Origin of the sequence: Agrobacterium genomosp. 2 str. CFBP 5494 (assembly GCF_900013495.1) — a bacterium.
Classification (GTDB): Bacteria; Pseudomonadota; Alphaproteobacteria; order Rhizobiales; family Rhizobiaceae; genus Agrobacterium; species Agrobacterium pusense.
The window spans coordinates 723,842-776,983 of sequence record NZ_LT009719.1 but is presented as its reverse complement, the minus strand read 5'-3'; the positions used below and the strand labels follow the sequence as shown (position 1 = coordinate 776,983).

Annotated in this window: 68 protein-coding genes (2 of these 68 only partly in view); 61 read left to right on the top strand and 7 right to left on the bottom strand. The window is 59.7% G+C overall.

Annotation, left to right across the window (positions count from 1 at the left end; all coding sequences use genetic code 11):
* From AGR2A_RS18440 to AGR2A_RS18420, 5 genes are all read left to right on the top strand, one after another.
* Positions 1-1,582: the 3' portion of an ABC transporter substrate-binding protein gene (locus AGR2A_RS18440; protein WP_004437852.1), read on the top strand. It extends 23 nt beyond the left edge of the window; 1,582 of the gene's 1,605 nt are visible here — the last part of the coding sequence; its start codon lies off the left edge, out of view; it ends in the stop codon at positions 1,580-1,582.
* A gap of 63 nt (positions 1,583-1,645) precedes the next feature.
* A complete protein-coding gene (locus tag AGR2A_RS18435) occupies positions 1,646-2,653 on the top strand; it encodes an ABC transporter permease subunit (RefSeq protein ID WP_004437854.1) in 1,008 nt (335 codons plus the stop codon).
* The gene (locus tag AGR2A_RS18430; RefSeq protein WP_044459446.1) at positions 2,650-3,564 is read left to right on the top strand and encodes an ABC transporter permease subunit; all 915 of its coding nucleotides are present in this window, start codon (positions 2,650-2,652) and stop codon (positions 3,562-3,564) included. The genes AGR2A_RS18435 and AGR2A_RS18430 overlap by 4 nt, the downstream gene beginning before the upstream one ends.
* A 3-nt stretch (positions 3,565-3,567) precedes the next feature.
* The gene (locus AGR2A_RS18425; RefSeq protein ID WP_022563464.1) at positions 3,568-4,407 is read left to right on the top strand and encodes an ABC transporter ATP-binding protein; all 840 of its coding nucleotides are present in this window, start codon (positions 3,568-3,570) and stop codon (positions 4,405-4,407) included.
* Positions 4,404-5,249 carry an ATP-binding cassette domain-containing protein gene (locus tag AGR2A_RS18420; RefSeq protein ID WP_072495035.1) on the top strand — a complete coding sequence of 282 codons (846 nt, stop codon included), beginning with the start codon at positions 4,404-4,406 and terminating at the stop codon, positions 5,247-5,249. Before AGR2A_RS18425 ends, AGR2A_RS18420 begins: the two co-directional genes overlap by 4 nt.
* A 51-nt stretch (positions 5,250-5,300) precedes the next feature.
* Here AGR2A_RS18420 and AGR2A_RS18415 read toward each other — a convergent pair whose 3' ends face one another.
* On the bottom strand, positions 5,301-6,770 hold the full coding sequence (locus tag AGR2A_RS18415; RefSeq protein WP_072495036.1) for a mannitol dehydrogenase family protein: 1,470 nt from the start codon (positions 6,768-6,770) through the stop codon (positions 5,301-5,303).
* Between the two features lie 104 nt (positions 6,771-6,874).
* Positions 6,875-7,549, bottom strand: coding sequence for a GntR family transcriptional regulator (locus AGR2A_RS18410; protein ID WP_035210677.1), 675 nt, complete (start codon positions 7,547-7,549; stop codon positions 6,875-6,877).
* A 279-nt stretch (positions 7,550-7,828) separates the two neighbouring features.
* On the opposite strand from AGR2A_RS18410, the gene AGR2A_RS18405 reads away from it, so the two are divergent.
* A complete protein-coding gene (locus AGR2A_RS18405) occupies positions 7,829-8,947 on the top strand; it encodes a mandelate racemase/muconate lactonizing enzyme family protein (RefSeq protein WP_072495037.1) in 1,119 nt (372 codons plus the stop codon).
* Between the two features lie 258 nt (positions 8,948-9,205).
* On the opposite strand, the gene AGR2A_RS18400 is transcribed toward AGR2A_RS18405, so the two are convergent.
* Positions 9,206-9,928, bottom strand: coding sequence for a LexA family transcriptional regulator (locus AGR2A_RS18400; RefSeq protein WP_080823297.1), 723 nt, complete (start codon positions 9,926-9,928; stop codon positions 9,206-9,208).
* 245 nt (positions 9,929-10,173) lie between these two features.
* On the opposite strand from AGR2A_RS18400, the gene AGR2A_RS18395 reads away from it, so the two are divergent.
* The 10 genes from AGR2A_RS18395 (at position 10,174) to AGR2A_RS18355 (ending at position 17,098) form a co-directional block, all read left to right on the top strand.
* Complete coding sequence (locus AGR2A_RS18395; protein ID WP_080823296.1) at positions 10,174-10,479, top strand: helix-turn-helix domain-containing protein; 306 nt, start codon at positions 10,174-10,176, stop codon at positions 10,477-10,479.
* Positions 10,480-10,526: 47 nt separating this feature from the next.
* The gene (locus AGR2A_RS18390) at positions 10,527-11,378 is read left to right on the top strand and encodes a ParB/RepB/Spo0J family partition protein (RefSeq protein WP_167378230.1); all 852 of its coding nucleotides are present in this window, start codon (positions 10,527-10,529) and stop codon (positions 11,376-11,378) included.
* Positions 11,375-11,839 (top strand): hypothetical protein, encoded by a 465-nt coding sequence (locus tag AGR2A_RS18385; RefSeq protein ID WP_202036622.1) that lies wholly within the window; start codon positions 11,375-11,377, stop codon positions 11,837-11,839. Before AGR2A_RS18390 ends, AGR2A_RS18385 begins: the two co-directional genes overlap by 4 nt.
* Positions 11,836-12,009 (top strand): hypothetical protein, encoded by a 174-nt coding sequence (locus AGR2A_RS29650; RefSeq protein WP_167378229.1) that lies wholly within the window; start codon positions 11,836-11,838, stop codon positions 12,007-12,009. Before AGR2A_RS18385 ends, AGR2A_RS29650 begins: the two co-directional genes overlap by 4 nt.
* On the top strand, positions 12,006-14,255 hold the full coding sequence (locus AGR2A_RS18380) for a DDE-type integrase/transposase/recombinase (protein WP_286079590.1): 2,250 nt from the start codon (positions 12,006-12,008) through the stop codon (positions 14,253-14,255). Before AGR2A_RS29650 ends, AGR2A_RS18380 begins: the two co-directional genes overlap by 4 nt.
* A gap of 62 nt (positions 14,256-14,317) precedes the next feature.
* Positions 14,318-15,076 (top strand): AAA family ATPase, encoded by a 759-nt coding sequence (locus AGR2A_RS18375; protein WP_072493261.1) that lies wholly within the window; start codon positions 14,318-14,320, stop codon positions 15,074-15,076.
* On the top strand, positions 15,076-15,711 hold the full coding sequence (locus AGR2A_RS18370) for a hypothetical protein (protein ID WP_080823294.1): 636 nt from the start codon (positions 15,076-15,078) through the stop codon (positions 15,709-15,711). Before AGR2A_RS18375 ends, AGR2A_RS18370 begins: the two co-directional genes overlap by 1 nt.
* Complete coding sequence (locus AGR2A_RS18365) at positions 15,708-16,106, top strand: hypothetical protein (protein ID WP_003500883.1); 399 nt, start codon at positions 15,708-15,710, stop codon at positions 16,104-16,106. The genes AGR2A_RS18370 and AGR2A_RS18365 overlap by 4 nt, the downstream gene beginning before the upstream one ends.
* Positions 16,093-16,383 carry a hypothetical protein gene (locus tag AGR2A_RS18360; RefSeq protein ID WP_003500882.1) on the top strand — a complete coding sequence of 97 codons (291 nt, stop codon included), beginning with the start codon at positions 16,093-16,095 and terminating at the stop codon, positions 16,381-16,383. Before AGR2A_RS18365 ends, AGR2A_RS18360 begins: the two co-directional genes overlap by 14 nt.
* A gap of 61 nt (positions 16,384-16,444) precedes the next feature.
* Positions 16,445-17,098, top strand: coding sequence for a DUF3164 family protein (locus AGR2A_RS18355; RefSeq protein ID WP_080823293.1), 654 nt, complete (start codon positions 16,445-16,447; stop codon positions 17,096-17,098).
* A 12-nt stretch (positions 17,099-17,110) separates the two neighbouring features.
* Here AGR2A_RS18355 and AGR2A_RS18350 read toward each other — a convergent pair whose 3' ends face one another.
* A complete protein-coding gene (locus AGR2A_RS18350; RefSeq protein ID WP_080823292.1) occupies positions 17,111-17,878 on the bottom strand; it encodes a hypothetical protein in 768 nt (255 codons plus the stop codon).
* A 101-nt stretch (positions 17,879-17,979) separates the two neighbouring features.
* Between AGR2A_RS18350 and AGR2A_RS18345 the strand changes: the two genes are divergently transcribed.
* The 42 genes from AGR2A_RS18345 to AGR2A_RS18150 all read left to right on the top strand — a co-directional run bounded on the left by AGR2A_RS18345 (position 17,980) and on the right by AGR2A_RS18150 (position 47,872).
* A complete protein-coding gene (locus tag AGR2A_RS18345; RefSeq protein WP_080823291.1) occupies positions 17,980-18,183 on the top strand; it encodes a hypothetical protein in 204 nt (67 codons plus the stop codon).
* Complete coding sequence (locus AGR2A_RS18340; RefSeq protein ID WP_080823290.1) at positions 18,173-18,424, top strand: hypothetical protein; 252 nt, start codon at positions 18,173-18,175, stop codon at positions 18,422-18,424. The genes AGR2A_RS18345 and AGR2A_RS18340 overlap by 11 nt, the downstream gene beginning before the upstream one ends.
* Complete coding sequence (locus tag AGR2A_RS18335; protein WP_080823289.1) at positions 18,421-18,669, top strand: hypothetical protein; 249 nt, start codon at positions 18,421-18,423, stop codon at positions 18,667-18,669. The genes AGR2A_RS18340 and AGR2A_RS18335 overlap by 4 nt, the downstream gene beginning before the upstream one ends.
* On the top strand, positions 18,666-19,244 hold the full coding sequence (locus AGR2A_RS18330) for an MT-A70 family methyltransferase (protein ID WP_080823288.1): 579 nt from the start codon (positions 18,666-18,668) through the stop codon (positions 19,242-19,244). The genes AGR2A_RS18335 and AGR2A_RS18330 overlap by 4 nt, the downstream gene beginning before the upstream one ends.
* Positions 19,241-19,891, top strand: coding sequence for a regulatory protein GemA (locus AGR2A_RS18325; protein WP_080823287.1), 651 nt, complete (start codon positions 19,241-19,243; stop codon positions 19,889-19,891). Before AGR2A_RS18330 ends, AGR2A_RS18325 begins: the two co-directional genes overlap by 4 nt.
* A complete protein-coding gene (locus AGR2A_RS18320) occupies positions 19,891-20,340 on the top strand; it encodes a hypothetical protein (protein WP_080823286.1) in 450 nt (149 codons plus the stop codon). The genes AGR2A_RS18325 and AGR2A_RS18320 overlap by 1 nt, the downstream gene beginning before the upstream one ends.
* Complete coding sequence (locus tag AGR2A_RS18315) at positions 20,337-20,552, top strand: hypothetical protein (protein WP_080823285.1); 216 nt, start codon at positions 20,337-20,339, stop codon at positions 20,550-20,552. Before AGR2A_RS18320 ends, AGR2A_RS18315 begins: the two co-directional genes overlap by 4 nt.
* Positions 20,542-20,934 carry a helix-turn-helix domain-containing protein gene (locus tag AGR2A_RS18310; RefSeq protein WP_080823284.1) on the top strand — a complete coding sequence of 131 codons (393 nt, stop codon included), beginning with the start codon at positions 20,542-20,544 and terminating at the stop codon, positions 20,932-20,934. Before AGR2A_RS18315 ends, AGR2A_RS18310 begins: the two co-directional genes overlap by 11 nt.
* Positions 20,935-21,033: 99 nt before the next feature.
* Positions 21,034-22,002 (top strand): glycoside hydrolase family protein, encoded by a 969-nt coding sequence (locus AGR2A_RS18305; protein ID WP_080823283.1) that lies wholly within the window; start codon positions 21,034-21,036, stop codon positions 22,000-22,002.
* Position 22,003: 1 nt separating this feature from the next.
* On the top strand, positions 22,004-22,537 hold the full coding sequence (locus tag AGR2A_RS18300; protein ID WP_080823282.1) for a hypothetical protein: 534 nt from the start codon (positions 22,004-22,006) through the stop codon (positions 22,535-22,537).
* The gene (locus AGR2A_RS18295; RefSeq protein WP_080823281.1) at positions 22,534-22,755 is read left to right on the top strand and encodes a TraR/DksA C4-type zinc finger protein; all 222 of its coding nucleotides are present in this window, start codon (positions 22,534-22,536) and stop codon (positions 22,753-22,755) included. Before AGR2A_RS18300 ends, AGR2A_RS18295 begins: the two co-directional genes overlap by 4 nt.
* Positions 22,752-23,111 carry a DUF2730 family protein gene (locus AGR2A_RS18290; RefSeq protein WP_080823280.1) on the top strand — a complete coding sequence of 120 codons (360 nt, stop codon included), beginning with the start codon at positions 22,752-22,754 and terminating at the stop codon, positions 23,109-23,111. The genes AGR2A_RS18295 and AGR2A_RS18290 overlap by 4 nt, the downstream gene beginning before the upstream one ends.
* Positions 23,104-23,418 carry a VpaChn25_0724 family phage protein gene (locus AGR2A_RS18285; protein WP_052817246.1) on the top strand — a complete coding sequence of 105 codons (315 nt, stop codon included), beginning with the start codon at positions 23,104-23,106 and terminating at the stop codon, positions 23,416-23,418. Before AGR2A_RS18290 ends, AGR2A_RS18285 begins: the two co-directional genes overlap by 8 nt.
* Entirely contained in the window at positions 23,415-24,050 is a 636-nt protein-coding gene (locus AGR2A_RS18280) for a DUF3486 family protein (protein WP_080823279.1), read from the top strand. The genes AGR2A_RS18285 and AGR2A_RS18280 overlap by 4 nt, the downstream gene beginning before the upstream one ends.
* Positions 24,047-24,223: a hypothetical protein gene (locus AGR2A_RS29645; RefSeq protein WP_167378228.1), complete on the top strand. Its 177-nt coding sequence runs from the start codon at positions 24,047-24,049 to the stop codon at positions 24,221-24,223. Before AGR2A_RS18280 ends, AGR2A_RS29645 begins: the two co-directional genes overlap by 4 nt.
* 136 nt (positions 24,224-24,359) lie before the next feature.
* On the top strand, positions 24,360-25,886 hold the full coding sequence (locus AGR2A_RS18275) for a hypothetical protein (RefSeq protein ID WP_286079596.1): 1,527 nt from the start codon (positions 24,360-24,362) through the stop codon (positions 25,884-25,886).
* A complete protein-coding gene (locus AGR2A_RS18270; protein WP_080823278.1) occupies positions 25,886-27,505 on the top strand; it encodes a DUF935 domain-containing protein in 1,620 nt (539 codons plus the stop codon). The genes AGR2A_RS18275 and AGR2A_RS18270 overlap by 1 nt, the downstream gene beginning before the upstream one ends.
* Positions 27,492-28,709: a phage head morphogenesis protein gene (locus AGR2A_RS18265; protein WP_080823277.1), complete on the top strand. Its 1,218-nt coding sequence runs from the start codon at positions 27,492-27,494 to the stop codon at positions 28,707-28,709. Before AGR2A_RS18270 ends, AGR2A_RS18265 begins: the two co-directional genes overlap by 14 nt.
* A 335-nt stretch (positions 28,710-29,044) precedes the next feature.
* Positions 29,045-30,142: a phage protease gene (locus AGR2A_RS18260; RefSeq protein ID WP_080823276.1), complete on the top strand. Its 1,098-nt coding sequence runs from the start codon at positions 29,045-29,047 to the stop codon at positions 30,140-30,142.
* Positions 30,139-30,519, top strand: coding sequence for a hypothetical protein (locus tag AGR2A_RS18255; protein ID WP_080823275.1), 381 nt, complete (start codon positions 30,139-30,141; stop codon positions 30,517-30,519). Before AGR2A_RS18260 ends, AGR2A_RS18255 begins: the two co-directional genes overlap by 4 nt.
* Positions 30,520-30,536: 17 nt before the next feature.
* Positions 30,537-31,514, top strand: coding sequence for a capsid protein (locus tag AGR2A_RS18250; protein ID WP_080823274.1), 978 nt, complete (start codon positions 30,537-30,539; stop codon positions 31,512-31,514).
* A gap of 70 nt (positions 31,515-31,584) precedes the next feature.
* Complete coding sequence (locus tag AGR2A_RS18245; protein ID WP_208617152.1) at positions 31,585-32,013, top strand: hypothetical protein; 429 nt, start codon at positions 31,585-31,587, stop codon at positions 32,011-32,013.
* 72 nt (positions 32,014-32,085) lie between these two features.
* The gene (locus AGR2A_RS18240; RefSeq protein WP_052817227.1) at positions 32,086-32,505 is read left to right on the top strand and encodes a gp436 family protein; all 420 of its coding nucleotides are present in this window, start codon (positions 32,086-32,088) and stop codon (positions 32,503-32,505) included.
* Positions 32,502-32,990, top strand: coding sequence for a phage virion morphogenesis protein (locus AGR2A_RS18235; protein ID WP_080823273.1), 489 nt, complete (start codon positions 32,502-32,504; stop codon positions 32,988-32,990). The genes AGR2A_RS18240 and AGR2A_RS18235 overlap by 4 nt, the downstream gene beginning before the upstream one ends.
* Positions 32,987-33,508, top strand: coding sequence for a hypothetical protein (locus AGR2A_RS18230; RefSeq protein WP_208617151.1), 522 nt, complete (start codon positions 32,987-32,989; stop codon positions 33,506-33,508). The genes AGR2A_RS18235 and AGR2A_RS18230 overlap by 4 nt, the downstream gene beginning before the upstream one ends.
* Positions 33,501-34,052, top strand: a complete 552-nt coding sequence (locus AGR2A_RS18225; protein ID WP_080823272.1) for a phage baseplate protein — start codon at positions 33,501-33,503, stop codon at positions 34,050-34,052. The genes AGR2A_RS18230 and AGR2A_RS18225 overlap by 8 nt, the downstream gene beginning before the upstream one ends.
* An 11-nt stretch (positions 34,053-34,063) precedes the next feature.
* A complete protein-coding gene (locus tag AGR2A_RS18220; protein ID WP_080823271.1) occupies positions 34,064-34,282 on the top strand; it encodes a hypothetical protein in 219 nt (72 codons plus the stop codon).
* A gap of 2 nt (positions 34,283-34,284) precedes the next feature.
* A complete protein-coding gene (locus AGR2A_RS18215; RefSeq protein WP_080823270.1) occupies positions 34,285-34,662 on the top strand; it encodes a GPW/gp25 family protein in 378 nt (125 codons plus the stop codon).
* A complete protein-coding gene (locus tag AGR2A_RS18210; RefSeq protein WP_080823269.1) occupies positions 34,659-35,597 on the top strand; it encodes a baseplate J/gp47 family protein in 939 nt (312 codons plus the stop codon). The genes AGR2A_RS18215 and AGR2A_RS18210 overlap by 4 nt, the downstream gene beginning before the upstream one ends.
* Complete coding sequence (locus tag AGR2A_RS18205; RefSeq protein ID WP_080823268.1) at positions 35,594-36,259, top strand: phage tail protein I; 666 nt, start codon at positions 35,594-35,596, stop codon at positions 36,257-36,259. Before AGR2A_RS18210 ends, AGR2A_RS18205 begins: the two co-directional genes overlap by 4 nt.
* Before the next feature lie 11 nt (positions 36,260-36,270).
* Positions 36,271-38,535, top strand: coding sequence for a hypothetical protein (locus AGR2A_RS18200; RefSeq protein ID WP_080823267.1), 2,265 nt, complete (start codon positions 36,271-36,273; stop codon positions 38,533-38,535).
* A 9-nt stretch (positions 38,536-38,544) separates the two neighbouring features.
* Positions 38,545-38,718 carry a hypothetical protein gene (locus AGR2A_RS29640; protein WP_167378227.1) on the top strand — a complete coding sequence of 58 codons (174 nt, stop codon included), beginning with the start codon at positions 38,545-38,547 and terminating at the stop codon, positions 38,716-38,718.
* On the top strand, positions 38,702-39,781 hold the full coding sequence (locus AGR2A_RS30130) for a hypothetical protein (RefSeq protein WP_286079589.1): 1,080 nt from the start codon (positions 38,702-38,704) through the stop codon (positions 39,779-39,781). Before AGR2A_RS29640 ends, AGR2A_RS30130 begins: the two co-directional genes overlap by 17 nt.
* A complete protein-coding gene (locus AGR2A_RS18190; RefSeq protein ID WP_080823266.1) occupies positions 39,781-40,413 on the top strand; it encodes a DUF4376 domain-containing protein in 633 nt (210 codons plus the stop codon). Before AGR2A_RS30130 ends, AGR2A_RS18190 begins: the two co-directional genes overlap by 1 nt.
* Positions 40,414-40,568: 155 nt before the next feature.
* Complete coding sequence (locus tag AGR2A_RS18185) at positions 40,569-41,843, top strand: phage tail sheath family protein (RefSeq protein ID WP_080823265.1); 1,275 nt, start codon at positions 40,569-40,571, stop codon at positions 41,841-41,843.
* A 9-nt stretch (positions 41,844-41,852) separates the two neighbouring features.
* On the top strand, positions 41,853-42,371 hold the full coding sequence (locus AGR2A_RS18180; RefSeq protein ID WP_080823264.1) for a phage major tail tube protein: 519 nt from the start codon (positions 41,853-41,855) through the stop codon (positions 42,369-42,371).
* Between the two features lie 9 nt (positions 42,372-42,380).
* Positions 42,381-42,791, top strand: a complete 411-nt coding sequence (locus AGR2A_RS18175) for a hypothetical protein (protein ID WP_080823263.1) — start codon at positions 42,381-42,383, stop codon at positions 42,789-42,791.
* 114 nt (positions 42,792-42,905) lie between these two features.
* Positions 42,906-45,233, top strand: a complete 2,328-nt coding sequence (locus AGR2A_RS18170; RefSeq protein WP_080823262.1) for a phage tail tape measure protein — start codon at positions 42,906-42,908, stop codon at positions 45,231-45,233.
* Positions 45,230-45,661, top strand: coding sequence for a phage tail protein (locus AGR2A_RS18165; RefSeq protein ID WP_080823261.1), 432 nt, complete (start codon positions 45,230-45,232; stop codon positions 45,659-45,661). The genes AGR2A_RS18170 and AGR2A_RS18165 overlap by 4 nt, the downstream gene beginning before the upstream one ends.
* Entirely contained in the window at positions 45,658-45,921 is a 264-nt protein-coding gene (locus AGR2A_RS18160; RefSeq protein WP_080823260.1) for a tail protein X, read from the top strand. The genes AGR2A_RS18165 and AGR2A_RS18160 overlap by 4 nt, the downstream gene beginning before the upstream one ends.
* Positions 45,912-46,895: a phage late control D family protein gene (locus tag AGR2A_RS18155; RefSeq protein WP_167378226.1), complete on the top strand. Its 984-nt coding sequence runs from the start codon at positions 45,912-45,914 to the stop codon at positions 46,893-46,895. The genes AGR2A_RS18160 and AGR2A_RS18155 overlap by 10 nt, the downstream gene beginning before the upstream one ends.
* Before the next feature lie 176 nt (positions 46,896-47,071).
* Entirely contained in the window at positions 47,072-47,872 is an 801-nt protein-coding gene (locus tag AGR2A_RS18150; RefSeq protein ID WP_080823258.1) for a DNA adenine methylase, read from the top strand.
* Here AGR2A_RS18150 and AGR2A_RS18145 read toward each other — a convergent pair.
* The 3 genes from AGR2A_RS18145 to AGR2A_RS18135 form a co-directional block, all read right to left on the bottom strand.
* Positions 47,853-48,158, bottom strand: a complete 306-nt coding sequence (locus AGR2A_RS18145) for a hypothetical protein (protein ID WP_080823257.1) — start codon at positions 48,156-48,158, stop codon at positions 47,853-47,855. The genes AGR2A_RS18150 and AGR2A_RS18145 overlap by 20 nt on opposite strands.
* 308 nt (positions 48,159-48,466) lie before the next feature.
* The gene (locus tag AGR2A_RS18140) at positions 48,467-49,489 is read right to left on the bottom strand and encodes an LLM class flavin-dependent oxidoreductase (protein ID WP_044459600.1); all 1,023 of its coding nucleotides are present in this window, start codon (positions 49,487-49,489) and stop codon (positions 48,467-48,469) included.
* A gap of 133 nt (positions 49,490-49,622) precedes the next feature.
* The gene (locus AGR2A_RS18135; RefSeq protein WP_006698065.1) at positions 49,623-50,540 is read right to left on the bottom strand and encodes a LysR family transcriptional regulator; all 918 of its coding nucleotides are present in this window, start codon (positions 50,538-50,540) and stop codon (positions 49,623-49,625) included.
* Between the two features lie 213 nt (positions 50,541-50,753).
* Between AGR2A_RS18135 and AGR2A_RS18130 the strand changes: the two genes are divergently transcribed.
* The 3 genes in view from AGR2A_RS18130 to AGR2A_RS18120 are tightly spaced (at most 29 nt apart) and all read left to right on the top strand, a layout consistent with a single transcriptional unit that may run on beyond the window.
* Positions 50,754-51,962 (top strand): ABC transporter substrate-binding protein, encoded by a 1,209-nt coding sequence (locus AGR2A_RS18130; RefSeq protein WP_006698064.1) that lies wholly within the window; start codon positions 50,754-50,756, stop codon positions 51,960-51,962.
* Positions 51,963-51,991: 29 nt separating this feature from the next.
* Entirely contained in the window at positions 51,992-52,777 is a 786-nt protein-coding gene (locus AGR2A_RS18125) for an ABC transporter ATP-binding protein (RefSeq protein ID WP_004437874.1), read from the top strand.
* 1 nt (position 52,778) lies between these two features.
* Positions 52,779-53,142, top strand: the 5' portion of a protein-coding gene (locus AGR2A_RS18120) for an ABC transporter ATP-binding protein (protein ID WP_004437876.1). It continues 338 nt past the right edge of the window; 364 of the gene's 702 nt are visible here — the first part of the coding sequence; it begins with the start codon at positions 52,779-52,781; its stop codon lies off the right edge, out of view.

The window sequence follows — 53,142 nt, the reverse complement described above, 5'->3', positions numbered from 1 at the left end:
GCTTATCGCTTCTGCACTTGCGATGACTTCCGCCATGCCAGCCATGGCGAAGACCTTCGTTTACTGCTCCGAGGCATCGCCGGAAGGCTTTGATCCGTCGCCTTACACCGCCGGCGGCACCTTCGACGCTTCCGCGCATCCGGTCTACAACCGTCTGACGGAGTTCAAAAAGGGCACGACAGAAGTAGAGCCGGGCCTTGCGGAAAAGTGGGACGTTTCCAAGGATGGTCTCGAGTACACTTTCCACCTGCGCAAGGGCGTCAAGTGGCACTCCAACGACAAGTTCACGCCGAGCCGCGAATTCAACGCTGACGACGTGATCTTCAGCTACAATCGCCAGGGCGACGCGAAGAACCCGTGGAACCAGTATATCGCAGGCATCACCTACGAATATTACAACTCGATGGAAATGCCGTCCCTGATCAAGGAAATCGTCAAGGTCGACGATTACACGGTCAAGTTCGTGCTGACCCGTCCGGAAGCGCCGTTCCTCGCCAACATCGCCATGCCTTTCGCATCCATCGTGTCGAAGGAATATGCCGATACGCTTGAGAAGGCCGGCACCAAGGAAGACTTCAACAACCTGCCGATCGGCACCGGTCCGTTCAAGTTCGTCGCCTATCAGAAGGACGCGGTCATCCGCTTCCAGAAGAACGCCGACTACTGGGGTGAAGCCCCGAAGATCGACGACTTGATCTTCGCGATCACGCCTGACGCCGCGGTTCGCCTGCAGAAGCTGAAGGCTGGCGAATGCCACCTGATGCCATACCCTGCTCCGGCTGATCTCGCGACCATCCGCGCCGACAAGAACCTCAAGCTCGATGAACAGCCGGGCCTGAACGTCGCTTACTTCGCCTACAACACGACCGTTGCACCTTTCGACAAGCCGGAAGTCCGCAAGGCGCTGAACATGGCGATGAACAAGCAGGCGATCATCGACGCCGTGTTCCAGGGTGCAGGCCAGGTTGCCAAGAACCCGATCCCGCCGACAATGTGGTCCTACAACGACAGCATCAAGGACGATGCTTACGATCCGGAAGCTGCCAAGAAGGCTCTCGAAGCCGCTGGCGTCAAGGATCTGTCGATGAAGATCTGGGCGATGCCGGTGCAGCGTCCTTACATGCCGAACGCCCGTCGTACCGCCGAGCTGATCCAGTCGGATTTTGCTAAGGTCGGCGTCAAGGCCGAGATCGTCTCCTTCGAGTGGGGTGAATATCTCAAGAAGTCCACCGAAACGAAGCGCGACGGTGCCGTCATCCTCGGCTGGACCGGCGACAACGGCGACCCGGACAACTTCCTCAGCGTTCTCCTGTCCTGCGCCGCAACCGGTGAAGGCGGTGCGAACCGTGCACAGTGGTGCAACAAGGAGTTCTCGGACCTCTTGGCCAAGGCAAAGCAGACCACCGACGTTGCCGAGCGCACCAAGCTTTATGAGCAGGCACAGGTGATCTTCAAGGAACAGGCTCCGTGGGCGACGCTTGCGCACTCCACGCAGTTCGTTCCCATGTCCGCCAAGGTTTCCGGCTTCACCATGAGCCCGCTTGGCGACTTCACCTTCGAAAACGTCGACATCGCGGAGTAATCCCCGAACAACCGGACGCGCGGAAGAACCCTGTTCTTCCGCGCGTCTTTTCAGGAAAAAGCCATGATCCGGTTCATTCTCGGCAAACTTCTCTATCTCGTTCCGACCTTCCTCGGGATCACCATCGTTGCCTTCGCCTTCGTGCGCGTCCTGCCGGGCGATCCCGTGCTGCTGATGGCGGGCGAGCGTGGCATTTCGCCCGAACGGCATGCGCAGCTTGCCGAACAGCTCGGCTTTGCCCAGCCCGTGTGGCAGCAATATCTTCATTTCCTGGGACGGCTGCTTCAGGGCGATCTCGGTAATTCGCTGGTCACCAAGAAGCCGGTTCTCACCGAGTTCCTGTCGCTCTTTCCCGCGACGGTCGAGCTTGGTCTCGTCGCCATCATCATCGCAACGCTCATCGGCGTGCCGGTCGGTGTCATCGCCGCCATCAGACGTGGTTCCTGGTTCGACCAGATTTCCATGACGACGGCTCTGGTCGGTTTTTCCATGCCGATCTTCTGGTGGGGGCTGCTGCTCATCATCATGTTCTCCGGTATCCTGCAATGGACGCCGGTTTCGGGCCGCATCTCGCTGATGTATTTCTTCCCCTCCGTCACCGGTTTCATGCTGATCGACAGCCTGATTTCGGGACAGAAGGGCGCCTTCGCCTCGGCCTTTTCGCATCTCATCCTGCCCTCGGTGGTGCTTGCCACCATTCCGCTTGCCGTCATTGCGCGCCAGACGCGCTCGGCCATGCTGGAGGTTCTGGGCGAGGATTATGTGCGCACGGCCCGCGCCAAGGGCATGTCGCCTTCCCGTGTCGTCGGCATCCATGCGCTGCGCAACGCCATGATCCCCGTCATCACCACCATCGGTCTGCAGATCGGCGTGCTGATGGCTGGCGCCATCCTGACCGAAACCATCTTTTCCTGGCCGGGTATCGGCAAGTGGATGATCGATTCCATCTCGCGCCGCGACTATCCGGTCGTGCAGAGCGGCCTGCTGTTGATTGCGGGTCTGGTGATGATCGTCAACCTGCTCGTCGACCTGACCTACGGCCTCATCAATCCAAGGATCCGTCACAAATGAGCGATGTGACCACAGCTCCGGTCGTCAGGCTTTCTGACGCCGCCATCCGCCGCCGGATGATCGCCGATTTCTGGTTCTATTTCCGTCAGAACCGTGGTGCCGTCATCGGCCTTGCCGTGTTTATTCTCCTCGTGCTGGTCGCGGTTTTTGCGCCGCTGATCGCACCGCATGATCCAACCCAGCAATATCGCGATGCGCTGCTGGTGCCGCCGGTCTGGCAGGAAGGCGGCCGTGCCGGCTTCTTCTTCGGCACCGACGCCGTCGGGCGTGACATGTTGTCCCGCCTGATCTACGGCGCGCAATATTCGCTGTTCATCGGCATCGTTGTCGTTTCCATCGCGCTCGTTGGCGGCATTGTCATCGGTCTCATCGCAGGCTTCTTCGGCGGCTGGGTCGATACCGTCATCATGCGTGTGATGGACGTCATCCTGGCGTTCCCATCGCTGCTTCTGGCGCTGGTGCTGGTCGCGATCCTTGGGCCGGGGCTCACCAACGCGATGATCGCCATTGCCATCGTCTATCAGCCGCATTTTGCGCGTCTGACGCGTGCGGCGGTGATGAGCGAGCTTCGGCGTGAATATGTCACGGCCGCGCGCGTGGCCGGTGCCGGCAATCTCCGGCTGATGTTCAAGACCATCCTGCCGAACTGCCTTGCGCCACTGATCGTACAGGCAACGCTTTCGTTCTCGTCTGCGGTTCTCGATGCGGCCGCACTCGGCTTCCTCGGCATGGGCGCTCAGCCGCCTGCCTCCGAATGGGGCACGATGCTGGCGGAAGCGCGTGAGTTCATTCTGCGCGCCTGGTGGGTTGTTACCCTTCCCGGCCTGACGATCCTGATCTCGGTGCTTGCCATCAACCTGATGGGTGACGGGCTGCGTGATGCGCTCGATCCCAAACTGAAGCGGAGCTGAGATATGAGCCTGCTGAAAATCAAGAACCTGACGGTTAAATTCGCCACCGCCACCGGTGCCTTCACCGCCGTCGACGGCATTGATGTGTCCGTGGACAAACACGAAGTGCTGGCCATCGTCGGTGAATCCGGTTCGGGCAAATCGGTATCGATGCTCGCCGTCATGGGCCTGCTGCCCGATACGGCGACGATTACCGCCGATGAGATGGTCTTTGACGGCATCAATCTGCTGGCCATGTCGCCGCAGGAGCGCCGCAAGCTGATCGGCCGTGAGATCACTATGATCTTCCAGGAGCCGGTCGCCTCGCTCAATCCGTCCTTCACGGTCGGTTTCCAGATCGAGGAAGTGCTTCGCCTCAATCTCGGCATGAGCGGCGCTGCCGCACGCGCCCGCGCGCTGGAGCTATTCCGTGCTGTCGGTATTCCCGATCCGGAATCCAAGCTCAAGGCCTATCCGCACCAGATGTCGGGCGGGCAGTGCCAGCGCGTGATGATCGCCATTGCGATTGCCTCCAAGCCGCGTCTCCTGATCGCCGACGAGCCGACGACTGCGCTCGACGTGACGATACAGAAGCAGATTCTCGACCTGCTGATGAAGCTGCAGGAAGAATATGGCATGGCGCTGATCCTCATCACCCACGATATGGGCGTGGTTGCCGAGACCGCCGATCGTGTCGTCGTGCAATATAAGGGCCGCAAGATGGAGGAGGCGGATGTGCTGAGCCTCTTCGAAGCCCCGCAGCATCCCTACACCAAGGCATTGCTTTCGGCCCTGCCGGAAAATGCCACCGGCGACCGTCTGCCCACCGTCTCCGATTTCTTCGGCAAGGAGGGCGTTCGATGAGTATCGTGGTTGAAGGCAAGGGCATTACCCGCGACTATCACGTTCCCGGCGGCCTGTTCGGCGGTGCGAGAATGGTGCAGGCCCTGAAGGGCATCGATTTCGCCGTCGAGCGCGGCAAGACGCTCGCCATTGTCGGTGAATCCGGCTCGGGCAAGTCGACGCTGGCTCGCATCATTGCCCTCATCGATCCGGCTTCCGGCGGCGAATTGAAGATCGATGGCCAGCCGGTCGATATCGCCAGGCGCCGTCCCGGCACGGAAATGCGCTCCAAGGTGCAGATGGTGTTCCAGAACCCCTATGGCAGCCTCAATCCGCGCCAGAAGGTGGGTGACGTGCTGATGGAACCACTCATCATCAACACGAAGATTCCTGCTTCCGAGCGCCGCGAGCGGGCTGAAGCCATGCTGGTTAAGGTCGGCCTTGGTCCTGAGCATTTCAACCGTTATCCGCACATGTTCTCCGGCGGCCAGCGCCAGCGCATCGCCATTGCGCGTGCACTGATGCTGAACCCGGCGCTGCTGGTGCTGGACGAGCCGGTCTCGGCACTCGATCTTTCGGTGCAGGCACAGGTCTTGAACCTGCTGCGCGATCTGCAGGAGGAATTCGAACTGACCTATGTCTTCGTCAGCCACGATCTTTCCGTGGTGCGTTACATTGCTGATGACGTGATGGTCATCTCCAAGGGCGAGGCGGTGGAGCAGGGCACGCGCGAGGAACTTTTCGCCGATCCGAAGCACCCCTATACCCGTCAGCTCTTCGCCGCGACCCCAATCACGGATGTCGATGCCATTCGCGCCCGCGTGGAGCGCCGCAAGGCGGCGAGACAGTCTGCGACAGCCTGACGGTTGACGAAAGAGGTTGGGAGCAGGCCGGATTTCCGGCCTGTTCTTTTTTCAGGACTTCAGGAAACGCCCAATTGCCGCCAGGGCGCCCTGCTCGCGAATGTTGCGATAGGCGGCTTTCAGGGCCAGGACAAAGGTTTCGTTGGCGGGCAGGTCGCTGCCAAAGGTGCGTTCGAAACTGAGGAAGCGGTCGACCACCGCATCCGGAGCCATCGCCAGTTGATCCGGCGCATCCCACTCCCTGAAGGCGGGGTCGAGAATGGTGATCGGCTGCCCCTTTTCATCTTCCTCTGCGCAGGACCTGATCCACAGCGCGACGGCAAAAATGACCGCTCCGCACTCAGCCTTTTCCGCCAGCAATTCTCGTAGTGGCGAAAGTATCCGCAGCGGCACTTTCTGCGACGCATCGGAGGCGATCTGCATGGTCTTGTGCTGCAATGAGGGATTGGCGAAACGCTGCCGCAGGCCGGCTGCGAATTCAGAACCATTGACGGCAGGATCCAGCGTCCGTCCGACCTCACGCCAATAGACGTCGATGAAGTCGCGCACGGTCTTTTCAGCCCAGGCATCGGCCACCGTCGCAAGGCCGGCAATCTGGCCGATGGCGGCGATGGCACTGTGGGAGCCGTTCAGCATCCTCAGCTTCATGTGCTCGTAAGGTTCGACATCATCGACGAATTCCACGCCCGATTTCTCAAGCGCCGGCCTGCCATGGGGAAAACGGTCTTCGATGACGAAACGGAAATAAGGTTCCGCAACAACCGGCCATGCATCGCTGAGGCCGAGTGTGGCCGAAATCGCATCCCGGTCCGCATCCGTGGTGGCGGGAACGATGCGGTCCACCATCGAGCAGGGGCAGGCAACATTGGCTTCGATGAAGGAGGCCAGTTCCTGATCCGCAAGGCTCGCGAATTCCAGCAGCAGCTTTCGCAGCACGTGGCCGTTGGCGGGCAGGTTGTCGCAGGACAGCAGCGTCAGCGGCAGGGAACCTTCGGCACGTCTGCGCCGGGTCGCTGCAAGGATGAAGCCGAAGATCGAGCGCGGCCGCTCCGGGTTTTCGAGATCGTGGACGATATCGGGATGGTCGCGCAGCAGGCTGCGGGAGGCGAGATTGGTCAGGTAACCCTTTTCCGTCACGGTCAGGGTCACGATGAGAACGCGGGGGTCGGCCATCCGCTCCACCAGTCGTTCCGGGTTTTCCGGGGCGACGACGGTCTCAAGAATCGAGCCGACGATGCGCAGGCGCTCGCTTTGGCCATCGCGAAGGCAGAAGGTGTAGAGATTATCCTGCGGTTCGATGGCGTCGCGGGTGTCCGGGCTGCGCAGCGATGCGGCGACGATGCCCCATCCTGTTTCGCCGCGATTGAGGCAATCGTCGATGAAAACCGCCTGATGCGCCCGGTGAAAGGCGCCGACGCCGAGATGCACGATGCCGGGCGTGATTTTCATGCGCTCATAGGCAGGGGTCGTGACCGTGTGCGGCAGGCGGGGCAGGGTTCTAGCGGAAAGCCGGTCCATCATCAGCACAAAACCCCCCTGTGGAATGAGATGGTCTCGGCTCGCGCTGATGGAATTGCGACCCCGGGGTTTTCGCGCATGCAGTCCTCCACTTGTCTTTTAATTGATCAGGCGCCGGCCTCTTTGAGCAATCGGACCTGACGCAGCGTGTTCTGGCGGCTGCGCTCCAGGTGCCGCCACAGCGCATCGATGATCTGGGCCTTGCTGCCGGCGGCAATGGCATCGGCAATATTCTGGTGCTCCTCGACCGAGCGGGCGTAATCACCGAGGATCGAGACGAAGACCGTGTGGGTCTGGTCTAGAATGCGCTCATGCGAACCGGAAATGACCGGAATGCGCGCCGCTGCGACCAGGGTCGCGTGGAAACTGCGGTCGTAAAAAAGCGCTTTCGACAATTCATCCAGCGTCGAGCCTTTGGCGAAGGCGCGGTGTTTGCCAAGGCTTTCCAGCAGTGCCGCGTGCAGCGTTTCGTCCAGCTGCCCGGCATCGAAGGCCACTTCAACCGCACCTTTTTCAAGCAGCATCCTGGCCGCGTATAGTTCCTCCACATCCTCGACCGTGAAGTCGCGCACCACCATTCCGCGCCGGGACGAACTGACCACCAGCCCATCCGCCTCGAGTTTCAGGCAGGCTTCCTTGACCGGCGTCGGGCTGATGCCGAGATCGGCGGCAAGTTCATTTGGCAGCAGACGTTCGCCGCCGCGCAATTTGCCGCTGACGATGCGTGCACGCAGTTCCCGGTGCGCCTGTTCGGCGAGCGTGACTTTGACGAGTGTGTTCATGACCACATCATCGCCCAGCTTTGCGAAGCAGGCAATGATCGAATATTAAAAATAAAAATTTTTTATTTTACAAAATCCGTTTTTCCGTTAGCTCTATCTGCCGTCGGAAGCCGGCTGCCGGAGGAGGGCGGTCCGGCAATCCCCTGACGGTTTGACTCCTGCAACCATTGGACGCGGGAGATGACGCGATTTCACCCGAGCAGTCGGAAAAACGTGTCTCAGAAAGGGGCTTCCGCCTTTCCTCCCCAGAAGCGTTCAAGCATCGAGGAATGACCGATTATGAAAATTACCGCCGTCGAACCCTTCATCCTGCACCTGCCGCTGACATCGGACTCCATTTCCGATTCCACCCACAGCATCACCCATTGGGGTGTTGTCGGCGCAAAGATCACCACCAGTGACGGCCTCGAGGGCTATGGTTTCACCGGCACCCATGCGCATCTGGCATCGGACAGGTTGATCACATCTTGCATCAGCGATTGTTATGCGCCCTTGCTCGTCGGCGAGGATGCGTCGGAGCATTCACGGCTTTGGATGAAGCTCGCCCGTTATCCCTCGCTCCAATGGGTCGGCAGGGCTGGCATCACCCATCTGGCGTTAGCTGCGATCGATGTGGCTCTCTGGGACCTGAAAGCAAAAAAGGCAGGTGTGCCGCTGTGGCACTATCTCGGCGGCGCACGCACGGCGGCAGTGGAAGCTTATAATACCGATATCGGCTGGCTTTCCTTCTCGTTGGACGATTTGCTTGCAGGCAGCTCAAGGGCGGTGGGGGAAGACGGTTTCACCCGGCTGAAGATCAAGGTCGGGCATGACGACCCGAATATCGATATCGCCCGGCTTGCTGCTGTCCGCAAACGCGTCGGCTCATCCATCCGCATCGCCATCGATGGCAACGGCAAATGGGATTTGCCCACATGCCAGCGCTTCTGTGCGGCAGCGAGGGATCTGGACATCTACTGGTTCGAGGAGCCGCTGTGGTATGACGATGTGACAAGCCATGCCCGACTGGCGCGCAATACCACTATCCCGATTGCGCTTGGCGAGCAGCTTTATACGGTGGATGCGTTCCGTTCCTTCATCGATGCCGGCGCCGTCGCTTATGTCCAGCCGGATGTAACACGGCTTGGCGGCGTCACCGAATATATCCAGGTTGCCGATTTGGCACTCGCCCATCGCCTGCCTGTCGTGCCGCATGCCGGCGAGATGAGCCAGGTGCATGTGCATCTGAGCTACTGGCATCCGGCGTCGACCATTCTCGAATATATTCCGTGGATCAAGGATCATTTCGAAGAACCGATCCAGGTGCGGGATGGTGTCTACAAACGGCCTGAGCAGCCGGGTGCGAGCACCACGCCGCTGGCGGAGAGCTTCGGGCGTTACGGCAAGGCGCTGAACTAGAGCAGCGGTATACCGCCCGGATTTTAACGGAGGGAAAGCACGTCCTCCGTCATGCCGGACTAGTGTAACCCGCAATAACAGATGGCAGGAGTAGGCTTTAACCGGGAATATCTGGGAAAATCCGGGAACCTGCGGTTAAAAGCCTTATTTTCCCGGAACTCACGACATCATAGAGACGGTCTTAAAGGGCCTTCCACGAAAATCCGGCCGCAAGAACAAATGGCAGGTAACGTGGTCGGAACAAAATCTCGCTGGCCCTCACAGTGACCGACTATACCACATCACCCGACCGGCGACAGACAGCCCCGGCACCTCAGCGGCGGGGACTTCCTCTGGTGGATACACAGCGTTGTCGCTGATCAACTGGAGAGAGCCGTTCATTCTTGGGTGGACGCGCTTAACCAGAAGCATATTCCCGTAAACGACACAGTAGATGCCGTTGTCGCGGACTTCCGCGACGGACGTATCGATCAATAACACATCGCCGTCGCGGATCGTCGGCTCCATGCTATCGCCACGCGCCGTAATAATACGTGCGAACGACGGCGCAACGCCGATAGACCTTAGCCACGCGGATTGAAACGCCATTAATTCAACGGCTTGCTCCTGCAAAGCGAGCGCGCCCACACCCGCTGAAGCTTGAATGTCTAATCTCGGCACCAGTGTCAGGTCTGTGCTGTGGTCAGCGCCGTAAGATTTGACTTCAAGGGTCATCACGGGACCCTCCGGCCCATGCACCACGATATCCGGTTCATAGGTCGGTGAACTGGCGTGCATCGGGCCGCGATTTGCGGCCAGCCAATCAAGGGTGACCTCGGCAGCATCCGCAATCTTTATGAGCTTATCCAGCCCCGGCATCGACCCTTCAAGGTACTTCCGCAGCATCGAATCGCTGATGTCAGCCTTCTTTGAGAAGGCGTGAACTGATTCGAACTTTGCGATCGCCGTTTCCAACCGTTCTGCGAAGGTTGTTCCCATCATAGTGTAACTCTGACCGTGGGTCAGACCTCATGAAACCGCGCCACAATCCGAAATATGGCAGCGATATCAATATTCTAACCCTAATTCACACCATAATTTGAAAAATTAAAGTCTGACGCGCACCATAGGCGCAATTGACTTTACTTTTTCGCACTATGGTGCGAATATGTGTTGCAACAAAGTTTGAACGCCAACCCCCAACCAAACCGACCTTTTGCCGAAGGTCAGAAAAACAGGGAGCAATCATGACGCCCACAAAAACGTGGACCCGCACGACCATCAAAGAGGAACTGTTACGGCAGAATAAAACCCTGACCGGAATAGCCCGCGATGCTGGCCTTTATGCGAGCGCCTGCCGTGCAGGGATGATCGGGGCCAGCCGTCCCGGTGCCGAGGCTCTTGCCAGCGCACTGGGCGTACCTTTCCGCGAGATGTTTCCCGACAGCTACACGCTTGGTCGTCACGACCGAGGCGACACTAGCAGCAACACGAGCGGCAACACCAGAGCAAAAAAGTCGTCGAAGTCTGACGGCGCGCAGAGTGCCGCCTGATGTTTCCGTCAGGCCGCGCATCCTTTCCTGACAATCCAGAGTGCCCAATGCAGATTGAATTTCTGTCCCCCCAACTGATCGACGTCTCCTCCGACGCGAAAAAAGTCTCACCCGACGCCATTCAGGCGTTGGCCGAAAGCTTCCAGCAAATCGGACAGCGCGTCCCGGTCGAGGTCGTTGCCGGACCCGAAGGACGGTATCGCCTCGTCTTCGGTGTCAAACGCCTCGCTGCAGCCGCATCGCTCGGCGTCAATATATCCGCCATCGTCCGCCAATCGGACGAGTTCGCGAACGACGCCCAAATCCGCCTGACCGAAATCTCCGAAACGCTTTATCGCCACGAACTGACGGCGCTGGAGCACAGTGTCGACGTTGCCGATTGGTGTGCAATATGGCGGGCCGCAAATCCCGTCCGGCGTGGCCCGAAACCAAAGCAGGAATTAAGTGCAGAGTCTGCACCAAACTCCGACGACGAGACGATCGAGACCGCCGCCGCGTTCTCCGGCACCTTCAGCGAGGCAGCGCAGCGCTTCCTCAAGATCAGCCGCCGCAATGTTTTCAATGCCCTCAAGATTGCCAGCATCCCGGCTGAACTGCGGGAGCGTATCGCGCTGGATGAGGGATTGGCCGACAACCAGCAAACCCTTCTGGAAATTGCTGGCCAGCCATATGAGCGCGCCGCTCGTATCGTAGAGCTACTGATTTCCGGCGAGGCGACGAATTACGCCGACGCCATTGCCATCATCGATCAGGTTCCCCGCGCCAACCCACTGGCCGCATGGGAAAAGCTCAATGACCGTTTTACGCGGCTGAAGCCCAACGAACAGGACGCTTTCTTTAGCCTGAACGAAGCTTCCGTCATGCGTTGGCTTGCCGAGCGGAAGGCCGCTCGCCGATGAGCAAACGCCGCGACCCTCTCACGAAAGACCTTTTCGAGTGGACACCGCCGCAGGTGGCGATCCGCTACGAGGAAGGCGTGACCGGTCGCGGCCCGCTCGATAACCGCATTTCCCGCCTCATCGCCCGCGCCCTGCGCGATGCCCGCGACGACGGGTTTCAGCGGTCAGAGATCGCCAGCGCAATGAGCAAGTACCTCGGCCGCACGATCTCAAGCGCGATGCTCGACAAGTGGGCGTCTGAAGGAAGTGGTGAACACCGCATTCCGCTCGACGCCTTCATCGCGCTTGTCCACGCCACCAAAGCCAAGGAGCTGCTCGGTTTCGTGCCGGGCGAGTTCGGCCTGACCGTCATCGAGGACGAATACGCCGAGATGATCGAGGACCAGCTCCTTGAAGATCACATCAAGGAAATGGAGGCGCTGAGAGCAGCTCGCGCCGTAAGGAAGAGAGCACGCCGATGAATATAGCCAGCAGCATCGCGCCATTCCTGCAGCTCGTCTGCCGTGTCGCGAAAAGCCAGATCGTAAAAGACGTTTCCGCTCTATGGGCCGTCACCTGCTTCATCCTCGGAGTGATCTATTTCTCTCAGGTTGCCACGGCGCTTGTCCTGATCGTGAGGGCAACACGTTGAACACCGTTCCTTTTGCCTCCGAAAAGCGCCACCTGAAGGAATGGCTGACAGCACGTGAGATCGCGCACGAAGCCTTGCCCGGCCTGCCCACAAGCGAAAGCGCTGTGATACGTTATGCGCGGCGCGAGGAGTGGCAGTCCGTTCCTTCCCTTTGCCGCGCCCGAAACGGCGTCGGCGGTGGTCTTGAGTACCACTATCGCCTGTTCCCAACGCTCGCCCAGGTCACCTATGTGCAGCGCTATATGGTTGTCGGTAGCGAGCCGGTAGACCAGCAACGCGAGCCAGAACCTGCTGCCCCGGCATCGTTATCCGATCGCGCCCGGCGCGAACGCGATGCCCGCTTGGCTGTTGTCGCCGCTTTCGAGACCTTCTCAAAGGGCCTTTCGATCTCAGTGCAAGCCTCCATGTTCATTTTCTGCGACCGGTGGAACATGAACATGATCCAAGCGGACGCTTGGGTGAAGGACATCCTGCCGCAGATTTCGCAGCGCTCGGTTTTCCGGTGGCGTTCGGCCAAACAGGCTGGCGCAAAAGACAAGCTCGCCGTCGATCGCTCCGAGGCGCGCAAGGGCAAGGGCTTGCTTGACACGGCGAACGATGGCGAGGTCCGAGCCTTTGTGCTGGCATGGATCGCCAAAAACCCGGCGCTGTCGGCGGATGCCATTCGCGGCTACTGCGAGCATCATTTTGGATCGGAACTGACGGATCGTAACGGCGAGTTGAAACCGCTTCCGCCGCCGCGCACCTTCCAGCATTTTATCGCGCAGCTGAAAGCGGACGAAAAGGTCGTGCTCACCAAGATCACGAACCCCGATCAGTTCCGCTCGACAATGAAGCTGTCCGGTACCGGTACCTATCGTCATATTGATGAGCCGAACGCGCTCTGGATGATCGACGCTTCTCCTGTCGACGCGCTCTGCATCGACGGCCGCCATTCCTTGTATGCCTGCATCGACATTGCCACGCGTCGGCTTGTCATCACCCTTTCGAAAACCCCGCGAGCCTTGGCCGTATGTTTGATGATGCGTAAAGCCATTCTCAAATTGGGCGTGGCCAAGGTCGTGAAGACGGACAACGGTAGTGATTTCGTTGCTGTCTCAGTCAAACGCCTGTTCGCCGATCTCGATATCGAGCCAGATGTTTCCGATGCTTATTCGCCAGAGCAGAAGGGTCACGTCGAGCGCGTCATCAAGACATTTCAGCACGAGGTTTGCCCGCAGTTGCCGGGTTACATCGGCCACTCCGTTGCCGATCGGAAAGCGATTGAAGGCCGGAAGTCCTTCGCGCAGCGGCTGGGCGCGGACGAAAAAGACCTGTTCGAAGTCGCTCTGACCGCCGAGCAGCTCCAGCGCCATATCGATGACTGGTTGGAATATGTCTATCACGAGCGGGAACACGGTGGCCTGAAAGGCCGCTCCCCCAACGCGGTCGCAGCCGCGTCGACGGCGAAGATCAAACGCGTTGACGAGCGTGCGCTGGATGCGCTGCTGATGCCGGTCGCTGGCAAGAACGGCCATCGCGTCATGCAGAAGCGTGGCATTCAGAACGATGGATTCTTCTACCTCTCCGGCTCCATCATGGTCGGCACTGATGTCTTTTGCCGCCTTGATCCGCTCGACATGGGCAAGATGTATGTCTTTGACGGTGAAACCGGCCGCTATCTCGATGTCGCGATCTGCCCCGAACTCGCGGACGTCAATCCGCAGGCGTACGTCAAGGCGCAGAAGCAGATTGCCGCTGATCTCATCAGTCAGAAGGAACGCGAGATCAAGGCTGATCTCCGCGAGTTGAAGAAAGGCCCTTCCGGCATCGAGCGCACCATTGAGCTTGCCAAGAGAAAGAAGGCAGAGCGCGAAGGCGAAACCGCCAACGTCATCCAGTTGCCCAAGCGCGAACAGCAGCACAGCACGCCCGCCATTGCCGCAGCACTTGAGGCCATGACCGCGCCGAAGGCACCGCAGCCTGCGACGCTCAATGAGAAGGCGGCGGAAATCCACGCGGCCATCGTTCGCGAGGCCGAGCTGAAGGGCAATTCCACAGTCATTCATCTGGACCCGGATGCGGCGCTTTCCGACAGCGCCCGCATGTTCAAGTGGGCGCAGGCCGTCGAGGCGCAGATCGCCTCCGGTGTCGTCATTGACGACGCCACGGCGGGCAAGCTCGCCCGCTACAAGGCCAGCGCCGATTACCAGACGCGCCGGGACATTTTCGAGGATTTCGGGATCGACGCCGCACTGCGCGGCTAGGTCAAGAAAAAGGGGCCGACTGCCATCGACCCCTCTGCATCGCAATAATTACGAGGATTAAAATGACGACACAACCGATGAAAGTCAATGGCGACACAGCTCCGATCAAGAACGTCACTACGGCGCTCACTCTTGTCCGGTCGCTGCAGAACCGCCATCCCCTGCAACCGAACCTTGGCGTCCTCGCCGGTTACTCCGGATATGGCAAAAGCGTAGCGGCGCTCTATTGCCAGAACAAGACCGGCGCTGCCTATGTCGAAGTGCGCGACACATGGACCCGCGCCAAGCTGCTGCGCTCGATCCTCTCCGAACTCGGCGTTTACCAGCCACGCGGCACGCTGTCTGACATGGAAGACGAGGTCATTGGCCTTCTTTGCCGCGATCCGCGCCGCCCTCTCATCATTGATGAGGGCGACCTGCTCATCAAAAAGAACCTGATCGAGCTGGTGCGCGGCATTGCCAAGGCGAGCGGCGTCCCGGTGATGCTTATCGGCGAAGAGCTGTTCCCGAAGAAACTTGAACATGTCGGGGACCGCTTCCGCGATCTCGTCCTCGATACGAAATATGCCCATCCCTGCGACATGGAAGATGCCCGCACGTTGGCCCGGACGTTCTATCCGAAGCTTTCGATTGCGGATGATCTGCTCGAAAAGGCCAGAACCGAGGGCGAAGGCCGGGTCCGTCGCGTCGGCAACTCTCTGCATAACATTGCCGAGGCGGCTGCGAGGATGGGCCTTAGCTCCATCGACCTCGCAGCTTACGAGGGCGGTAACGGCCTGTTCTCGCGCTCGCGCCTGCCTTCCAGAAAGGAGGCAGCATAATGCGCGTTACTCCGATTGCTCTCAAGATTTCCGTCGCCAAGGGCCAGCGCGTGCTGACCGGTCAGGATCATTACTGGAAGCTGATGATGGACGCCGACATGCGCAACCAGCCCTTCAGCGTGGACGATATCTTCGGCCTGTCCAACAATCGCGGTCGGGAGCAAATCTCGACCTTCCTCGCCATGTGCGAAAAGGCTGAACTCATCAGTCGCACCGGTGACCAGAACCCGCGTGGCCTGGCCTTGTTTCGCATCGTGGCTCGACAGTCGGCCACGCCGGTATTCAAGCGAGACGGTACATTGATCGCTGACCCGATGACGGCTCGGCAGGCGCTCTGGAACGCCATGCGCTCTCCGTTCTTCAGGAATGGTTTCAAGCTCATCGACATTTCGGTGCATGCCTCGACGGATTCGCTGACGGTCGCACAGCGTTCGGCCCGGCTTTATATTTCCTGCCTCCTTCGAGCCGGGTACTTGATCGTTCTGCAGAAGGGAACGCGGCTGGAGCCAACGATCTGGCGGCTTGTTCGCAATACCGGCCCGATCGCGCCGAAGCTCCTCAAAACCGAGTGCATCTATGACCCGAACGCCGAGAAGATTTTCGGCGAGCCGGAGACTGTCGAGGTTGAGCCATGACCCCGACAAAGCCCAAGCCCGACAATCTGGAAAAGGCCCGCGCCGCATGGGGCGAGCAGCCCCCGGAATGGATTATCGCTCTGGCGGAGGCTTGCAACGCCGAAAACCAGACGCTGGTCGGCAAACGCATCGGCTACGCCGGTTCGACCGTCAGCCAGCTCCTTTCGAACAGCTATCCCGGCGATGTCGGTCGCATCGAGCAGCTCGTGCGCGGCGCTCTCATGTCCGAGACCGTGCGCTGCCCGGTCCTGCAGGAGATCGGCCGGGATGTCTGCCTCGGTTGGCAGCGCCGCCCTTTCAGCACCGCCAGCGCCAACGCCGTCCGCATGCATCAGGCCTGCCGGAATAATTGCCCTCACAGCCGCATAAAGGAGACGAACAGTGAAGCGTTTTGATTACCTTTCCGATCGTTTGCGCGACACCCGCAACAGGATTGCCGAACACCGGCATGGCGGCGTTGTCATGTCCAGCGAAGAGGTCGAGCTGCTGGTGAAGCGTCTCGACGGTTATGCCGAGATGGCCGTCGCCATGGAAACGCAGCTCAACGACATGCAGCTCTTGAACAGCGCCGAGTTGAACAAGCTCGTCCCCCCGGCAAGCGCGACGATCCTGCACCTGATGCGCCCTGGCACCAACGTTGTGCCGTTCCCGCGCTCTCCGCACAGCTCCTGAAGCCGCCTTCGAGGGGCGTTTGAGCGCCCTTTAACCCAATTCGAACAACGAGGAAATTCACATGCAGTCCGTTATCTTGGAAGAAACCAGCAAGCCCGGCGTCACGATCATCAATGGTCGCGAGTTCATGCACAACGCCAAGGGCGGCCTCGATCCGATCGGCAACGTCAAGGATCAATACAAGCTTGAAGACCAGACGGTGCGCAAATGCATCGAGTTTGCCCTTAATCTGAATGCGCAGCTCTCCCGGTTCCGTGGTCACACTGCAGCGGACCTTTCCGCGCTGGATGCGCTGCTCGGCGAAAAGTACAACGTCACGATCGGCGGCAAGAAGGGCAACCGCACTTATCAGACCTATGACGGCCTGATGAAAATTCAGGTGCAGGTTTCCGACCTCATCACTTTCGGCCCGGAACTACAGGTCGCCAAGACGCTCATTGATGAGTGCCTGACGGAATGGAGCGCCGACAGCCGTCCGGAAATCCAGTCCATCGTCACCCGCGCCTTCAATACCGAAAAGGAAGGACAGGTGAACCGTGCGGACGTGTTCATGCTGCTCAAGCTGGAAATCGAGGACACTCGCTGGAAGAAGGCCATGGAAGCCATCCGTGACGCCATCCGCGTGACCGGCTCAAAAGAATATGTCCGCTTTTACAAGCGCGACAGCCTTGAGGCAGACTGGCAGGCCATCACAATCGATTTGGCGAAGGCGTGACAAATGCCGAAGCTATTCAATCTCAACCTTGTGCCTTTCTGCTACATCCCGCAACATGCTGACAATGTCGGGCAGAATTCCAGCGATCTCGAAAAACGGTCCATAGTATTCGGAAAGAAGCATCTTCGCCTGAAAGGCGGATGCGGGATGTACCCCGCGTCCAAATTGCTTGTCTATGAGACGAACCAAATCCAAGTTATCTCCAACAAGTTTTTTAAGGAACGTGATTTTGTAAGCAAGTTTACCGGGGAAAAGCGCGCTGCCGACCACAAACTGCTCCCGGTTAAAAGCTTCGAGCAGATCATCATGAACATAAGCGAGGAGCCAAGATCTGCTGCGAATCTCCTCCGTTTGCAATTCGAAGGTATTCTTCGAGCGCACGGCCTTTTCAGTTTCGTCAAGGTACTTCTTGACCGACGTGAGGCTCGCGAGAGTTGGGTTCAATGCCCGCTCGATGGCGTTTCTATTTGCTTCACGAGCGAGCGCCATCGCCTCGTCGTGCCGGACTGCGGCGTCTCGATCCGTCAACCTCATCTGGAAGATGGTAATGGCACCAGCAGCCAAGGCAAGCAGGCCGCCCACAAGCCCTTGAAAATCGTAAAGCCAGCGACGGATAGGTGGCTCGGTTTTTCCAGCGAGCGTTTTCGGGAGATATTCCAGCATTTGGTCAAGTACGGACGGCTTCACTGGCCCGGTGAAGTAGATCACACCGAAAATCAAGGCAACGACAACGACACCTATCAAGCCTGTAAAACTAACTTCGCTACTCTTGTTCGCCACTTTAGTCTCGCTTTGCCAACATCAAGGGAACAATCATTCGTCCCCGCAAAGACTTGGCATTTTCTCGGTTGGCTGAAAAGCGGACAACCGGAGTTCGTGGCATGAGCTATGACTATATCCGCAGTTATTACGGCATCGAAATCGCCGTGAACCGTCTAGTGCGGCACACAGTGACCGCCCGCTACGGCAAGATCAAGCCGGAAGGCCGCGAGCACCGGCACTATGTCAAGGTGCATTTCCAAGGCGACAAGCATTACAGCAATTGCCATCCGGCCGAGTTGGAGTTTGTCGCCTATGACGAGTAAGCGGCAAATCCCTGCGGCCTTCACCAAGGGCTACGTGCTTTGCTCCCCATCGGGAAAACTTCAGCCGAAAACTTGGGCCGCGACCGCCGCGAAGGCGATCGCAACCAAATACCGCAAACGCGAGACATGGGAAAAAGCGCAAGGCCGGGGCTGGTCTGTCCAGTTCGTCTACGTGCGCTTTTTCGTGCCGGTCTTCAAAGCCACCTTCACCACCACCGAGATCAGCGAGATTTGCGAATGACCGATATCGAGAACCACGCCCTTTCAGATGAGCAGGTAGCAATTGCACTGAAGATCATCGGTGTCATCCAGCCCCACAGCGCCGACAACGTCATAACCGCGATGGTATCCATCATTTCGCATGCGATCGGCCAGTCTGACGATCCCGTCGGTAACGCACAGTTTTGGGCGAGCACCCTTCGGGAGACTGTTCACTACGCCCGCGAGAATGGCGACCGTCCTTACAGCGGAGGGTCGATCCAGTGAGACTGTTCCCTGACGTCTGGTGTTTTGGTGACCTGCCGCCGTTTTCCTTCGATTTCATCATGGCCGATCCAGCGTGGCTTTACAAATTGCGATCGGAAAAAGGCGAAGGCAAATCCGCGCAGGCTCACTACCAGTGCATGCCGCTGGATAAGATCAAAGCCATGCCGGTTCTCGATCTCGCATCGGAAAACTGCCTGCTTTGGCTCTATGCCACCAATCCCATGTTGTTTCAGGCCTACGAGGTTTTGATCGATTGGGGCTTCGAATTCGTCACGGCAGGTTCTTGGGAAAAGATCACGAAGAACGGAAAGCAGGCATTTGGGCCGGGTTACGTACTACGCACGTCCAACGAACCCTTCCTCATCGGCAAGCGCGGCAACCCAAAGACCACGAAGTCCGTCCGCTCGTCATTTCGCGGAGTGGTCCGTGGCCACTCCCGCAAACCCGAGGAAGGCTACCGGCATGCTGAAAAGCTGATGCCGAACGCCCGGCGGCTTGAGCTTTTCAGCCGGACCAACCGCAAGGGCTGGACAGTGTGGGGTGATGAAGCCGGAAAATTTGGAGAAGCAGCATGAGCATTCAACGTGCAATTTTCGGCGGTTTCCGCCAGCTCGGTATCACTGAGGAAGACGCGCAGCGCGAGATTTACTCTCGTGTGACAGGACAGTCGCGCCTCTCGCTGATGACGGCCCCACAGCAAGACGCCGTCATGAAAGAACTGCGCCGCCTCGGCTACAAGCCGGTGGCCGTGCGCCGCAATGGTCGCCGTCGCCTCGACGGCCGCTATGCGCCGAAGATGCAGTCGCTGTGGATTGCAGCCTACAATCTCGGCATAATCGAGGACCGCGAAGACTGGGCGCTGGAGGCGTTCGTTAAGCGCCAGACCGGTCTCGATAGCGGCCGGTGGGTCAACAATGCCGACGATGCCAGGGCGGTTGTCGAAGCCCTGAAAAGCTGGATTGCCCGCGAGGCCGGTGTGGTATGGGCGGATCGCAAGCCCTGCGAAGCGTACACCATGCGTTACGGTTACAAGATCGCGATCGCGCAGCACGCCATGCTGAAATCCATGCTCTGCGATGGCTTCTGGCCTTCGGTGACCGGCATTCTCGATCAGGAAATCACGTATCGCGCCGTGACCGACAAGGAATGGATCACGGTCATGGACTACTACGGCAAGCTTATTCGCGGCCGCCGCGCTCCGAAGATGAAGGCGACTTCCTGATGGTCGCCTACGGCTTCAAATCCTTCTTCAGCGGCCAGATCGAGAGCGGCCACAAGCGGCAGACGGTGCGCGGTGACCGCGCCCGTCATGCCCGGCCGGGTGAGCGCGTCCAGCTCTACGAGGCCCTGCGCACCAAGTATTGCCGCAAGATCATTGCCGATCCGGTCTGCACGCATGTCGTACCGATCGAGATCGTGGTGAGCGACCTCATTGATGAGCTGATCGCTAGTATCGTCATTGGCGGTGTGCACCTGCACCGGACCGAAGTCGAAGCGTTCGCCCGCCGTGACGGCTTTGCGCCCGAGCTGCTCGGCAACAGCTATCCGGCTAAGCTCTATGGTCGGACAGCGCGGGAGACGATGGGCCTGTTCTGGATGAAAAACCATCCGGGCGTCTCGAAGTTCACCGGCGTTCTGATCCGCTGGCAACCGGAGGCACCGACGCCATGAACCGGGACGTCTCTCCCATGACCGTCATGCCGCTCTTCGGCTGGCCGGAGCAGCGGGAGATAGACGTTCTGCAGGCAAAGCGGGACGAACTGGCGGCACGCGCTGCCAAGCTCCCGCGATTTTCACACAAACGCCTAGAGCTGGAAGTGCGGCTGAAAGCCTTGACCGAAGAACAACTGAGAATATCGAGCAGGATCAACCATGGAAGATGACCGTTTCGCCCATCTGCCCGTGGTCATGCGCGAGATCGCCGAGGTTGCCGGTCTGGAAGCCGCATGGGCAATCGTGCAGGCGCAGGGCGGCCGCGTGGCCTATATTCCGGCTAAGGCCGCACCCGGCCATTGGTTGACGGAGCTGGTCGGCATGGAGGCCGCCGCGAAAATCTGCAATTTCTACAAGGCGGGCGATTCCGGCTACCGCATTCTGGTCCCGATTGCCAAGGACGCCGCAAAGCGGTTAAGATTGGTGAAGGCACTGGCTGACGGCATGTCGGCCCCGGATGCGGCTGCAGCCGCTGGCATGCATGTCCGGTCAGCATTTCGCGCCCGCAAGCGCATGAAGCACAGCGACGACGATCAGGGCAGTCTTTTCTGAAGAAAGTATCTCTGGCACTGACAGTGTCAGGGGCGCGATTGCGCAACCTTTGAAGCACATTTGAACGGATTTCAACGAACCGTTCAAGGTGCTTTTTTTATGTCTCCCAACGTCAGTCCGAAAGGACGGAAATTCATATACGGACACGAAGGCGTCGTCCTAAAAGCCTATCGTGACGTTGTCGGCGTGTGGACGATCGGCCCCGGCCTGACCGCTGCCTCCGGTGTCATCACGCCCAAGGCGGGAATGACGATTACCTCCGAAAAGTGCGATGAGCTGTTCGATCTCGCTGTCGCCCGCAATTATTTGCCCCGCGTGGTGAAGGCGCTCGGCGCGAATGTCAGTCCTTACGCGATCGATGCGGGCGTTTCGTTCGATTGGAACACTGGCGCGATCCTGAGAGCATCTTGGGTGAAATCCTTCCTTGCCGGGAAGAAGGAAGAAGCCCGCCAGCGCCTCGGCCTCTGGAACAAGGCAGGCGGCAAAGTGCTGCGTGGTCTGACGCGCCGCCGTGGCGAAGAGGCGAACATCCTCCTGCTCGGCAAGTATCCTGCCGACATCGAGGCGGCTTCCACGACCATTGCCGATACGGCCCGGTTTGCGGTTTTCGTGGTTTCCGCGACGACACCGGAAATCGAGGAGGTCAGGACCGGCCTCACCAACATCGGTTTTGATGCTGGTACCGTGACCGGCAAAATCCTTCGATCGGCGGTGGAGGGGTTCCAGAAAACCTACAATCTCACGATCGACGGGAAGATTGGCAGGGCAACCCTGTCCACCCTGCAGCGCGAGCTGGATGCCCGGCGCAAGGCCAAGAGCGGTGCGGTAACGACCACTGCCAGCACCACGGTCGCTGCGGGGGATCAGGCCGTCAGTACGGTGACCACCCCAGCGCCAGCCGATCCGACCTCCGTTGTGCCAGATCATATGGCCTCGTGGATCGGTGGCGGCATTGCCATTATCGCCGTCGCCTATCTTGCGTGGCAGGCATACCAGTACCGTGACATCATCGCCGTGCGCGTTGCCAATAAGGCCCCGCGTCTTGCGAACTGGCTGCGGAGCTTCTGACATGAGCGCAGCCATCACCTCCATTCTTATCGGGGCCGCCGCGAAAGTCGGCGCTCCCATCGTCAAGGGCGTGCTGGAAAAGCATGTCGGCGGGCTTGCCGGAACGCTGGCCGGTACCGTGGTCGATCAGGTTGCCGAGCGTCTTGGTGTCGAGCCGGAGGCACTGCCTTCCGTTGATCAGGCCGAACTCGGCGATGCCGTCAGCGAGGTCAACGCCAATATGCCGGAGTTGATCGCCCTTTATGAAAAGGGCCTTCAGGGGCAGTTCGCGCTCCTCCAGGCCGAGCAGGCCGAGGGCTTCTGGCAAAGCGCTTGGCGCTGGGGCTGGATGTATCTGCTGGCGCTTCTGTGGATTTGCGCCTTCCTCCTTTTCCCGGTTCTGCGCGTCTTCGGCGTTCACATCGACCCGATCGACAACACCACCCTGATGACGCTGACCGGCTGGTTCATTTCCCTCTATATGGGCGGCCATACGCTGAAGGAGTTCGGCAAGCAGGCGGTCGAAGCCGTCAAGACTTGGAAGCGCACTCCATGAATTTTGGTGGAAATGCTGCTTTTGAACAGGCCGACATGCGGGCCGAGCAGGAGCGCGAGGCAGGCATCGCCGCTGCCTCCCGCACCTTGCGGAGTCCCGGCACCATCCAGTGCGAGGATTGCCCAAACGACATACCCCGCGAACGCCGCATCGCCCTCCCATCCGCAATCCGGTGCATCCAGTGCCAGACACGCCACGAACAGAAAGCACGCCGATGACCCCCGGTGAAATGATCCCCTATGTCAGTCTCGCCTTGGGCCTGATCGCATTGCTCGGCCACATCAAGGGCTGGATGAACAGCGGTGAAAAGAAGCTCACTGATGATGTCGCTGCGCTGAAGGTCGAGACTGAAGTGCACGAGAAAAAGCTGATCGAGCATGATCGGCGCATCCAGTCGGTCGAGAGCGACATGAAATATCTACCCGACCGGGAGAGCCAGCACCGGCTGGAGCTGGCGCTTGAAAAGGTGAACGGGCGTCTCGACACCCTCAACGAAACCCTCAAGCCGATCAAGGCGAACGGCGAGGCTATGAACGAACTGCTGTTGGAAAGGGCGCGACAGGCCAATGTCTGATATCGGTGTGGATTGGGCGCGGATGCGCCGCGAGCGTGCACGGCTCATTATACTGAAGGCGCTTGCCGAGCAGGTTAATGGTTCCTTGGACAGCAGCATGATCGAAGAAATCATGCCAAGCTTTGCCATTCGGGAAACGCGTCTCTGGATACACGAGCAGATGGAGTATCTGGCGGAACGGGATGCGGTCACGCTCACCAAGGCCGGAACGGTCATGATTGCCACTCTCAATAAGCGTGGTCGCCGCCACCTTCAGCGCGACATTGCTATTGAGGGCATTCTGCGCCCCTCCGAGCCGGGTGAATGACGATGGGTCGCGGTCGCCTTTCCGGCATTGAACTGTTGCCCGAAGCCTGCGCCGATATCGTCGCATGGGCCGCCGAAGAGCTTCAGAAGCGTGAGCGAACCCAGACGGAAATCTATGAGGAGTTCGTCGGCAAGCTTGAGGCGCTCGACCAAGAATTCCGTGGCGAGCTGGAATTCACCATTCCTTCATTTTCGGCTTTCAATCGCTATTCGATCCGCCTCGCAACGTTGACGCAGCGTCTCAACCAGACCCGCGAAATCGCCACGACGCTCGCCAGCAAGTTCGATGCCGCCGCTTCCGACGATCTCACCCTGATCGCTTCCGAGGCCATCAAGACGCTCGTGTTCGAACTGGTGACGGCTGGTGGCGAAGCCGGGTTTGATCCGAAGGGCGCAAAGGCTCTTGCCGATGCTCTTTTTTCGGCGAGCCGTGCGCAGGGCGTCTCGACGGCCCGTCGCCAGAAGGTCGAGGCCGAGTTTTCCAAGAAGGCCGAAAACGTCATCGACAAGGTTTCGAAGGAAATGGGCCTCTCGTCCGAGCGGGTCGCGCAACTGCGCCGTGACTTCCTCGGCGTGCGGCCGGAGCATAAGACGGAACCTGAGACCGTCACCACCAGAGGATCGCAGGAATGATAGGAGCTGCCCGCCAAGAGCCGTGCAGCCGGTGCGGTGGCGTCGGGCAGGCTGTGAAACGCATCAACCGTCGCCGGGACGGCACGATCTCCAGCGTCGTCTACGACCTGAAGGTGATCTGCAAGCCCTGCAAGGGAAGCGGCCTTGCCTGCATGGAGGTGCGCCGTGACTGATAGCGCGCTGCCCGGCCTGCCGCGTGGCAAGTGGGACGGTTCGGCCGTTCTCGCCAGTCTGGCAGACCTCCCCGCTGAACTGCCCCGCGGGGCAGACGTGCCAGACGATCTCGATCCGCTTGCCGAAGGCGTGCTGATGAAACATCAGTCCGAGTGGCTCGCCGACGAGTCCGATCTGAAGCTCGGCGAAAAGGGCCGACGCACCGGCATTACCTTTGCCGAGGCGACGGACGCGACACTGATTGCGTCATCGGCTCCGAGCGCCGGTGGCCAGAACTATTTCTATATCGGCGATACCAAGGACAAGGGCCGCGAATTCATCGGCTATGTCGCCAAGTTTGCCAAAACGATCGCCGACGATCTCGGCCAGATCGAGGAGTTCCTGTTTGAAGACGAGCTGAAGGACGGCTCAACGCGGTACATCGCCGCCTACCGGGTGCGTTTCAGATCGGGTTATCGTGTCGAGGCGCTGTCGTCGCGGCCGGAGAACATCCGTGGCCTTCAGGGAACCGTCTGCATTGATGAAGCGGCTTATCACCGTGACGTGCGCGGCGTCCTCGATGCCGTCAACGCGCTGCTGATCTGGGGCGGCAAAATCCGCGTGATCTCAACCCATAACGGCGTCCTCAATCCGTTCAACGAACTGATCCGGGAAGCGCACGCCGGAAAAATCCCGTTCTCGGTCCATCACATTCCGTTCGCGCTCGCGGTCAAGAACGGCCTGTTCCGGCGCGTCTGCATGCTCAAGGGCGAAGAGTGGACCCAAGCGGGACAGGACGCATGGGAAAAGAAAATCCGTGGTTCCTATGGCGTTCGTCTCAGCGCCATGCGTCAGGAGCTGGACGCGATCCCGGCCGATCAGGCGGGGGCAGCGCTCACCCGCGTCCAGATCGAAAGCCGCATGGAGAAGGATATCCCGATCCTGCGCCATGCCCAGACCGACGACTTCAAGAACTGGAGCGAAGAGGATCGGACGGCCGACGCGCTGAAATGGTGCAGGGAAAACCTGATCGCCGTTCTGGAGCGGCTCGACCATCGCCGTCAGCATGTGTTCGGTGTGGACTTTGCCCGCAGCGGCGATGCCACCGCGATCGTGGTGATGGAGATCGGTCAGGACCTCGTCAGGCGCACCCGCTTCATTGTCGAGCTGCACAACATGCCGTTCGACCAGCAGCGCGAAATCCTTTTCTATGTTTGCGATCGCATCCCAAGCCTTGCCGGTGGCGCTCTCGATGCCGGAGGCAATGGTTCCTATCTCGCGGAAAAATCGACCCAGAGATACGGTTCCAGCATCATTGAGGTGAAATTCTCCGAACAATGGTATCGCCGCGAAATGACCGCCTATGTCGCGGCCTTCGGCGACCAGACAATCGTCCTTCCGCTCGATGCCGATGTTCTGGCCGACCATCAGGCGCTCGCCTATGTCAGCGGCGGTTACATCAAGGTGCCAGACGGTCATCGCTTCAAGGGTGCGAACGGCTTCAATCGCCACGGCGACACCGCGATCGCGGGAGCCTTGGCCTATTTCGCCTCGCGATCCGAACTTGAATACTTCGGTTACACCACGATCGAGGAACTGGACACCATGGACGGCGTCCAGCTCTTCGAGGCGGTTTCGACCGGAGACATCCTTATCCCGACATTGAATGGAGGTCTTCACTGATGGCCACGCCGCCCCGGATCATCGACCAGTGGGGAAACCCGATCTCGACCACAGCCCTTGAGGATGAATTCGCCGCCCCTACCGTGGGCGGCATTCACTCTGTATGGCAGGAAACCATTGTCAGCGGACTGACCCCGCATGCGCTTGCGGAGGTCCTGCGGCAGGCAGGTCGCGGTTATCCCGACCGCTTCTTTTCGCTCGCAACGGACATGGAGGAGCGCGACCTACATTATGCGGCCGTGCTTGGCACCCGCAAGCGGGCGCTGACCGGCATCACGCCCCTTGTCGTTGCCGCGTCGAACTCGGCCGAGGATGAGAAGATCGCCGAGGCCGTGCGGGAAATGATCGGTCAGCCGGAGTTCGTGGACGATTATCTGACCGACCTGCTCGACGCCTTGGGCAAAGGTTATTCGGTTGTCGAGACGATTTGGGATCGTAGCGCCAAGGAATGGTGGCCGAAACGCTACGAGTGGCGTGACCAACGGCATTTCGTGATCGACCAACGTGACGGCCGCACGCTGCGCCTGAAGGATAGCAGCATTGAAGGCGCTGACCTTCCGCCCTTCAAGTTCTCGATTCATCGCCCGAAGCTGATGTCCGGCCTGCCGATCCGCGCCGGTCTCGCCCGGCTGGCGGCATGGGCGTTCCTCTACAAGAGCTATACGCTCAAGGACTGGATGGCGTTTCTGGAAGTCTACGGCATGCCGCTCCGCGTCGGCCGCTACAGCCGCAACGCCAAGGATGCCGAGAAGCGCGTGCTTCTGACGGCGGTGCGCAACATCAGCTCGGACGCTGCAGCCATCATCCCTAAGGAAATGGAGATCGAGTTTATCGAGGCCAAGGGTGGCACCGGTAATGCCGTGTTCTCAGCCAAGGCGGAATATCTCGACCGGCAGATTTCCAAGGGTGTTCTCGGCCAGACCATGACCACGGATGACGGTTCATCGCTCGGTCAGGCGGCCGTGCATGAAAACGTCCGTCATGATATTGCCCGCGCCGATGCCCGCCAGACGGCGGTGACGGCAAACCGCGATCTTATCCGGCCATTCGTGGACCTGAATTTCGGGCCTCGCGACAAATATCCGACGATGATCATTCCGATCACCGAAAACGAGGACATCAAAGCGTTGGTCGAGGCAGTGCAGGCGCTGGTACCGCTCGGCCTTGAGGTTTCCATGTCCAAGGTCCGCGAGCGTATCGGTTTCGAGGAGCCGGACGAAGACGAAAAACTTCTCAAAACCGTTGTGCCTGGCACAGCCCTGCCAAAGCCCGAGGAACCGCCAGCGTCGGAGAAAAACAACTCGCTGAAGCCGAAGGACAGCGCGCAGGCCCGTGTCCAGCCGTGCTCCCATTGCGGCGGCTTTCATGCCGTTGCGGCTGACCAGCGCCCCGAGCTGGAGGCGCTGGCCGACGACGCCCTGTCGGAATGGGAGACCGATCTTGACCCGCTCGTAAAGCCGCTTCAAAGGCTCTTTGAAACGTCGAAAAGCTACGCGCAGCTTGAGGCGGGTCTCGATGACCTGATCGCCAAGATGGACGCCGGGCCGCTCGCCGACCGGCTTGCCAAGCTGCAGATGAAGGCCAGAGGTTTGGGGGATATCGGCGATGGGCGTAGCTGATCTCTTCAAGACCGCGCCGAAGGAAGTCACCCGTTACTTTGACGGCAAGGCCAGCCTGCCGACATTCGACTGGCGGGATATCGCGCCGGAGGAACATGCGTTTTCCTTCACTGTCGCCAAGTCGGCCGGTTATGACATTCTGGACGATATCCGCTCCGCGATCTCCGAAGCGATCACCGGCAAGACGCCGTTTGAGGAGTTTCAGCGCAACCTCATGCCGGTGCTGCAGCAAAAGGGCTGGTGGGGCAAGGCGCTGGCGATCGACCCGGAGACTGGCGAGGAGAAGCTCGTGCAGCTAGGCTCGCCGCGCCGTCTGCGCACGATCTATTGGGCAAACACCATGTCGGCGCATGCGGCGGGCGAATGGGAGCGCACGCAACGGAACAAGGATTTTCTGCCGTTCCTCGTCTATACCCTATCCACGGCCGAGCGAAAACGGCTGGAGCATGAAGGCTGGGTCGGGATCGTCGCGCCGGTGGATGATCCGATATGGAACCGCCTTTATCCGCCGAACGGCTGGGGCTGCATGTGCGGCGTGCGCCAGATCTCGCGCAGCGAGGCGATCCGCCTCGGCTGGCGTGAGGACACACCCGTCATGCCGTTGGTCGAGAAGCCATGGGTCAACAAGCGAACCGGCGAAACCCGCATGGTTCCGGTGGGCATCGATCCGGGCTGGGACACAAACCCCGGCAAGTATCGCGGCCAGAATGTTTCCCGCTTTCTTGAGGAGCGCCTTGGCTCGATGCCCGCCGATCGCCAGCGCATTGCCATCCGCGATATCGTTCGTTCACCGCTCCTGCAGGCGATGGCAGGCGGCAAGATGCCGAAATCCTATTTGCCGGTTGCGCAGATGCCGGGTGCGGCCGTCGAGGCGCTCGGCGCATCCACCTCGGTCGTTCGTCTGTCGTCGGATAGTCTCACTCATATTCTTCAGGAGCGTGCCGAGCGCGGGCTTAATCTCGACAACATCGAGGCGGCGATCGAGGTCATCACCAATCCCGCCGCGATTATCCGCAGCGCCTCGACCAACGCTGTCGCACTGCTTGGAAAATCCTCTGAGGGTTTCTGGTGGCGGCTGGCTGTGAAGACGGCCGGAAACGGTTCGGAATGGTGGCTGACCAGCTTCCATCGCAAAAGCTACGCGGAGACATACAAGGTCATCGAGCGGGCGAAGCGGGCCGGAAATCTGATCGAGGGGGATTGAAAGGCGCGGAGGGGCGGCACTCCCTCGTTGATCCGGTGAAACCGTCCAAGTAAACCTTGCTCGCGCCTGCCATCAATATGCGCCTCAACCCTGAAATTATCAAGCCGGGCTTTCCGCTGGCACCGGATTGAAATAAACGGCCACAGAACGCGATCGCGGGCAAAAACGCTCAATCGATCGTCCCGGCCGAGAAATCGCCTGTACGGCTTTCAATCCGGCTTCAATTTTGATGCCGTTCGGGTATTCTTCATCACAGATCAGGTTTTGGGAAAGATCGGCGTAGCACTGACAGTGTCAGTCTCTTAGGTCTCCCGCCGTCAGGGCATTAATCGCCCATGACGAAAAAAACCGCAACCGCAATTTTCAGCCTCGCCGCAATCGCCGCTTCCAAGGGAAAGACCCCTCCGGAATGGGTCGAGCTGTTCCCGGCCGGTCCCGAGATCAAAGCACGGGACGGGCGCAACTGGACGCTCCAGCCGCAGATTGTCGTTGAAGCCTTCAAGCTCAACGATGGCCCGCTCGCGATCGACTATGAACATGGTCAGGCCCATCTCGCGCCGCAGGGCATTCCCGCTCCGGCCGCTGGCTGGATCGTGCTTGTAGAGGAGCGCGACGGCGGTGTCTGGGGCAAGGTCGATTGGACGCCCAAGGCATCTGCGGCAATCGTCGACAAGGAATACCGTTTCCTGTCCCCCGATTTCGATCACACGATTGATGGCCTGATTTTGCGCCTCAACGGTGCTGGCCTCGTAAACCGGCCCGCACTGGTCATGACGGCCTTGAGCCGTGTCTCCCCTGAAGAAAAGGAAAATCCACCGATGTCCAAGGCAATTGCCAAGGCGCTCGGTCTTGCGGAGGATGCCGATGAAAAGGCGATCCTTGCGGCACTGACTGCGCGTCAGGATGAGCGTTCCGCCCTGTGCGGCCTGCTCAAGATCGAGACCGGCAGCAATGCCGAGGCGATCTCCGCCGCCGTCACCAAGCTGCAGACAGAGACCGAAACGGCGCTTGCGTCCGTCAAGTCGAATACGTCTGCCGCCGAGGTCAAGGCCCTGAAAACCGATCTCGACCAGACTCGCACTGCGCTCGCCGCGCTCCAGAAGAAGGACGCCGATCGCGAGATCGACGCCGCTCTCGACGCGGAGATCGCGGCCGGGAAAATCACCCCGGCGTCCCGCGATGGCTATCGCGCCATGTGCGCCGAAAAGGGCGGGCTGGAGCGGTTCAAATCTCTTGCCGCGACCCTGCCGGTCATCTGCGCACCGTCCGATCTGGACAACCGCACCGTCAACACCCGGACTGCCGAGGATGACCGCGACCCGGTCGTGATCGCCTCGCTTGCCCGCAAGTATCAGGACGATCAGGCCGCACTCGGCATCAGCGTCACGATCTCCGAGGCCGTCCGCCATGTCGAGGAGACCCAGAAGAAATGACGACGCCCATTCTCATCAAGTCTTTCCGTGTCGGCCTTGCCGCGATCGCCGGCTATCTCATCGTCAAGGCTGCGGCTGAAGGCAAGGTCGCCGCTGCGGCTGGCCCGACCGATCCGCTGATCGGCTCAGCCACCATGCTCGGCGCTCCGGCTGAAGGCATCCTTGATGTCGATCAGACCGGTTGGTCCGAGGTTCGCTGCGGCGGCAATGTCTCCTTTGGTGACCCGCTGACCTCGAATGCCAACGCCAAGGCCGTTAAGGCCGTGCCGGTGGCCGGGTCAGTGGTGCGCATCATCGGCTTCGCGATGTCGGATGGCTCTGCCGACGATGTCATTCCCTATCAGGTCGCGCCCGGCGTTCTTTCCACGCCCGCCTAACTTCGAGGACGCTTTAAGTGAACACTACCAACAGACCCTTTCCGGTCTCGCCGACGCTGACGGCGATCTCCATCGGATATCGCAATCCGGCCGCCACGCTGATCTATGATCGCGTGCTGCCGGAAGTCGATGTCCTCGGCGACACCTTCAAGTGGACCGAGTTCCCGCTTGGCGAAGCCTTCACCGTGCCGGAACTGGAAGTCGGCCGCACCGGCCAGCCCGGTCGCATCGAGTTCACCGGCGAGGAGCGCGACAGCAGCGTCCGCAACTACGGCCTTGATGATCCGATTCCCTATTCGGATATCAAGGAAGCCGAGAAGGCGCGGCGCGAGAAGCGATCCACGATCGATCCCGAGGCACTGGCGACGGAAGGTCTCACCAACCTTGTCCAGCTTGGCCGCGAGGTGCGTGCTGCCGCCGTGGTTCAGAACCCGGACAACTATGACGCTGCGCGCCGTCTGGTTCTGGCGGGAAACCAGCAGTTTTCCGACTTCGCCAATTCCGATCCTTATGCGGTCATTGATGAGGGCATGGACAAGACGCTGGTTTATCGCCCGAACACCATCGTCATGGGTCAGCCCGCGTGGTCGAAGGTCAAGCGCCACCCGAAGCTGATCAAGGCCGTCAAGGGCGGCCTGACCGAAGATGGCGCCATCACCAAACAGCAGTTTGCCGAACTCTTCGAAATCGACGTCAAGAACCTCCTGATTGGCGTCGCCCAGGTGAACCTCTCCCGCAAGGGTCAGCAGGTGAACCTTAGCCGCGTCTGGGGCAAGTCGATCTCGCTGCTCTACATCGATCCGACGAAAAAGCAGGCGGATGGCTCGGTCATCACGTGGGGCTTCACTGCCGCCAACGGCAAGCGCATCGCCGGTTCGATCGAGGACAAGGATATCGGCCTTGAAGGCGGCAAGCGCGTGCGTGTCGGCGAAAAGGTCCGCGAACTCGTCTGCGCCAAGAGCGTCGGCTACCTGATCCAGAACGCCGTCGCCTGATCGGCCTTCTCTCCTGAAACCATCATCGGCCCTACGGGGCCGGTCGTTTAACCCGACCGGAGACAGTCACATGGGAACTCCTGAAGAAGAGAAGGCCAAGGCAGAAGCGGACGCAAAGGCAAAGGCTGACGCTCAAGCGAAGGAAAAGGCCGAGGCAGAGGAAAAGGCCAAGGCGGAAGCTGCTGCGAAAGCGAAGGCGGAAGCCGATGCAAAGGCGAAGGCCGACGCTGATGCGAAGGAAAAAGCCGACGCCGAGAAAAAGGCAAAGGCCGAGGCCGCTGCGAAAGCCAAGGCGCAAGCGGACGAAAAGGCGAAGGCTGACGCGGACGAGAAGGCCAAAGCAGAGGCGGACGCGAGAGCGGCGGCCGCCGCCACGCCCGGCCCGAAGGCCAAGCAGGAAATCCGCGTTTCCGGCAAAACTTATGCGCCGGGTGAACACCTGCCCGGCGATGTGACCGAGACCGATCTCGAAACCTTCAGGTTGCTCGGCGCTATCTGATCCGCCTCCCAAGCGGCGCGACCAGCTCCCGCAGCAATCCGGCTGCGGGGGCATCTTCAACGGGTATCTTCCATGGCATATGCAAGTCGCACCAATATCGAGGATTTGTGGGGTTCCGAGTTCATCGCGGACCTTATTCGCGAGGACGTGGACGCCGAGGTTGCCATCGCCCGCGCCGTCGAACAGGCCAGCGGCGAAATCGACACCCATCTTTCCGCCCGTTATGCCACGCCCATTCCCGGCACGCCGCAGGCGCTCGTCATGCCCTGCGTGAACATCGCCGTCTATTATCTGGCGATCCGCCACACCAGTCTCACCACCACGATCGAGGACCGCTACAAGCAGGCCGTCGAGCTGCTGAAGCGCATTGCCGATGGCAAGGCGGGTCTTGGCGCTGACGAGCCGAAGGTGCCGACCGATGACGGCCTGTCATCCAGCGGAGCGGCTTTCTATTCCGGGCCTCGTCTGTTCGGCCGGGATCGCCTGCCATGAGCGGTATCGTCACCGAACTTGTCGGCTATGAGGAAGCGATTTTCGCCCTTGAAGGGATCGAGAACGCGCCGCTTGGCGAGTTGAACGAAGGCATCGGCCGTCTCGTGCAGGGCCAGATACGTCATCGTATCGAGGTCGAAAAGACCGAGCCGGACGGTGCGCCGTGGGTTCGCAACAATCAGGGAACCAGTATCCTGTTTGCTTCAGGCGCGCTTTCGCGTTCGATCGACTATATCGCCGACGCCTCCACGATCATGATCGGTTCCGGTCTGGTCTATGCCCGCATTCACCAGCTCGGCGGCATCATCAAGCCCAAGAATGGAAGCGCGCTGAAATTCTGGTGGGTCTCCGGCGGCTTTGTGAATTTCGCCGTGGTCAAGCAGGTCGAAATGCCCGCCCGGCCATATCTCGGCCTTTCCGTCGCCAACCAGAACGAACTGGTGGAAACCACAGAGGACTGGCTTTCCAGATTGGTGCAGCGATGAGCGGTCGCCTTATCACCTTCCGGGAATCGGTGCTGACCGAGATCAAGCGCATCCTGCCGAACATCAAATCGTGTGAGGCGCAGTTCGGTCGCTTCGACCTGTCGGAGCTGGAGCGCGAAATGATCCGTGCGCCCGGCGTGCGCCTTGCGATCCTGCGCAGTCCGCTTGCATGGCAACCGAACGGACAGGCCGAGGCCGCGTTGAGCATGGTCGCCTTCGTCATCACCGAAGGTTCCAAGCGCGAGGAAGACGGCTGGAACACTGCAGAGGCAATCGGCACGCTTCTTCATCCGGGCCAGCTCTGGGGCATGACGAAGCTCACCGCGCCGTCTTCTGTTGTCATCCAGCCGATCATTTCCGCAGCCGTCAAACAGCGCGGCGTCGGCGTGATGTCCGTCGAGTGGAACCAGACGCTCCGCCAGCTCGGCGACGGCCTGTTCGGTCCTGACGGCGTTGTCATCTCCGAGTTCCAGGTGAACGGCGAGCGGATCGATATGCCGGAGGCCGGTCATGTCTGATGCCGATATTATCGTCCGCGAGTTTCGCGGCATCTACAAGAACATTGACGATCTCAACCGCCGTCTCGTGGCCTCGCAGATGACCGGTCGCGTCGCCGAGATCGAGGGCAGCCGCGTGCGGCTGGAACTGGCCGCAGTCGGTGCCAACGGGAAACCGTTTCTCTCCCCATGGGTGCAGGTGCAGGAAGCGGCCGGAGCCACCGGCACGAACATGCCTGTCGAGATCGGCGATCCGATGCGGCTCTTCTCTCCGAACGGCGAGATCGGCAGTCAGTCGCTCGCGATCCGCGACAGCCACACCGACGATGCGCAGAACCCGGCCGGAACGCCGAAGGAGTTGGCAATCACCTATGCCGGGTCCGCAATCCGTATGACGGAAGAGGGCCTGAAGCTTTCGCATGGCGGCTCCAGCATCACCCTTTCGGAAGACACTATCCATGCCCTTTCGACCCACCTGCGCCACAACGCAAAGAACGTTGGCGACACCCATAACCATGGCGGCATCCGAAGGGGTGGCGAAAACACCTACGAACCCAACGAATAAAGGAGCCTTTAATGACCTCTAAAAAGACTTTCACCGTCACTGCCAGAGCCGGGCTTTTTGTCGCGGGCGTCCGTTCGCCCGGCGTCGGCAAACCCATCGAGCTGACCGACGAACAGGCGGCTTATCCGCTGATCGCGGGTGAGATCGAGGAGCCGGGTACGAAGACGGAACCGCCTGCAGGTGGAACCGAAACCACGCCCGCAGCCAAAGCCAAGGCTGTGAAGGAGTAACCATGCGGGCCGGTATCGACGCGAGGACAGGCAAGATGCTGCTCGGCTGGAAGCATTGCGTCCAGTCGATCAGGAAGTGCCTGACGACACGGTTAGGAAGCCGCGTCCTTCGCCGTCATATCGGCTCGGTTCTCCGCGAGCTGCAGGACGGCAATGCCGATGCCACAACTATCCTTGCAGCCTATCGGGCGATTGCCGATGCGCTCAATGATCCTGATGGCGGCGAACCCGGTTTCAGCCTGCAGAAGATCGAGCTGGTCGAATACAAGCGCACCGGCCGCTTCATTTTCATTTTGACCGGTGTCTGGTTCCCGCGTGGCCACCTCGGCGACTGGTCCGTCTATGAAACCGTCAATACGTCTTGGCCGGAGGCCGCATGAGCTTTCAGATTATCGACCTTTCCCGCCTGCCGGTTCCTGACGCGATCGAGACGTTGAGCGCCGAGGCGATGATTGCCGCGTTCAAGGCCCGCTTCCTTCAGGTATGGGAAACGCAGCGCCTGCTTGATCCGACCCTGCCAACCTATGAGACGCTCGACCTTGAGACCGACAGCGCCAACATCGTCGGTCAGGCTTGGACCTATCTGCGCCTTCTTGATCGCCAGCGCGTAAACGACGCTTTCCGTGCCTTGCTTGCGCCCTATGCAAAGGGTTCCAACCTTGATGCGGTAGCGGCCGACAACAACGTCGAGCGCCAGATCGTGACACCGGCAACCGCGAACACGGGTGCCGTCATGGAAGGCGATGCGTCGTTGCTGCGCCGCTACCTGCTCTCGCTTGATGCGCCTGCGTCCGGTTCTTCCGGTCGTTACCTCTATGACGCGTGGACCGCTTGGCCGCAGACCGAGGACAGGACGCTTGGATTGTGGGATGCCCGGATCAACGGCCGGGCGATCCATGGCCGTCGCGGCGATACCGATGTGGTGCTGATCGGGCCGTTCGGCCGCGAACCCACCCCGGCCGAACTCGCGACAGTGCGCGCCGCCGTTCTTCATGTTGACCGGACGCCGGAGGCTATCAGCGTTTCCATCATGGCGGCGACCCGCAGGGAATATCAGGTGTCGTTGGTGCTGGAGATTGTCGGAACCGGGCCGTCACCTGATCTGCTGAAGGCCGAGGCCGTGAAGCGCGTGACGGCTGCAGCAATCGAGCGGACCACCGTTGGCGGCGAAATCCCCGAGGGACTCCTGTCGGGCGCTGCTTATGGCGCTAACATCGTCAAGGTGCGCGACCTTTCGCCGGTGGCGATCGATCCCGATCCATACACTGTGCCGGTTATGACTGAGTTGACGGTGGTGACGGAGGTCCGCGCATGAGGGACGTTGTTGCACTTCTGCCCTCCAATTCCGAGGCTTTTGAATACGCGCTTGCCGGTGGCATGTCTGACGACCTGGCTGTGCCTTTCGCCGACCTGATGGACCCCTATAAGACGGAGGCGCGGCTGCTGCCGTACCTTGCCGCACATCATTCGGTTGACCTCTGGTATGACGATTGGACTGAGGAGCGGAAGCGCGAAATGATCGCCCAATGCGCCGGGCGTTCCGTCCGATATCCCGGTTCGCGGCTGGCGGCGCTGAAAGGCACGCTTGTCGGCCTGAAGCGCTATCTCGCATTTGTCGACGCTGAGATTGTTGACCGCATTGCCCATCCGGCCCGGTTCACGTTCGGTCGCGCCGTCATCGACCGCACGCCGATCGCGCACCAGCCGTTCACGGCGCACTATCTCGTCAGGGTCTCGCTGAACGCGCATCGCAATCGCTTCCAGATCGGCCGCAACGCCTTCGGCCGCGCCGCCCTGACTAGCGTCGACCTTGAACCGATCCGCCGCGCCAAGCGCGCCATGTTCACCGCCAAGACGCCGGACACACTCTATTCCGTGTCATTCGCATGGCGGCGCGGCATCACCTTTAACGACAACATCTTTATCGACGGAAGCCACGCCTTCGGCGGTTACATGGACCGTAAGCGGCTGGATTGAGGGAAACAGACATGCAGAGAACTTCTTTCGCGGAAGCCGAAATCGCCGATCACGCAGATTTCGAGGCCATCGGTTTGCAGGCGCAGGCCGCCACGGACCAACTTTGGCAAGATGCCATAGGATATCCTGCCCATTGGGCGGCCTTCACGGTGGCGCGCAAATCGGCGCAGGAAATCACGGTTTCGGCGGGACGTTATGTGGCCGGAGAAATAGTCTACGCGCACGAAGTACCAAAGGATGTGAACCTCCAAATTCATATTCCCGTCGCCGCATCTGATCAGCGGTGGGTCGCAATCCTGCTGCGCGGCAAGGAAGTCACCGACACGGCAAACCGCCCGTTCGAAACGTCGGACGATCCGGAAACCAGTGTCATCGTCAACCGCACGACGCCGAAGACAATCCGCCGCGTTGTCGAGCTGATCGTGCAGCCGGGTGAAGCAAACCCGGTTCCGGCCAAGCCGGTCGTTGCGTCTACGGACGCCTGCATCGCGTTCGTGCTGCTGAAATCGACCGGTATCGACGCCATAGAGCCGGGCAATGGCGACCGGGTGAAAACCCTCTTCGAAGTGGAAGGCCGCGTTGCCGCGCTCGAAGTCGATCTGGACGGCCTCTTCATGAGGACCGAGACGATTGAAACGCAGATCGTCAACATCACCGCCAAGCTCACAGAAATTCCCCGCCGTGAAATCATTCGCCAGATGCAACGTGATATCGGCGCGGCCCGGCTGAAAGTCGATCTGCCGGACGAGGCGCGTGCCTATGTTTTCGATGATGCACTCATTCCCGACCGTTGGGACATGACACATGTCGATTGGCTCGCTCGTATTGAAGAAGGCGTCCGCTTCGGTTTCGCGGCCGAAGCGCAGGCGCGGCTTGAAGTGCAGGCCGAAGACGATCCGAAGATTCATTTTCGTGGTCGCCGTATGGTGCCTGCCTTTGACGAGGTGACGCGCATTGCGAACACCTCGCTCGATGCCACGCTCAACATTTCGCAGTTGGTGCATACGGAGACCACGCTGGTTCGCAAGGAGGCGTCCCGCGTGCGCCTCACCTATGGCCCGACTATGGGCGCATGTGAAAACGCGGCGGGTTGGGCTGGCCTCGGCGGTGATTCCAGGGTGGGACAGATGCTCAATGTCGGCGGCGAGACCTTTGAAGTGGTCTATGTCGGCGGCAACTATGGCCCCGGCCACCAAACTTATGGCGTTCGTCAGGTGCGCTATGAAATCTACAGCGAGCCTTATTGGGAGTACGTCACCGAAGAGGTTGGCATCAACGGCTCAATTTGCGCGCAGTCTTTTCTGGTTGCCCAGCCTATGCAGGTCACAAGTCTGGACCTGTCATTTGCTCGCGTTGGTATCGACGGCGATGTTCATGTGTTCATCGTGGAAACCACGACCGGTGGCGTGCCGCGTTTTGATGCGGTGTTGGCGCAGGGTATGCTGAAACATGCGGAGCTTACCGTCGGCTGGAATAAGGTGGAATTGCCCATCACGTTGCTGGAGAGCGGAAAGCGCTATGCGTTCGTGACCGTGACGACCGGCGCGCATGCGCTGCATATTTCGGGGTCGAACAAGTACACGGGCGGAACGCAGTTCCTGACGACAGACGGGGCGTTTGCTCAAGGGTCAACGGAGACGGATATCTGCTTCCGGCTCAATGCCGCCCGCTATCGTAGCCCTCGCACGATTATTCCCATGCAGGCTTTGAACCTCGCGGACGGCATGACGCAGATCGACATGTTGTTCGCGGGTTGGGTGCCGGGCGGATGCACGCTCGGTTGGGAAATCCGACCATCCGGCTCGACCGTCTGGACGGAACTGGATGATGGCGATCCAGCGACTAACCCGCTTGTCGGGCTTCCGGCGTCGGTGGAATTGCGCATGGTTATGATGGGTACGGCTGACTTGCAGCCTATGATCCAGCTTGATCAGAAAGCGGTTTCCCGTGTTGCCCGGAACCGCAACAGCATGCGGGCGGTCAGCAAAAGCTTTCCGTTCGGGTTTTCGACCACCCACATTCAGACACAATACACGCTGGATTACTTCGATCCTGACAGGCACACGTTCACGCCCGCTATCATGGTCGGAAATACGGTCGTCAACCCGGACAGCACCGAAATCACGATCGATCCGCAGATGCCTGCGCGCCGAACCTATCTTTCAACCTACACGCTCGGCGCTGCGGCCAATGCCGCCCGCATGCGCCCTGCCGCCGCCACAAACAATGTCGCGTCCGTGCCGTTCGTGCAGGACGCCTTCATTGCTGCGCTTTAAGGAGTTCCCATGGCTTTAAAGATCGACTCGGAGAAATCCTATGATGTGAAACTTTCGCGCATCGTTAAACGCGGACGTTTCACATTCTATCCGTTGAACGAAATCAACATGCGCGGTTCGCTGGTAGCGGCCATTATCGAGCAGGAAGGTGAGGAGGTCTTTGACTATGCCAGACCGGTTTGACGGCTATCAAATTCCGTCGTGGCCGAAGACGCCGATCGACAGGCCATTGTGGAATGCCACGATGGGAGACATCGATGCCCGTTTGACCGCCCGCGAACAACTTGAAGCATCGTTTGAACGCCTGATGGCAGAGGGTGTTCAGGCGTCACTCGACTATATTCAGGTCAATGTTGCGCCGCAGATCGCAACCCTGCAGCAATCGATTTCCCTCGCTCAAGAGCAAATTGACCAGATCATTGTCGGCGGGTCCGCGCCGAATGCGCTTAAGCTCGGCGGGAAGGAAGCTGCATGGTATGCGTCGGCACAGGCCGTGCAGGACGCGATGCAAGATGCTTCGGAGGCTGTTGACACCAAGCTCGCCGATTATCTGCGTGCCGACCAGAAGAACGTCGCTGATGGGGTGGCACCGCTTGGCCCCGACAGTAAGGTACCGCAGGCCAATCTCCCGGCGCTGACAACAACGGCCACGGTGGGTGCAGCCATTGCCGGGGCAAACGGCAAGGCGACGCCTGACGATGGCGATTTCTTCACCGGTGTCGCGGCCGGTGCTTCCACCATGTTCAAAACGACATGGGGCAACATCAAAACTGCCCTGACGACCTTGTTTGATGGGCGTTATCTGCGGCTGATTGGCGGTGTCGTCAACGGCTCACTGACTATCCAGCCGTCAGCCAATGCGGCCATGCTTGAAATGCGAGCCGCCGCCAATGGCGCGTGCCTTATCGACTTCTCGCCCAACGGCTACGGCGGTGATTTCAACTGGCGGATGATCGCACAGCCGAACAACGCGGAGTTCGATTTCCTTCGAAACGGGGTTCATCTTTTCCGCGTCAACAGCGATGGCAATCTCTGGACGGCCTATCTCGGCTGGCTGTCCGACCGCTTTGCGGATCGGGGCGCACGCGTCCAGCGCGAGGGGGGAATATGGGAGTTCGGCTCAATTGACCCGAATTACAACGCCCGCACTACGGATGCTCCAGCGCCTTACGTTCTAGTCGGGCTGCGCAGCTCGAACGGTACGAACGTCATCAACCTGCGTGCCGAACTGTTGAGGAATAACTGATGACCGACCCTTACAGCACTGAGGGATTGCCCTACGATCTGTCATCAGACGAACTGGCTTTTCTGATCCGCAAGCTTCATCCTGCTGCAATCCATGGCGTTGACTTCTGGTGCGCCCACAAGGTGAAGCCGAACAGTCCAGACAGGACCAGTACGGCCATCATCGTTAAATGGGATTTGGCGGCAGAGAAGCCGACCCCCGCCGAAATCGAGGCGCTGGCGGCCACCTACACCCCCGAGCTGGTAGCGCTTCGCGGGGTGGCTGCGCTCGATGTCGATATCGAGCGAGACCGCCGCATTGAGGCGGGTTTCGTATTCGACGGCGTTCTTTACCAGTCCCGCCCGGAAGACCGGGAAAATATCGCTGGGGCGGTGAAGGCGGCAACTGACGCGGTTGCTCTCGGAGCCGCGCCCGGTGATTTAGGATGGCAGCGCCTGCTGGACCCTAATGCGCCACCTGAATTCAGGTGGATCGCGGCGGACAATACGACCCAGCCGATGGATGCGCAAACGGTTATGCGCTTTGGATATGCCGCGCTCGGCCACAAGCAGGCTCATATCTTCGCAGCTCGCGATCTGAAGGACATGAACCCAATCCCAGCCGACTACGCCGCTGCAAGCTACTGGCCGTAGAAGCCAAGTAGACAGACCTCCCGAAATAGGTCATTAAATAGGCTTCGAGGGCGGTTTCAAACCGCCCTTTTTCTTTGTCGGACTGACAGTGTCAGGCTCTTCGCTTATCTTTCGAAAACCTAGTTTGTCTCCAATTCGACCTTTGGAGACGGCTTATGGCACTCGATTTTAACCACGGCGTCCGCGTAATTGATGCTGGCAGCGAAAGCAGGCCGCTTGAGACGGCCGACAGCTCCGCGATCGGCGCGGCCGTCATTGCGCCTGACGCGTCCAACACGCTTTTCCCCTACGATGAGCCGGTGGCTTTCTACACCCACGAGGCCGACAAGGTGGCCGCTCTCGGTACCACCGGCACGGCGATCGACATAATTAATGCCGTCCGGGCGCAGGGTATCGAGGCGCAGTGCGTATTCGTCCGTTGCGAGGAAGGTCAGACGCCAGAGGCCACCCGTGCCAAGCTGCAGGGTTCTGCCGCTTCCATGACCGGCGTTCACGCCCTTTCCTTTGCGCGTGGCCATGTCGGCGTCGAGCCGGGTCTCGTGATCGCGCCCGGCTATTCTTCCGGCCGGATCGAAAACGCCAAGAACCCACTCGCCGACGCGCTGGAGCAGGTTTCCGAAAAGCTGAAAGCGATCGCCATCCTCGATACGGGCGGTCCTGATGCGGCCACAAGCCTCGCATTCCGCGCCGATTTTTCCTCCCGCTACACCTATCTGGTTGACCCGTTTGTGCGGGTCGCGTCGGGGGCGACGATCGTTACGAAGCCCGCGTCGCCCTTCGCAGCCGCCATGTTCGTGAAGCGCGACAAGAAGAAAGGCGGTGCGTACTGGTCGCCATCGAACCAAGAGGTCAAGGGCATTCTTGGCACGGCACGGCCGATTACCTATTTCGACGGCGAGATCGATCATGAGGCAAACCACCTCAACCAGAACGGTATTGCCACCTTCATCCCGTCCCGGCTTTCGCAGGGCGCGAACGGCCAGTTCGCCACGAACGGTCGCATTCTGTGGGGCAACCGTACTGCCTCCACCGACACCCTCTGGCAGTTCGTCAACGTGGTCCGCACCCGCGCCACGATCGAGAAGGCCATCATCAACGGCTTCCGGCCATGGGCCAACGATGAAAACCTGACCGCGCAGCATGTCATCGCCGTGATGCGCAGCCTGCAGGACCTGCTCGACAGCATGCAGGCCGTTGGCGCCATCCTTGGTGGCCGCGTCTATTGGGACCGGGCAATGAATGGCAATGCGAACCTGCGCCTCGGCAAGCTTCGCGTCGAGTTTGATGCCGAAGAGACGCCGCCGCTGGAAGACCTGATCTTCGGCTCGCGCCGTAACGAGGCTTACTTCGACACCCTCGCCAACGAAATCCAGCGTCGTGTGACTGCCGAGTTCGGCGGCACGATCGCCGATTATCTCTCCGCCGCATAAGGGGCCACCATGACACTGCGCATCATCCGGGGCTTCACGCTCAACGTTAACGACAACATCAATCTCGCGCTCGACATCGAGACGCTGAAGCTGCCAGCGCTGGAAGAGATCACCGAAACCTTCCAGCCGGGTGGCTCGGACATGGAACTGGACATCACCGGCCTCGGCATCAAGGCGCTCACGATGCCGTTCAAGCTGAAGAGCCACACGCCGGAAACGCTTGCCCTGTTCGGCGGCCCTGCCGGTGTCCGTCAGAACTGGACCGGCAAGAAGCTGGTAATCTCCGAGGAAGACGGCACGGAGCATGAGCACTCCATTGACGTAACCGGCCGTCTTTCCAAGGTCGAAGGCGAGTCCATGGCGGGCGGTAAAGCCACTGGCTATGACCACGAGATCAAGTCGATCTGGTCTTACACTGAATATTGGGACGGCCGCGTGATGCACCGTTTCAGCTTCAAAAAGGGCGGCTGGGACATCTGGAACTATCAGGCCATCAACTCCACCCGTCGCTCCATCCTGTTTTCATAAGGTCTCGCCATGTCGCTCGTTCAAGAAGTCAGAATTTCGCTCGCCGTCCCTGTCCCTGTCGAGGGGGCGGATGGCAAACCGGCCAAGCGGGACAGTTTCACGATGTACCGGCCGAACGTCGCTCACGCCAAGCAGCTCGCCGTGCTGATTGGCCCGAAGCTCGCCTCGCAGCTGATGAGCGACGGCAAGGCGAATATTGATGATGTCGACATAGGCGGGCTTATTACCGAACTTTCAAGCACGTTGCTGACCACGGATGGCCTCGACAGCCTGACCGGCATCGTCGCCTCGATGTCGCGTGAGGAAACGGCCTTCATCGATCAGCTCGACTGGCTCGATCTCGTCTCCGTCGGCAAGGCGCTGCTCGATTTTTTTCCGGCACTCCGGTCCCTCGGGCGTTCGAATACGCCGCAGACCTAGCGGCCGTCTACAGGTTCCAGCCCTCCGAAATCGCACAGATGCCTTGGCTGGACGCTCTTTCCTATCGCGCCGAACTCCCCCGATTGACCGGAACCGCCCAAAGGACCGAATGACATGGATATCTCTTTTGTCATTCGGCTGATCGACCAACTGACCGGACCCGCCAAAAAGGTGAAGTCCGGCCTTCTCGATTTGGGGCAGGCCGCCAAGGAAGGTTTCTCCGGCGCAATCAAAGACGGTTTTACCGTCGAGAATATCGAGAACGCCACCAAGAACGCCGAGGCGGCGCTGCGCGATGCTCGTGGCCGCATGCTTGGCGCGTTCGGGCAGGCCATGACGCTTGCTGCGCCGATCTTCAAGGGCGCGAATTTTCAGGACGCCTTTATCGACTTCGCCAACGTCGCGGAAATTCCGATCGACCGCATGGGCGAGATCGAGGCGCGGCTGATTGCACAGACCCGCACCACCGGCAAGAACAAGACCGAGCTGCTGCAAATCCTTGCCACCTATGTCGGCAAGGGCATGGACCTTGACGAGAGCCTTGCCGCGATCGAGGCGACTGGTCGGGCATCGACTGCCACCAAGGCGGAAGTCGGCGACATGGGCAATGCCGGTTACGCCGTAATGGATAACCTGAAGGTTGCCGCGACCGATCTCGCCAAGGCGTTCGATGTCATGGCGTCCACCGGCAAATCCGGCTCATTCGAGCTGAAGGATATGGCGCGCAATTTCCCCGAACTGACGGCCAACGCCTCGGCACTGAAGATGCAGGGCGTCCCGGCCGTGGCATCGCTTGCCGCCGCGCTTCAGATCGCCATGAAATCGGCAGGTTCTGCCGATCAGGCCGCAAACAACATGTCGAATTTCCTAGGGAAGATCACTTCGCCGGACACGGTGAAGAACTTCAAGAAAATGGGTATCGACATCGAGAAGGAGATGAAGTCGGCCGCTGCCAAGGGTACCGATCCCCTGTTGCATTCGCTGGAGCTGATCAAAAAGGCGACGGGCGGCGACCAGTACAAGATGGGCGAGCTGTTCGCCGACAAAAAGGTTCTCGATTTCCTCCGCGCCCTGATCCCCAATCTGGAGGATTACAAGCGCATCCGTGACGAGGCCGGTGCAGCCAGCGGCGTCATCGACAAGGATTTCGTCAACGTCATGTCTGGCCTGAAAACCCAGATCAAGGGCCTCGTTACCGAGATCGACAACCTGTTCTCTGCGGGCGGCGCGCTGTTGCCAGTGGTGCAGGATATTGTCCTTCGCGGCACGGCCATCGTGCGGATGGTCAACGACTGGACCACAGCGAACCCGGAGCTGACGGCGACGATCGTGAAAATCACGGCCGGGCTACTGGCGGCATCGGTCGCCATGCGCGTTGCCTCCTATGCCTTCGCCGCCATGCGGTTGTCCGCGATCGGGTTCACCTCGACGTTCCTTCGCTTTCAGGATGGCAGGAACATCGCCACTGGCTGGCGCATCATCGCCGGAGCATGGCGGTTTGCGGCGGGCAGCGCATCGGCGCTTGGCTCGGCGCTGCTGCCTGTCGCTGGCCGCATTCCGATGCTGCGAAACGCGATCGCCGGTCTTTCCTTCATCTCGGCCGCGAGCGGCGGAGGGCTTGCCGGTTCGCTCTCGGCCGTCACGGCCGCGTTGACCGCCTTCGCCTCTGGTCTTGCAAGCATCGTCGCGGGGATCACAGCGCCCGTGTGGGCAATTGCGGCGGTTCTGGCGGCAGCCGGGTTTGCCGTCTGGAAGTATTGGGACCGCATTTCCTCATTCGCTTCCGGCTTTGCAGGGCCGATCGTCGCGTTCTTTAATACCGGCGTTGAGGGTGTCACAAATGCGCTGTCGCGCCTTGTGGACCACATCGGCTCTGCTCTCAACATCGATCCCGCTTCGATCGCAGCGTTTAAAGCCTCCATGGCGAAGATGTTCGATTTTAGTGAAATGATCGAAGCAGCGAAGGAGAAGCTCGGCGAGATTTGGAAGGCGATCACGTCCTTTTTTTCTCAGGAACAACTGTCGGACGCTGACAAGGGAGCGATGCGAGCTGCTGGCGCAGCACTTGGGGACGCGGTTGTCGACGGGTTCAAAATGGCTTTTGAAGCGCTCTATGGGTGGTTGACCGGCGTGCCAGGGCGAATTCGAGATGCCATTGGAAGTATTGATCTCTCCGGGCTTATAAAGCCGCCCGCGTGGATGTCGGGGCTATTCGGCTCCGAGGAGGGTGCGGCCTCTATGCAGCCTTATCAACCTCAACAGTCTGGCGCGACACCGCCCGCCGCTGGTGACACCACGTCGAACGTCACAATAAACCAGAACGTGACCCAGAATATTTCGTCGCCCGATCCCAAGGCGGCGGGTGATGCCGCAGCCTCGAAATTGGGCGCGTCGATTTCCTCTGCTCGATCCAGCGCCCTGAATGATGGAGCTGCGCCATGAGTTCCGCTTTGCTTGCGCTGGGATCGCACATCTTCCAGATCGACCGGTTGAACTATCAGCAGTTCGCCCGATCGACGGAAGCGAAATGGGCATCCATCCCACGCTTCGGCACTTATCCCGGCCGCCAGTTCGTGGGTTATGGCGACGACACGATCACAATATCCGGTCTGCTGTTTCCTGACGAATTCGGTGACAGAGCCGATTTCGAGGCTGTGCGCACCACACAAAGAGCTGCAAATCCTGTGATGCTAATTGGCTGGGCAGATGCTGGTTCGACGGTGGCCACGATCTACGGTCGCGTAGTGATTCTGTTTGTCGATGACGAGCAGTCGGCCATCAACAGGGCAGGCCTCGGACGGAAGGTGACTTATACCATAGAGGTTGCGCCCTTCCATGATGGCGGCAAACCGGTGGGGCTGTTCATATGAGCGCCACCATTATCCCGGCCGGGACCCGCGTCATCGAATTTGAAGACCTAAGCATCGATCTCGTTTGCTTTGAACACGCCTTTAAGGCGCTCAATGATCGGCGAGTAGCGGGAAAACTGGATGGCTACGTCGAGGCAACTCTTGAAGCCAATCCCAGCGTTGCCGATCGCGGCATCCTTCTTCCGCTCGGCAGCACAATAATCCTGCCCGAGTTTACTATCCGGGCCGCGTCGACATCAGTTGTGAGGCTGTGGGACTGATGCGCCACAAACCATTCATCGAGTGCTTCGTCGGAGGTAAAGCCGTCGCGCCGGGCTTCTATGATCGCTTGTCGACAGCGACGGTCACCGACAATGCAGGGCAAGAGGCCGACCGGATTGAACTAGTATTCGATGATTCCGGCAACGCGATCCAAATACCGGAAAAGGGAGCCAAGCTCTCGGTTTCGTTCGGCTACAAGGAATTTGGGTCATGGGTGATGGGCGAGTTCACAGTCGAGAAAAACAGGATCAACTTTGGACCGGACGGCGACAAGCTGACAATCTCCGGCCACTCGGCCGACATGCGCGAGGACGTTAAAGAGCAAGGGTCCGAGCATTTTGACCAGACCACGATCGGTGATGTGGTTGAGCAGCTCGCCAAACGGCACGGTTATGACGCCAAGGTCAGTCCCGAACTGGCCTCGAAGCAAATCGAATACATCGCTCGCGTTGGGCAGAGTTCGCTCGATTTCCTGACCCGCCTCGCCGATCGCAACCGGGCGCTCTTTTCGATTAAGGGCAATAAGTTCCTGTTCCTGTCTCGCGGCATATTGCCGACGATCACGATCGACAAAAGCGAATGCGAGAGCGGCGATTTCGAGGTCGAACCTCGCACCAAATTCGGCAAGGTCGAGGCGTCCTATTTTGACCGCGCAACCGGCAAGACGGAAACCGTCTCGCATTCGACCGGCCTAAAGGGGCCAGTTCGTCGTCTGCGCACTGTTTACGCCAACAAGGACGAGGCCGAAGCAGCGGCGGGATCGGAGGGCGACAAGCTCGGCCGTGCAACCGGCTCAGGCAACCTCATGTTGTTCGGCCGACCCGAGTTGATGGCCGACACACCCTTGAACCTCACCGGCTTTCGGCCCGAGGCGAACGGCGCGTGGCGCGCCGGTACCGTCACCCAGACCTTCGCTGCCGACAGCTACAAAACCGGTGTCGCCGTTGAAGCGCCGGAGAGTGGCAAGGAATAGAAGATGAAATGAAGATTTCGGCCTCCCGGTAGACCGGGTGGCCGGGGTGTGTCCATGCACCCCAAGCGACGGGCCAAAGTTTGGCGACCTAACCCGTCCGACAGCAACGTTCGATAACTGTCACACCCGTACCCTGCAGGGCGGATTTGCTGTGACTGAGTCGAGAGATATTTGAAATGGTGAATCTGACGCCGGTGGCTCCGGCCACTCCCGCCGCCCCTTATATCGGTGGAAAACGTGTTCTGGCGAAAGCCATCATCGCGCGCATCAACGAGACGCCGCACGAGAGCTATGCGGAGGCGTTTGTCGGAATGGGGGGTGTATTCCTCCGCAGAAACCTGCAACCGCGCATGGAGGTGATTAACGATATCAGCGGCGACGTCGCCAATCTCTTCAGGATATTGCAGCGGCACTATCCGCAGTTCATGGAAACGCTGCGATATCAGGTCACGAGCCGTCGCGAGTTTGACCGCCTGTCACGTGTCGACCCCTCTACCTTGACCGATCTGGAGCGCGCTGCGCGGTTTCTTTATCTCCAGCGGACGGCCTTTGGTGGTAAAGTCGCCGGACAGAACTTCGGGGTTTCGATGCAAGGCGCTCGCTTCAATCTCCTGAAGCTCGCTCCGCAACTGGAGGCGATCCACGAACGAATGGCCGGTGTCGTCATAGAGCAGCTCCCTTGGCGGCGCTTCATTGAACGGTACGATCGGCCGGGAATGCTGTTCTATCTCGATCCGCCTTACTTCGGGAACGAGACAGACTATGGCTCCGATGTGTTCAGTCGCGAGGAGTTCGCCGAAATGGCGGATATGCTAGGTCGGATTAAGGGGCGTTTCATCCTGTCTTTAAACGCCGTTCAAGGCGTCTTCGAAACCTTCAGAGATTTTCGAATTGAAGAAGTGGACTGCACTTACTCCATACAGGGCGCTGGAAACAGCAAATCGGTGAAGGAGTTGATTATTTCGAAACCGGCTTAGCGGACGTCTGCAGGCGTGGGACGATGTCAGCGCAAGCCGCTTCTTTCGAAGGATAGTTGTCCATGGTTCCTTTGCGAACGACAGCACGCGCATTGTCCATTTCGCCCGGAGCAGACCCATTAACTACCATCGAGGCCATGGAGACCACCAGCGCGGACATCTCCTTGGCCTCGCAGTTTGCGACGGCCCATTCGACCATCGCGGCAAGATATCGGTTCTGCTCCGTTGTCTGAGCCTCGGCGGCCGATGTCCCAACAAAGGCCGACGCCACCAAGATCGACGTCATCAAACTCCTTAGTCTGGTCATTTCATGTGCTCCACCGGTTGATCGAGGCTATCGAAACCACGTTCTTTGGAGGTCGGCAATCTTTAACCGGAAAAAAGGTTAAAGCGGCCACTTGCTGAACAGTGAAATTGTTGCCAACTGATGTTGCGCTTCGCGCCATTCGATTTTGCGCGCTACAACTAGATCCGGCATCCAGCCACGGCGCGTCTACGCCGTAAAACGACTGTTTCGCGATCAAAGACTTGATCGCGCTGGACCCCGGATCAAGTCCGGGGTGACGGCGTGTGGATGATACGATTTTTCCAGATTTAGCGCCAGCCAAGTGCCGGCGCTACCTGCTTCAGGATGGTCTCGATCACATGAGCGTTGTAATCGACGCCCAACTGGTTCGGCACGGTCAGCAGCAGCGTGTCAGCTTCGGCGATGGCTTCGTCGGCCTTCAGCTGTTCGATCAGCTTTTCCGGTTCGGCGGCATAGCTGCGTCCGAAGATCGCACGCGTCTTGTCGTCGATATAGCCGATCTTGTCGTCTCCTTCGTTACCGTAACCGAAATAGGCGCGGTCGCGATCATTGACGAGGGCGAAGATACTGCGGCTGACGGAGACGCGTGGCTCACGCGCATGTCCGGCCTCCTTCCAGGCTTCCCGGAAGGTGCGGATCTGCTGCGCCTGCTGGACGTGGAAAGGCTCACCGGTTTCGTCGGTCTTCAGCGTGGAGCTTTGCAGGTTCATGCCAAGCTTTGCCGCCCACACTGCCGTTGCATTGGAGCTCGAGCCCCACCAGATGCGCTCGCGCAAGCCTTCGGAATGCGGCTCCAGCCGCAGAAGACCCGGCGGGTTGGGGAACATCGGCCGCGGGTTCGGCTCGGCAAAGCCTTCCCCCTTCAAAAGCTCGAGGAAGACCTCGGTGTGCTGACGCGCCATATCTTCTTCGCTCTGGCCCTCGGCCGGGCGATAACCGAAATAACGCCAGCCATCGATGACCTGCTCCGGCGAGCCGCGGCTGATGCCGAGCTGCAGGCGACCACCGGCGATGAGGTCGGCCGAACCGGCGTCCTCCACCATGTAGAACGGGTTTTCGTAACGCATATCGATGACGCCGGTGCCGATCTCGATCTTTTTCGTGCGGGCGCCGACGGCGGCCAGAAGCGGGAAGGGCGAGGCCAGCTGACGGGCGAAATGGTGCACACGGAAATAGGCGCCGTCAGCCCCCAGTTCTTCTGCGGCCACGGCGAGGTCTATCGACTGCAGCAGCGTATCGGCCGCCGAGCGGGTCTGCGACTGGGGGGAGGGCGTCCAGTGGCCGAAGGATAGGAATCCGATCTTTTTCATAATGACCTTCCAGATTTGGAGGATGTCCGCGAGTGTAGCGACATCGTTGTTGTCCCTCATATAAGCAACGGCGCAGATCCTCCAACCTGCGAGACGAAGACAGGGTGTCGCCGAAATGTGAACGATCGCGACTTCAGACCATGAGGCCGCGCTTGAGAATAAAGAGCTTTTCGTGGGCGCGCGCGGTGGTGAGGATGAAATCCATCAAGGAACGCACCCGTGGCACATTGGCAAAGTCCTGATGGCTGGTGAGCCAGTAACCTCGCCGCAGCTCGACCTCACCCGGAAGCACCATCTGCAAATCCGGAAAGCGCGCGGCGATGAAATTCGGCAGGATGCAAAGCCCTCGGCCACCAAGCGTGGCGGTCAGTTGCGCAAAAATGCTCGAAGACTGGAAATTTGGCCGCAGGCCCGGAAGCACATCGCGCATGTAATCGAGGCCGGGTGAAAAGATCAGATCCTGCACGTAGCCGATGAAGAAGTGGTCGAGCAGGTCTTCCCGCTTCGTGATTTTCGGCTGTCCGGCGAGATAGGACCGTGAGGCGTAAATATGCAGAGTGTAATCGATGATCTGTTCATTGATATAGGGACCGGCCTTCGGCGGATCGAGCGTGACAGCCACATCCGCCTCCTTTCGGGAAAGCGCCATGATCTGCTGGATCGTCACCATTTCCACCATGATGTGGGGATGGGTGGCGGCGAAGTCCTTCAGCCTCTCGACGAAGAAAAAATTAGAAAAACCTTCAGGAGCGCTCAGGCGCACAACGCCGCGCAGCAGGCTGCCGCTTTCGGAAATATCCGATTGCAGCCGTTCAGCCTCTGCCTCTATGCGCTCGACGGTATCGACCAGTCGCCGCCCCACCGTCGTCAGCTCATACCCGCGCGGGTTCCGCTCGAAGAGCTTGGTTTTAAGCGAAAATTCCAGCCGGTCGATATGGCGGGAGACGGTCGCGTGGCTGGTGCGCAGGCTTCTGGCGGCGGATGAGAGCTGTCCGGTGCGGGCCACGGCCAGGAAATATTGCAGGTCGTCCCAGGTGAAAGGGGTGGCCATAATTGTCTCCCATCAAGAGTTCTGTTCAAAAATGAACAGTTCCTGTTCGCAATTTGATGATGACACGCTCTTGTGTCAACGGCCGAATTCGAGAAGTCTACGCTCAGGATGCACCGCTTTGAGGAGGGCGGTGCGGCCATTCATGGTGCAGGGTTTCGGTTCACCGCTGCACAGACAATCTGAGGCTCGCAATCATCTCTGGGAGGAGAAGTCATGCGCAAGAGTATCGTTTTATCCACGGCCATGGCACTTGCCGCCGGCACCGCCGCTTATGCCGCCGAGATTTCGGACGGCAAGGTCAAGATCGGTATCCTGAACGACCAGTCCGGCGTTTACGCCAATTTCGGCGGCAAATACTCCTATGAAGCCGCGAAGATGGCGGTTGAGGATTTTGGCGGCAAGGTGCTTGGCGCGCCCGTGGAAGTGGTAACGGCTGACCACCAGAACAAGGCGGATGTCGCCTCCAACATTGCCCGCCAATGGTACGACACCGAACAGGTCGATTCGATCATGGAACTGACCTCGTCGTCTGTCGGCCTTGCGGTGCAGGCACTTTCTAAGGACAAAAAGAAGATCACCGTCAACACCGGTGCTGCCACCACCGAGCTGACCGGCAAGCAGTGCAGCCCTTATGGTTTTCATTGGGCCTATGACACCTATTCGCTGGCTGTCGGCACCGGTGGCGCACTCGTCAAACAGGGCGGCGACAGCTGGTTCTTCCTGACCGCCGACTATGCCTTCGGTTATTCGCTGGAAGAAAATACGTCCAATTTCGTCAAGGCCAATGGCGGCAAGGTGCTTGGCTCCGTCCGCCATCCGCTCGCAACCACCGACTATTCGTCCTTCCTGCTGCAGGCGCAGTCTTCGGGCGCGAAGGTTATCGGTCTTGCCAATGCCGGTCTCGACACCTCCAACGCCATCAAGCAGGCTGCGGAATTCGGTATCGTTGCAGGTGGCCAGCGCCTTGCAGCGCTTCTCTTCACGCTAGCCGAAGTCCATGGCCTCGGCCTTGAGGCAGCTCAAGGGTTGACACTGACGGAAGGTTTTTATTGGGACCGCGACGATGAATCGCGCAAGTTTGGTGAGCGCTTCAAGGAACGAACCGGGGCCATGCCGAACATGGTTCACACCGGCACCTATTCCGCTGTCTTGCATTATCTGAAGGCGATCGAGAAGGCCGGCACCGACGATGCAGACGCCGTCGCCAAGGCCATGAAGGAAATGCCTGTCAACGACGTCTTCGCCAAGGATGGCCATGTGGCCGCCAATGGTCGGATGATCCACGACATGTACCTCATGGAAGTGAAGAAGCCTGACGAAAGCAAGCAGCCCTGGGATTATTACAAGGTTCTCGCCACCATCCCCGGCAAGGAAGCCTTCATGGACCCCGCAAAGAGCGGTTGCCCGCTGGTGACGCAATAAAAGACTGACGCAATAAAGGGGAAAGTTTCATGACGATCGCTCCCGCCCCCGCCGGGCAGGCAGAACCTCGCGTCGTTCTTTCGGCGCGTGGTCTCACCAAGACCTTCGGCGCATTCGCAGCCGTGAAAAACGTCGATCTCGACGTGCATCACGCCCGTGTCCATGCGCTGATCGGCCCCAACGGCGCCGGCAAGACAACGGTTTTCAACCTGTTGACCAAGTTTCTCCAGCCGACAGGCGGGGCGATCACCTTCATGGGAACGGATATAACAAAAACGCCACCGGACAAGGTGGCGCGTCTCGGCCTCGTCAGGTCTTTCCAGATATCGGCGGTGTTTCCGCATCTGACGGTTCTGGAAAACGTGCGGGTGGCATTGCAGCGGCCCAACAGCCTTGCAACGCAGTTCTGGCTGCCGCTCTCTTCGCTGGACAGGCTGAATGCCCGCGCCGAGGAGCTGATCTCCATGGTGGGCCTCACGCGGGAAAAACACGCGCTTGCGGCCGATCTGTCTTACGGCCGCAAGCGGGTTCTCGAAATCGCTACTACGCTGGCGCTTGATCCCAAAGTTCTGCTGCTGGACGAGCCGATGGCGGGCATGGGTGGGGAAGATGTCTCGCATGTGGCCGAGCTTATTCGTGAGGTGGCAAAGACCCGCGCGGTACTGATGGTCGAACATAATCTGAAGGTCGTGGCCGATATCTGCCATCACGTTACTGTTCTGCAGCGTGGAGAAATTCTGGCTGAGGGCGATTATGCCACGGTTTCTGCCGATCCGCGCGTGCGCACGGCCTATATGGGCACGGAGGAGGCTTGATATGGCGGCGATGCTCGAAGTCTCCAACCTGAAATCCTGGTATGGCGAAAGCCAGGCGCTGCACGGCGTCGATCTGACGGTCGGCGAGGGCGAAACCATCACCATTCTCGGCCGCAATGGCGTGGGCAAGACCACGACGTTGCGAACCATCATGGGCATCATCCGCAACCGCAAGGGCGTCATCAAGCTCGGCGGCAAGGATCTTATGCCGGTGCCGCTGCATCGTACGGCGAAATACGGCCTCGGTTTCGTGCCGGAGGAGCGCGGCATCTTCGCGACCCTGAGTGTTGAGGAAAACCTGAAGCTGCCGCCCGTCGTCGCGTCCGGCGGCATGACGCTCGATGAAATCTACGAGCTGTTTCCCA

What these genes read in the sequence shown, in the direction of transcription:
- AGR2A_RS18435 (WP_004437854.1), top strand. Translation starts at nt 1,646, where the DNA reads ATGATCCGGTTCATTCTCGGCAAACTTCTCTATCTCGTTCCGACCTTC.
- AGR2A_RS18430 (WP_044459446.1), top strand. Translation starts at nt 2,650, where the DNA reads ATGAGCGATGTGACCACAGCTCCGGTCGTCAGGCTTTCTGACGCCGCC.
- AGR2A_RS18425 (WP_022563464.1), top strand. Translation starts at nt 3,568, where the DNA reads ATGAGCCTGCTGAAAATCAAGAACCTGACGGTTAAATTCGCCACCGCC.
- AGR2A_RS18420 (WP_072495035.1), top strand. Translation starts at nt 4,404, where the DNA reads ATGAGTATCGTGGTTGAAGGCAAGGGCATTACCCGCGACTATCACGTT.
- AGR2A_RS18415 (WP_072495036.1), bottom strand. Translation starts at nt 6,770, where the DNA reads ATGATGGACCGGCTTTCCGCTAGAACCCTGCCCCGCCTGCCGCACACG.
- AGR2A_RS18410 (WP_035210677.1), bottom strand. Translation starts at nt 7,549, where the DNA reads ATGAACACACTCGTCAAAGTCACGCTCGCCGAACAGGCGCACCGGGAA.
- AGR2A_RS18405 (WP_072495037.1), top strand. Translation starts at nt 7,829, where the DNA reads ATGAAAATTACCGCCGTCGAACCCTTCATCCTGCACCTGCCGCTGACA.
- AGR2A_RS18400 (WP_080823297.1), bottom strand. Translation starts at nt 9,928, where the DNA reads ATGATGGGAACAACCTTCGCAGAACGGTTGGAAACGGCGATCGCAAAG.
- AGR2A_RS18395 (WP_080823296.1), top strand. Translation starts at nt 10,174, where the DNA reads ATGACGCCCACAAAAACGTGGACCCGCACGACCATCAAAGAGGAACTG.
- AGR2A_RS18390 (WP_167378230.1), top strand. Translation starts at nt 10,527, where the DNA reads ATGCAGATTGAATTTCTGTCCCCCCAACTGATCGACGTCTCCTCCGAC.
- AGR2A_RS18385 (WP_202036622.1), top strand. Translation starts at nt 11,375, where the DNA reads ATGAGCAAACGCCGCGACCCTCTCACGAAAGACCTTTTCGAGTGGACA.
- AGR2A_RS29650 (WP_167378229.1), top strand. Translation starts at nt 11,836, where the DNA reads ATGAATATAGCCAGCAGCATCGCGCCATTCCTGCAGCTCGTCTGCCGT.
- AGR2A_RS18375 (WP_072493261.1), top strand. Translation starts at nt 14,318, where the DNA reads ATGACGACACAACCGATGAAAGTCAATGGCGACACAGCTCCGATCAAG.
- AGR2A_RS18370 (WP_080823294.1), top strand. Translation starts at nt 15,076, where the DNA reads ATGCGCGTTACTCCGATTGCTCTCAAGATTTCCGTCGCCAAGGGCCAG.
- AGR2A_RS18365 (WP_003500883.1), top strand. Translation starts at nt 15,708, where the DNA reads ATGACCCCGACAAAGCCCAAGCCCGACAATCTGGAAAAGGCCCGCGCC.
- AGR2A_RS18355 (WP_080823293.1), top strand. Translation starts at nt 16,445, where the DNA reads ATGCAGTCCGTTATCTTGGAAGAAACCAGCAAGCCCGGCGTCACGATC.
- AGR2A_RS18345 (WP_080823291.1), top strand. Translation starts at nt 17,980, where the DNA reads ATGAGCTATGACTATATCCGCAGTTATTACGGCATCGAAATCGCCGTG.
- AGR2A_RS18340 (WP_080823290.1), top strand. Translation starts at nt 18,173, where the DNA reads ATGACGAGTAAGCGGCAAATCCCTGCGGCCTTCACCAAGGGCTACGTG.
- AGR2A_RS18335 (WP_080823289.1), top strand. Translation starts at nt 18,421, where the DNA reads ATGACCGATATCGAGAACCACGCCCTTTCAGATGAGCAGGTAGCAATT.
- AGR2A_RS18325 (WP_080823287.1), top strand. Translation starts at nt 19,241, where the DNA reads ATGAGCATTCAACGTGCAATTTTCGGCGGTTTCCGCCAGCTCGGTATC.
- AGR2A_RS18320 (WP_080823286.1), top strand. Translation starts at nt 19,891, where the DNA reads ATGGTCGCCTACGGCTTCAAATCCTTCTTCAGCGGCCAGATCGAGAGC.
- AGR2A_RS18315 (WP_080823285.1), top strand. Translation starts at nt 20,337, where the DNA reads ATGAACCGGGACGTCTCTCCCATGACCGTCATGCCGCTCTTCGGCTGG.
- AGR2A_RS18310 (WP_080823284.1), top strand. Translation starts at nt 20,542, where the DNA reads ATGGAAGATGACCGTTTCGCCCATCTGCCCGTGGTCATGCGCGAGATC.
- AGR2A_RS18305 (WP_080823283.1), top strand. Translation starts at nt 21,034, where the DNA reads ATGTCTCCCAACGTCAGTCCGAAAGGACGGAAATTCATATACGGACAC.
- AGR2A_RS18300 (WP_080823282.1), top strand. Translation starts at nt 22,004, where the DNA reads ATGAGCGCAGCCATCACCTCCATTCTTATCGGGGCCGCCGCGAAAGTC.
- AGR2A_RS18295 (WP_080823281.1), top strand. Translation starts at nt 22,534, where the DNA reads ATGAATTTTGGTGGAAATGCTGCTTTTGAACAGGCCGACATGCGGGCC.
- AGR2A_RS18290 (WP_080823280.1), top strand. Translation starts at nt 22,752, where the DNA reads ATGACCCCCGGTGAAATGATCCCCTATGTCAGTCTCGCCTTGGGCCTG.
- AGR2A_RS18285 (WP_052817246.1), top strand. Translation starts at nt 23,104, where the DNA reads ATGTCTGATATCGGTGTGGATTGGGCGCGGATGCGCCGCGAGCGTGCA.
- AGR2A_RS18280 (WP_080823279.1), top strand. Translation starts at nt 23,415, where the DNA reads ATGACGATGGGTCGCGGTCGCCTTTCCGGCATTGAACTGTTGCCCGAA.
- AGR2A_RS29645 (WP_167378228.1), top strand. Translation starts at nt 24,047, where the DNA reads ATGATAGGAGCTGCCCGCCAAGAGCCGTGCAGCCGGTGCGGTGGCGTC.
- AGR2A_RS18275 (WP_286079596.1), top strand. Translation starts at nt 24,360, where the DNA reads ATGAAACATCAGTCCGAGTGGCTCGCCGACGAGTCCGATCTGAAGCTC.
- AGR2A_RS18270 (WP_080823278.1), top strand. Translation starts at nt 25,886, where the DNA reads ATGGCCACGCCGCCCCGGATCATCGACCAGTGGGGAAACCCGATCTCG.
- AGR2A_RS18265 (WP_080823277.1), top strand. Translation starts at nt 27,492, where the DNA reads ATGGGCGTAGCTGATCTCTTCAAGACCGCGCCGAAGGAAGTCACCCGT.
- AGR2A_RS18260 (WP_080823276.1), top strand. Translation starts at nt 29,045, where the DNA reads ATGACGAAAAAAACCGCAACCGCAATTTTCAGCCTCGCCGCAATCGCC.
- AGR2A_RS18255 (WP_080823275.1), top strand. Translation starts at nt 30,139, where the DNA reads ATGACGACGCCCATTCTCATCAAGTCTTTCCGTGTCGGCCTTGCCGCG.
- AGR2A_RS18245 (WP_208617152.1), top strand. Translation starts at nt 31,585, where the DNA reads ATGGGAACTCCTGAAGAAGAGAAGGCCAAGGCAGAAGCGGACGCAAAG.
- AGR2A_RS18240 (WP_052817227.1), top strand. Translation starts at nt 32,086, where the DNA reads ATGGCATATGCAAGTCGCACCAATATCGAGGATTTGTGGGGTTCCGAG.
- AGR2A_RS18235 (WP_080823273.1), top strand. Translation starts at nt 32,502, where the DNA reads ATGAGCGGTATCGTCACCGAACTTGTCGGCTATGAGGAAGCGATTTTC.
- AGR2A_RS18230 (WP_208617151.1), top strand. Translation starts at nt 32,987, where the DNA reads ATGAGCGGTCGCCTTATCACCTTCCGGGAATCGGTGCTGACCGAGATC.
- AGR2A_RS18225 (WP_080823272.1), top strand. Translation starts at nt 33,501, where the DNA reads ATGTCTGATGCCGATATTATCGTCCGCGAGTTTCGCGGCATCTACAAG.
- AGR2A_RS18220 (WP_080823271.1), top strand. Translation starts at nt 34,064, where the DNA reads ATGACCTCTAAAAAGACTTTCACCGTCACTGCCAGAGCCGGGCTTTTT.
- AGR2A_RS18215 (WP_080823270.1), top strand. Translation starts at nt 34,285, where the DNA reads ATGCGGGCCGGTATCGACGCGAGGACAGGCAAGATGCTGCTCGGCTGG.
- AGR2A_RS18210 (WP_080823269.1), top strand. Translation starts at nt 34,659, where the DNA reads ATGAGCTTTCAGATTATCGACCTTTCCCGCCTGCCGGTTCCTGACGCG.
- AGR2A_RS18205 (WP_080823268.1), top strand. Translation starts at nt 35,594, where the DNA reads ATGAGGGACGTTGTTGCACTTCTGCCCTCCAATTCCGAGGCTTTTGAA.
- AGR2A_RS18200 (WP_080823267.1), top strand. Translation starts at nt 36,271, where the DNA reads ATGCAGAGAACTTCTTTCGCGGAAGCCGAAATCGCCGATCACGCAGAT.
- AGR2A_RS29640 (WP_167378227.1), top strand. Translation starts at nt 38,545, where the DNA reads ATGGCTTTAAAGATCGACTCGGAGAAATCCTATGATGTGAAACTTTCG.
- AGR2A_RS30130 (WP_286079589.1), top strand. Translation starts at nt 38,702, where the DNA reads ATGCCAGACCGGTTTGACGGCTATCAAATTCCGTCGTGGCCGAAGACG.
- AGR2A_RS18190 (WP_080823266.1), top strand. Translation starts at nt 39,781, where the DNA reads ATGACCGACCCTTACAGCACTGAGGGATTGCCCTACGATCTGTCATCA.
- AGR2A_RS18185 (WP_080823265.1), top strand. Translation starts at nt 40,569, where the DNA reads ATGGCACTCGATTTTAACCACGGCGTCCGCGTAATTGATGCTGGCAGC.
- AGR2A_RS18180 (WP_080823264.1), top strand. Translation starts at nt 41,853, where the DNA reads ATGACACTGCGCATCATCCGGGGCTTCACGCTCAACGTTAACGACAAC.
- AGR2A_RS18175 (WP_080823263.1), top strand. Translation starts at nt 42,381, where the DNA reads ATGTCGCTCGTTCAAGAAGTCAGAATTTCGCTCGCCGTCCCTGTCCCT.
- AGR2A_RS18170 (WP_080823262.1), top strand. Translation starts at nt 42,906, where the DNA reads ATGGATATCTCTTTTGTCATTCGGCTGATCGACCAACTGACCGGACCC.
- AGR2A_RS18165 (WP_080823261.1), top strand. Translation starts at nt 45,230, where the DNA reads ATGAGTTCCGCTTTGCTTGCGCTGGGATCGCACATCTTCCAGATCGAC.
- AGR2A_RS18160 (WP_080823260.1), top strand. Translation starts at nt 45,658, where the DNA reads ATGAGCGCCACCATTATCCCGGCCGGGACCCGCGTCATCGAATTTGAA.
- AGR2A_RS18150 (WP_080823258.1), top strand. Translation starts at nt 47,072, where the DNA reads ATGGTGAATCTGACGCCGGTGGCTCCGGCCACTCCCGCCGCCCCTTAT.
- AGR2A_RS18145 (WP_080823257.1), bottom strand. Translation starts at nt 48,158, where the DNA reads ATGACGTCGATCTTGGTGGCGTCGGCCTTTGTTGGGACATCGGCCGCC.
- AGR2A_RS18140 (WP_044459600.1), bottom strand. Translation starts at nt 49,489, where the DNA reads ATGAAAAAGATCGGATTCCTATCCTTCGGCCACTGGACGCCCTCCCCC.
- AGR2A_RS18135 (WP_006698065.1), bottom strand. Translation starts at nt 50,540, where the DNA reads ATGGCCACCCCTTTCACCTGGGACGACCTGCAATATTTCCTGGCCGTG.
- AGR2A_RS18130 (WP_006698064.1), top strand. Translation starts at nt 50,754, where the DNA reads ATGCGCAAGAGTATCGTTTTATCCACGGCCATGGCACTTGCCGCCGGC.
- AGR2A_RS18125 (WP_004437874.1), top strand. Translation starts at nt 51,992, where the DNA reads ATGACGATCGCTCCCGCCCCCGCCGGGCAGGCAGAACCTCGCGTCGTT.